Annotated in this window: 38 protein-coding genes; 18 read left to right on the top strand and 20 right to left on the bottom strand. The window is 64.9% G+C overall.

Translation table 11 applies throughout. The annotated features are described in order from the left end of the window. Window positions 1–531, top strand: a 531-nt coding sequence (locus tag VSX60_RS17265) for a helix-turn-helix domain-containing protein (protein WP_327625506.1), incomplete at its 5' end; no start/stop codon positions are given. A gap of 189 nt (window positions 532–720) precedes the next feature. Here the strand turns inward: VSX60_RS17265 and VSX60_RS17260 are convergent. Continuing rightward, the gene (locus tag VSX60_RS17260; protein ID WP_327625505.1) at window positions 721–1953 is read right to left on the bottom strand and encodes an NADH:flavin oxidoreductase/NADH oxidase family protein; all 1233 of its coding nucleotides are present in this window, start codon (window positions 1951–1953) and stop codon (window positions 721–723) included. Between the two features lie 182 nt (window positions 1954–2135). Continuing rightward, a complete protein-coding gene (locus VSX60_RS17255) occupies window positions 2136–2714 on the bottom strand; it encodes a peroxidase-related enzyme (RefSeq protein ID WP_327625504.1) in 579 nt (192 codons plus the stop codon). A gap of 116 nt (window positions 2715–2830) precedes the next feature. Between VSX60_RS17255 and VSX60_RS17250 the strand changes: the two genes are divergently transcribed. Then, window positions 2831–7735 carry an NAD-glutamate dehydrogenase gene (locus tag VSX60_RS17250; RefSeq protein ID WP_327625503.1) on the top strand — a complete coding sequence of 1635 codons (4905 nt, stop codon included), beginning with the start codon at window positions 2831–2833 and terminating at the stop codon, window positions 7733–7735. 50 nt (window positions 7736–7785) lie between these two features. Here the strand turns inward: VSX60_RS17250 and VSX60_RS17245 are convergent, their stop codons facing one another. Beyond that, complete coding sequence (locus VSX60_RS17245; RefSeq protein ID WP_327625502.1) at window positions 7786–7917, bottom strand: hypothetical protein; 132 nt, start codon at window positions 7915–7917, stop codon at window positions 7786–7788. Between the two features lie 152 nt (window positions 7918–8069). Here VSX60_RS17245 and VSX60_RS17240 point away from each other — a divergent pair, with 152 nt between their 5' ends. The 3 genes from VSX60_RS17240 to VSX60_RS17230 are packed head-to-tail and all read left to right on the top strand — an operon-like array spanning window position 8070 to window position 10072. Next, window positions 8070–9497, top strand: a complete 1428-nt coding sequence (locus VSX60_RS17240) for an MFS transporter (RefSeq protein ID WP_327625500.1) — start codon at window positions 8070–8072, stop codon at window positions 9495–9497. 58 nt (window positions 9498–9555) lie between these two features. Then, window positions 9556–9801, top strand: a complete 246-nt coding sequence (locus tag VSX60_RS17235; RefSeq protein WP_327625499.1) for a type II toxin-antitoxin system Phd/YefM family antitoxin — start codon at window positions 9556–9558, stop codon at window positions 9799–9801. Then, entirely contained in the window at window positions 9791–10072 is a 282-nt protein-coding gene (locus VSX60_RS17230; protein WP_327625498.1) for a type II toxin-antitoxin system RelE family toxin, read from the top strand. Before VSX60_RS17235 ends, VSX60_RS17230 begins: the two co-directional genes overlap by 11 nt. A gap of 15 nt (window positions 10073–10087) precedes the next feature. On the opposite strand, the gene purH is transcribed toward VSX60_RS17230, so the two are convergent. The 5 genes from purH to htpX form a co-directional block, all read right to left on the bottom strand. After that, entirely contained in the window at window positions 10088–11704 is a 1617-nt protein-coding gene (gene purH / locus VSX60_RS17225; protein ID WP_327625497.1) for a bifunctional phosphoribosylaminoimidazolecarboxamide formyltransferase/IMP cyclohydrolase, read from the bottom strand. Between the two features lie 90 nt (window positions 11705–11794). Beyond that, window positions 11795–12019 (bottom strand): hypothetical protein, encoded by a 225-nt coding sequence (locus VSX60_RS17220; RefSeq protein ID WP_327625496.1) that lies wholly within the window; start codon window positions 12017–12019, stop codon window positions 11795–11797. A 34-nt stretch (window positions 12020–12053) separates the two neighbouring features. Further along, window positions 12054–13739 carry a heparinase II/III family protein gene (locus tag VSX60_RS17215; protein ID WP_327625495.1) on the bottom strand — a complete coding sequence of 562 codons (1686 nt, stop codon included), beginning with the start codon at window positions 13737–13739 and terminating at the stop codon, window positions 12054–12056. 252 nt (window positions 13740–13991) lie between these two features. Further along, on the bottom strand, window positions 13992–15482 hold the full coding sequence (locus VSX60_RS17210; RefSeq protein ID WP_327625494.1) for an RsmB/NOP family class I SAM-dependent RNA methyltransferase: 1491 nt from the start codon (window positions 15480–15482) through the stop codon (window positions 13992–13994). Then, entirely contained in the window at window positions 15479–16456 is a 978-nt protein-coding gene (htpX, locus tag VSX60_RS17205; RefSeq protein WP_327625493.1) for a zinc metalloprotease HtpX, read from the bottom strand. Before htpX ends, VSX60_RS17210 begins: the two co-directional genes overlap by 4 nt. A 311-nt stretch (window positions 16457–16767) precedes the next feature. On the opposite strand from htpX, the gene VSX60_RS17200 reads away from it, so the two are divergent. From VSX60_RS17200 to VSX60_RS17190, 3 genes are all read left to right on the top strand, one after another. Next, the gene (locus VSX60_RS17200) at window positions 16768–17034 is read left to right on the top strand and encodes a DUF1674 domain-containing protein (protein ID WP_327625492.1); all 267 of its coding nucleotides are present in this window, start codon (window positions 16768–16770) and stop codon (window positions 17032–17034) included. 276 nt (window positions 17035–17310) lie between these two features. Next, window positions 17311–18297, top strand: coding sequence for an IS1595 family transposase (locus VSX60_RS17195; RefSeq protein WP_327625491.1), 987 nt, complete (start codon window positions 17311–17313; stop codon window positions 18295–18297). Between the two features lie 186 nt (window positions 18298–18483). Then, a complete protein-coding gene (locus VSX60_RS17190) occupies window positions 18484–18687 on the top strand; it encodes a YegP family protein (RefSeq protein ID WP_327625490.1) in 204 nt (67 codons plus the stop codon). On the opposite strand, the gene VSX60_RS17185 is transcribed toward VSX60_RS17190, so the two are convergent. Next, window positions 18684–18833, bottom strand: a complete 150-nt coding sequence (locus tag VSX60_RS17185) for a hypothetical protein (RefSeq protein ID WP_327625489.1) — start codon at window positions 18831–18833, stop codon at window positions 18684–18686. The genes VSX60_RS17190 and VSX60_RS17185 overlap by 4 nt on opposite strands. On the opposite strand from VSX60_RS17185, the gene VSX60_RS17180 reads away from it, so the two are divergent. Then, the gene (locus tag VSX60_RS17180; protein ID WP_327625488.1) at window positions 18832–19407 is read left to right on the top strand and encodes a hypothetical protein; all 576 of its coding nucleotides are present in this window, start codon (window positions 18832–18834) and stop codon (window positions 19405–19407) included. The two genes, VSX60_RS17185 and VSX60_RS17180, sit on opposite strands and share 2 nt — an antisense overlap. 174 nt (window positions 19408–19581) lie before the next feature. Next, the gene (locus tag VSX60_RS17175) at window positions 19582–20562 is read left to right on the top strand and encodes an IS1595 family transposase (RefSeq protein ID WP_327625487.1); all 981 of its coding nucleotides are present in this window, start codon (window positions 19582–19584) and stop codon (window positions 20560–20562) included. A gap of 391 nt (window positions 20563–20953) precedes the next feature. Here the strand turns inward: VSX60_RS17175 and VSX60_RS17170 are convergent, their stop codons facing one another. Continuing rightward, window positions 20954–21097, bottom strand: coding sequence for a hypothetical protein (locus VSX60_RS17170; protein ID WP_327625486.1), 144 nt, complete (start codon window positions 21095–21097; stop codon window positions 20954–20956). Here VSX60_RS17170 and VSX60_RS17165 point away from each other — a divergent pair. Further along, window positions 21096–21971 carry a hypothetical protein gene (locus tag VSX60_RS17165; protein ID WP_327625484.1) on the top strand — a complete coding sequence of 292 codons (876 nt, stop codon included), beginning with the start codon at window positions 21096–21098 and terminating at the stop codon, window positions 21969–21971. The two genes, VSX60_RS17170 and VSX60_RS17165, sit on opposite strands and share 2 nt — an antisense overlap. A gap of 1 nt (window position 21972) precedes the next feature. Here VSX60_RS17165 and VSX60_RS17160 read toward each other — a convergent pair whose 3' ends face one another. After that, window positions 21973–22140, bottom strand: coding sequence for a hypothetical protein (locus VSX60_RS17160; RefSeq protein ID WP_327625483.1), 168 nt, complete (start codon window positions 22138–22140; stop codon window positions 21973–21975). 73 nt (window positions 22141–22213) lie between these two features. Here VSX60_RS17160 and VSX60_RS17155 point away from each other — a divergent pair, with 73 nt between their 5' ends. From VSX60_RS17155 to VSX60_RS17145, 3 genes are all read left to right on the top strand, one after another. Next, entirely contained in the window at window positions 22214–22771 is a 558-nt protein-coding gene (locus tag VSX60_RS17155; protein ID WP_327625482.1) for a thermonuclease family protein, read from the top strand. 105 nt (window positions 22772–22876) lie between these two features. Further along, window positions 22877–24154: a cyclopropane-fatty-acyl-phospholipid synthase family protein gene (locus VSX60_RS17150; protein WP_327625481.1), complete on the top strand. Its 1278-nt coding sequence runs from the start codon at window positions 22877–22879 to the stop codon at window positions 24152–24154. 139 nt (window positions 24155–24293) lie between these two features. After that, entirely contained in the window at window positions 24294–25178 is an 885-nt protein-coding gene (locus tag VSX60_RS17145) for a PRC-barrel domain-containing protein (protein ID WP_327625480.1), read from the top strand. A 394-nt stretch (window positions 25179–25572) separates the two neighbouring features. Here the strand turns inward: VSX60_RS17145 and acs are convergent, their stop codons facing one another. The 3 genes from acs to VSX60_RS17130 all read right to left on the bottom strand — a co-directional run bounded on the left by acs (window position 25573) and on the right by VSX60_RS17130 (window position 29517). Beyond that, complete coding sequence (gene acs, locus VSX60_RS17140) at window positions 25573–27522, bottom strand: acetate--CoA ligase (protein WP_327625479.1); 1950 nt, start codon at window positions 27520–27522, stop codon at window positions 25573–25575. Between the two features lie 122 nt (window positions 27523–27644). Further along, window positions 27645–28694 carry an AI-2E family transporter gene (locus tag VSX60_RS17135; protein WP_327625478.1) on the bottom strand — a complete coding sequence of 350 codons (1050 nt, stop codon included), beginning with the start codon at window positions 28692–28694 and terminating at the stop codon, window positions 27645–27647. A 148-nt stretch (window positions 28695–28842) separates the two neighbouring features. Further along, window positions 28843–29517 carry a YggS family pyridoxal phosphate-dependent enzyme gene (locus VSX60_RS17130; protein ID WP_327625477.1) on the bottom strand — a complete coding sequence of 225 codons (675 nt, stop codon included), beginning with the start codon at window positions 29515–29517 and terminating at the stop codon, window positions 28843–28845. Window positions 29518–29682: 165 nt separating this feature from the next. On the opposite strand from VSX60_RS17130, the gene leuS reads away from it, so the two are divergent. The 3 genes from leuS to holA all read left to right on the top strand — a co-directional run bounded on the left by leuS (window position 29683) and on the right by holA (window position 33958). Then, window positions 29683–32301, top strand: coding sequence for a leucine--tRNA ligase (leuS, locus tag VSX60_RS17125; protein WP_327625476.1), 2619 nt, complete (start codon window positions 29683–29685; stop codon window positions 32299–32301). Beyond that, entirely contained in the window at window positions 32288–32836 is a 549-nt protein-coding gene (locus tag VSX60_RS17120) for a hypothetical protein (RefSeq protein WP_327625475.1), read from the top strand. The genes leuS and VSX60_RS17120 overlap by 14 nt, the downstream gene beginning before the upstream one ends. Before the next feature lie 72 nt (window positions 32837–32908). Further along, window positions 32909–33958 (top strand): DNA polymerase III subunit delta, encoded by a 1050-nt coding sequence (gene holA / locus VSX60_RS17115; RefSeq protein ID WP_327625474.1) that lies wholly within the window; start codon window positions 32909–32911, stop codon window positions 33956–33958. Between the two features lie 87 nt (window positions 33959–34045). On the opposite strand, the gene VSX60_RS17110 is transcribed toward holA, so the two are convergent. From VSX60_RS17110 to mnmE, 5 genes are all read right to left on the bottom strand, one after another. Further along, window positions 34046–35020: a ParB/RepB/Spo0J family partition protein gene (locus tag VSX60_RS17110; RefSeq protein WP_327625473.1), complete on the bottom strand. Its 975-nt coding sequence runs from the start codon at window positions 35018–35020 to the stop codon at window positions 34046–34048. A 76-nt stretch (window positions 35021–35096) separates the two neighbouring features. Beyond that, complete coding sequence (locus VSX60_RS17105; RefSeq protein ID WP_327625472.1) at window positions 35097–35906, bottom strand: ParA family protein; 810 nt, start codon at window positions 35904–35906, stop codon at window positions 35097–35099. Window positions 35907–36010: 104 nt separating this feature from the next. Beyond that, a complete protein-coding gene (gene rsmG, locus VSX60_RS17100; protein WP_327625471.1) occupies window positions 36011–36730 on the bottom strand; it encodes a 16S rRNA (guanine(527)-N(7))-methyltransferase RsmG in 720 nt (239 codons plus the stop codon). After that, window positions 36720–38609, bottom strand: coding sequence for a tRNA uridine-5-carboxymethylaminomethyl(34) synthesis enzyme MnmG (gene mnmG, locus VSX60_RS17095; protein WP_327625470.1), 1890 nt, complete (start codon window positions 38607–38609; stop codon window positions 36720–36722). Before mnmG ends, rsmG begins: the two co-directional genes overlap by 11 nt. A gap of 152 nt (window positions 38610–38761) precedes the next feature. Further along, window positions 38762–40198, bottom strand: coding sequence for a tRNA uridine-5-carboxymethylaminomethyl(34) synthesis GTPase MnmE (gene mnmE / locus VSX60_RS17090; protein WP_327625469.1), 1437 nt, complete (start codon window positions 40196–40198; stop codon window positions 38762–38764). A gap of 195 nt (window positions 40199–40393) precedes the next feature. Between mnmE and VSX60_RS17085 the strand changes: the two genes are divergently transcribed. Continuing rightward, window positions 40394–42430 carry a thioredoxin domain-containing protein gene (locus tag VSX60_RS17085; RefSeq protein ID WP_327625468.1) on the top strand — a complete coding sequence of 679 codons (2037 nt, stop codon included), beginning with the start codon at window positions 40394–40396 and terminating at the stop codon, window positions 42428–42430. Window positions 42431–42453: 23 nt separating this feature from the next. Here the strand turns inward: VSX60_RS17085 and VSX60_RS17080 are convergent, their stop codons facing one another. After that, a complete protein-coding gene (locus VSX60_RS17080; RefSeq protein WP_327625467.1) occupies window positions 42454–42930 on the bottom strand; it encodes a YbaK/EbsC family protein in 477 nt (158 codons plus the stop codon). Between the last annotated feature and the right edge of the window lie 173 nt (window positions 42931–43103).

The raw sequence follows: 43103 nt of genomic DNA, 5'->3' as shown, positions 1-43103 counted from the left end.
CTCAGCGCCAAATCCGACCAGCCCACGTCATTGCTTGGTCAACTTGGCGACGCGCCCACCAAGCCGCAGCTCGACAAGCGCATCTCAAATCCAAAGAGCAACTGTAATGTTAGGCTTGGCGACGCACCAAATACGCCCGAAGCCGCGCGCATTTTGGCCCGGCGGCATGTTTCGCTTCGAACAGCCCATCGCGCGCTGTCCGATCTCTTGGCAGGCGCAAGGAGCGCCGTCCTGCTAGCTCCTTGTGTCGAAGACCGCGACCGGCTTCTGTCCGAGCTGGCTGCCGTCGGCGTCGTTGCGCGCCCCCATGAAACGCCGGAGGTCGACTCGCGCCTCGTACGAGAGCGGACCGGGCTGTCACAGGATGAGTTCGCACTCCGCTACGGACTTGACGTCTCGACCATCCGCAATTGGGAGCAAGGCCGCTCGAAGCCCGACGCCGCCGGGCGTGCCGTTTTGTGGACGATCGCGTACTACCCGGAAGCAGTTGAGCAATCGATCGAGGCGAGCGGCGGCTCACACGACTTTTGAGCATCGGCTCCCTTCACGAGTCCGGTCACACGCCGACATGACCCTCGACGACCGGCTGGTGGAGATCTGAGGAGAAATGTGGGCGGGCTCACTGGGAACCGGGTGGTAGTCCGGCGTTCGCCCTGCACGGGGTGAATGGCCGCAATGCCGGACTGAGCGGACATAGATGGGAATCACCACTTAAGGTTGTCACACGACGTCATTGGCAAAGTGACGTAACCAGACCTCCGTTCGAGCTTTGTCGCGCGCTTCATAGTCCCGGATAGCGCGCTGGAGATCGCCGAGATCCTCATTTTCTCTGTCCTCGCCGATCTCGGTCAACCGCATCGTGTACCACGCGGTTATCCCGCCCTCTGGGGCACTGGCGAACCTGGGAAAGGCCGGCTCTGGTTTCTGATCCGCTTTCCAGAGGTCGGGAAGTGACGGCTCAAGGACAAGCGCGCGGGCGAGACCGACGATATCGATCGCACCGCTGGCCACCGCGTCCTCGGCCTGCGCACGTGTCTTGAAACCGCCCGTCAGCATCAACGGCTTGGTCGTCATCGCGCGGGCGCGCTTGGCGAATTTCAAGAAGTAGGGTCCGGGTCCAGCACCGTCGGAAGCGGACTTTGCTCCTGGGAAGTAAGTCCCGCCGCTCATGTCGATCAGGTCGACCGAAGACCGGTCCAGCGCTGCCACGACTTCGAGCGCGTCGTCCTCGTCAAGGCCGCCCTCGAGCTGGTCTGAGGAATTGAGTTTCACAGCGATAGGAAAATCCGGCCCGACAGCGGCGCGGGTTGCATCAACGGCTTCCAACAGAAGCCGCATACGGTTGGCGATCGCCCCTCCGTATTCGTCGCTCCGCTTGTTGAACAATGGCGATAGAAACTGACTGAGCAGAAATCCGTGCGCCGCATGAATCTGCACTCCGCCGAAACCAGCCAGCCACGCCAAACGGGCTGTCCTCGCAAACTCAAAGGGCAGTCGATGAATCTCTTCAATTGACAATTCCCCGCAGCGCAGACCCCGCAGATCGAGGGCGCTCGGACCTTTGGGCGCACTGGTGGGCGCGTAAGCAAGCGCCCCAGCGTGACCGAGCTGCAGCCAGAGCTCAGCGCCGTTTTCGCCGCCCTCTTGAGCAAGTTCCCGGAAACGGTCGAGGTCGGACGTCTCGTTGAGCACCAAATTGCCGGGCTTCTCGGCATAAGCGGCGTTGCCTTGCACCTCGCCAATGATGGATACGGCCAGTCCACCTCCTGCCCAACGCTGATACAGCCTGATCTGTTCGGCTGTCGGATGGCCGGTCCCGTCGCCCAGGGAATCCGACATCGCCGATTTCGCAATCCGGTTCTTCAGGGTTACTCCACAGGGCAATTCGAGCGGCTCGAACAGAAATCCACGTTGTTCCATATGAACTTTCACTAACAAATTTTTCGGCTTCAATCGACAATCTACATCCGTGAAAACTCACGGCACCGCTACAGGACCTCAAGTTTGGGCTCGAAGCGGCCATTCACTGAAATATTGACGAACGGGGCTTCGAGTCTCGCTTGATTCCGAAACAAAAACTGGCAGTTTCAGGTCTACCTGACCGACGGCATGTCGACACCCACGCCACTGCCCCCTCACCGCGCCATGCCATGATACGCGGCGTTCGGCTTCATATCCGTCGCCGAAGCAACCCGGTTCGACATGGCGAAGAACGCCGCCACCGAGGCGATGTCGAAGATCGCCCGATTGGAATAGCCGGCCTCGCGCAGCGCCTGCCGATCCGCCTCGACGATACTGTCCGGCCGCTCGGTGAGCTTGACGACGAACTCCAGCATCGCCATCCGCCTGGCGTCGAGCCCCGCCGCCCGCCAGTTCTGCGCGATCGTCTCGCCGAAGTTCGCGTCACCCGAAAGCTGCCGGACGGCGGCGCCGTGCGCGGTCAGGCAATAGTGGCAGTGGTTGATCGCGGAAACGACGACCGCGATGATCTCGCGGTCGAGCTTGTCGATCTCGCTCTCCCCCAGCATCAGCTCGTTGTAGAAGGTCGAGAACGCCTCGAGCTTTTTCTCGTCGAAGGCGTAGGCGATCAGCACATTGGGAACGAGGCCGAGCTTCTCCTCGCATTTGGCGAAGTAGGTTTTCGTGCGCTCCGACAAAGGCTCGGCGACGCCGAGATCGAGCGCGGTAACCGCGCGGTCATCATGCTTGGTCATGCTTCCTCCGAAAAACGCCCAGCGGGCGGCCTGCACGGCGAAACGTCGCAGATCGCCCGCGTTCCCCTATGATAGGGTTCCGCAGACAACAGGCGACGCCGAAAGGGATGGCGATTATGGACCATCACGATACGAGCAAATCCGCGATCCTCAGCGCCGTCGAGGCGGTGATCGGCGGCGGTCGGCCGGAAGCGGTTCTTGCGCCGCTCCTGTTCGCACGCCCGCCCGCCGAGGATCTCGCCGCCTTCACGCCGGACGCCCTCGCCGGCGCCGCACGGGCCGGCATTGCCGCGCTCGACGCCCATCGCCGGGGCCGGTTCGTCGTCGCGATCGAACGACCGAAAGCATTTCTGCACGGCGAGGAGCCGCAGGACCTCGTCACCGTGGTCAGCGACGACATGGCGTTCCTGTTCGATTCCGTGACCGCCGAGATTGCCGAGACCGCGCCGGCGATCCACTACATTTCCCATCCGATTCTGGACGTCGTGCGGGGCGCTGACGGAGAGATCAACAGCTTTTCCGCGTCGCATGCGAGCGACGAAACCCAGGCGGAGCCGGACCGCACCAGCCTCATCCAGTTCGCCATCGATCCCATCGGCGACGATGCCGCGCCGGCGTTGCGCGCACGCCTGGAGGCAATCCTGACCCAGGTCGCGCAGGCCAACGCCGATTTCGGCGCCATGCGTGATCGCGTCAGCGACGCAGTCGCCGCGCTGCGCCAGCGGGCCGGCGGCCTCGCTTCGGACGGCACCCGGATCATCGTGGAGGAATCGGCCAATCTGCTTGAGTGGCTGCGCGACGACAATTTCATCTTTCTCGGCTGCCGCGAATACGACTATCTCGGCGATGCCGAGGGCGAGGCGCTGGAGCGCCGCGAAGACGCCGGGCTCGGCATTTTGGCCGATCCTCGCCTCCGCATTCTCGGGCGGGACGGCCGGTCGATGACGACCACACCGGAGATTCGCGCTTTCCTGAAAGCCCCGAACCCGCTGATCGTCACCAAGGCCAATGCCCGCTCGATCGTTCACCGTCGGACCTACATGGATTATGTCGGCGTCAAGCAATATGACGCCGCCGGCAACTTCACCGGCGAATTGCGCATCGTCGGCCTGTTCACGTCGAGCGCCTATACCCAGTCGATTCTCACCATCCCCTATCTCCGCCTGAAGGCGGAGACGGTCATCAGCCGGTCGGGGCTTCGTCCGGGATCCCATTCCGCCAAGGCCCTTCTCAACGCGCTGGAGTCCTATTCGCGCGATGAGGTCTTCCAGATGGACGTCGACCTTCTGGAGCGCTTCGCGACTACCATCGTCGAGCTCGGCGAGCGCCCGCGCGTGCGCGTTTTGTCGCGTATCGACCGGTTCCACCGTTTCGTCTCCGTGCTCGTCTTCGTTCCGCGCGACCGTTACGACACGCGGCTGCGCGAGCGCATCGGCCTCCTGCTCGCCGAGGCGTATGACGGTCATGTCTCGGCCTATTATCCGGCCTTTCCCCAAGGCCCCTTGGCCCGGGTTCACTTCATCATCGGCCGTGGGGAAGGCACCACGCCGGACGTCGACGTCACGGGTATCGAACAGCGGATCGTCGAACTGGCGAAGAATTGGGAGGACGCCTTCGTCGGCGCGCTCACCCAGGCGGGCCGCTCGCACGAACTGGGCAAACTGGTGCCAGGTCTGCCGGAAAGCTATCGGGACGTCATCGCTCCGGAGGAAGCCGTTACAGACGCGCAGGCCATCGACGGCCTGACGCCGGAGAGGGGGCTCGAGGTCGACTTTTACCGTCGCCGCGGCGACCGCGGCGATCTGCTGCGTCTGAAAATCTATCACCTTGGCGCCGCCGTCACCCTGTCGACCCGAGTACCCATCCTCGAGAACATGGGATTTTCCGTCGTTTCCGAACGCACGTTTCCCGTCACCCGGCCCGATGGCGAGCGCGTGCATCTCCACGATATGGATCTTACCCGCAGAAATGGCGGCGACATCGTGTTCGACGATGACGGTGCCGCCCTGCAGGCAACCTTCGCCGCTGTCACGGCGGGCGGAATCGAGGATGACGGCTTCAACGCGCTCGTTCTCGAAGCCGGGTTCGATTTCCGCAAGGCCAACGTGCTGCGCGCCTATTCGCGCTACTTGCGGCAAGCCGGACTGTCCTATTCGCCGGACTTTCTGGCGACCGCGTTGCTGCGCCATCCCGCCATCGCGGCACGGCTCTGGGAGCTGTTCGAAACCGCTTTCGGCCCGCGGCAATCCGCACTGCGCGGCGGCGGCGCCGCCACCGGCCGCGACGCGATCGAGGAGCCCGATGCCCGTCAGGTCCGCCTGGCCGCCGAGCGGGGGGCGGAGGCGGTTCACGCCGCCATCATCGAGGCGCTGGACGCGGTCGATTCCATCGACGACGACCGCATCATCCGGCGCTTCATGGGCGCCATCCTCGCCACCTTGCGGACCAATTTCTTCGCCATCGACGGCACGTCGACCGAGCCCGATTCCGAGCCCGGGCGGGTGGCTCCGGCACTCGCCTTCAAGCTCGAATCCGCCGCGGTCGAGGGGCTGCCCGCCCCGGTTCCGTTCCGCGAGATCTTCGTCTTCGACGCACGCGTCGAAGGCGTGCATCTGCGCTTCGGGCGCGTCGCCCGCGGCGGTCTGAGATGGTCGGACCGAGCCCAGGACTATCGCACTGAAGTGCTCGGTCTGGTCAAGGCGCAGCAGGTCAAGAACGCCGTCATCGTCCCGGTTGGCGCGAAGGGCGGTTTCTATCCCAAGCGCCTCCCGGACGCCTCTAACCGCGATGCCTGGTTCGCCGCCGGCCGGTCGGCCTATGTCGTCTTCATCGCCTCGCTTTTGTCGGTCACCGACAACATCGTCGGGGACGCGGTCGTGCCGCCATCCGACGTTACGCGCTATGACGGCGACGATCCCTATTTCGTCGTCGCCGCCGACAAGGGCACCGCGACCTTCTCCGACACCGCCAACGCCATCGCCCAGTCGAACGATTTCTGGCTGGACGACGCCTTCGCCTCCGGCGGCTCGGCCGGATACGATCACAAGGCGATGGGGATCACCGCGCGCGGCGCGTGGGAGGCCGTGAAGCGTCATTTCCGCGAAATGGATCGTGATATCCAGGTCGAGTCGTTCACCGTCGTCGGTTGCGGCGACATGTCCGGCGACGTGTTCGGCAACGGAATGCTGCTGTCGCGTCAGACCCGGTTGATCGCCGCCTTCGACCATCGCGACATCTTCATCGATCCCGATCCCGACCCATCGGTCTCCTTCGCCGAGCGCCAGCGCCTGTTCGAAAAACCGCGCTCATCCTGGGCCGACTACGACACGGACAAGCTGTCTGCAGGCGGCGGCGTCTTTTCCAGGCGCGAGAAGCGGATCACGATTTCGGAGCAGGCTGCGGGCGCGATCGGTTGGGACAAACTCTCTGGAACACCCGCCGAAGTGATCACAGCCATCCTCAAGGCGCCCGCCGATCTGTTGTGGTTCGGCGGCATCGGCACCTATGTGCGCGCCACGGCGGAATCCAACGCCGATGTCGGCGACCGCGCCAATGACGCCGTCCGCGTCACCGGCCTGGAGGTTCGGGCCAAGGTAGTGGGCGAAGGCGCCAATCTCGGCGTCACCCAGAAGGGCCGGATCGAATTCGCGCGCGGCGGCGGCCGGATCAACTCCGACGCGATCGACAACTCGGCCGGCGTCAACACCTCCGACGTCGAGGTCAATATCAAGATCGCCTTGAAGAACGCGATGGAGGCCGGCCGCCTGACGCGAAGCGACCGTGATGCGCTATTGGCCGGCATGACCGACGAGGTCGCCGAACTGGTGCTCGCCAACAATTACGAGCAGACCCTGGCGCTGTCGTTGGAAGAGCGGGAGGGAGCCGGCGCGTTGGCGCTCCAGGCCCGGTTCATGACGGTTCTCGAAGCGGAAGGGGCCCTCGATCGCTCCGTCGAGACCCTGCCGGGAGAAACGGCGATCGGCGATCTCAGGGGCAGCGGTCGCGGCCTCACGCGACCGGAAATCGGCGTCCTCATCGCCTATGCCAAGATCACCCTGTTCGACCAGCTGGTGGCCGGCACGCTGACCGACGATCCTTATTTCGAGGATCGGCTGCTGGACTATTTTCCTGTCCCGATGCGCCACGACTTCGCCCGGGATATTCGCGGCCACCGGCTGTCCCGCGAGATCGTGGCGACCGTTCTGGCCAACGAGATTGTCAATCGCACCGGCCCGACCTTCGTCACCGTCATGCGCGAGGCGCGCGGTGCGTCTCCCTCGCAGATCGTGCGCGCTTTCGTGGCGGCGAAGGACGGCCTCGACATCAATGCGACCTATGAGCGGGTGGACGCACTGGACGGTCAGCTGTCCGGCGAAACCCAGAATGCGCTTTACGCCGAGATCGGGCGGTTTCTCCACCGCACGACCCGCTGGTACGCCCAGAACGAGCTCTTCGAGGCCGGCCTCACCGGCGCGGTGGTGAGCAGCCGGGACGCGCTTGATCAGCTGAAGCCGAAATTGCTGCATCTGGCGACGGACGCCGCGCGCGCCGAGGCCACAGCCCGCGCCGATAGCTGGATCGAAAAGGGAGTGCCCACCGATCTCGCCAGCGAGATCGCGCTTCTGCCCCTGCTGTCGCTGGTACCGGACATCGCCTCTGTCTCACGTGAAACATCCGCGTCACTGGAGGCGACGATCGAAACCTATTTCGGCATCACCCGCCTGTTCGGAATCGGCCGGCTCGAGGCGGCCTTGCTGACCCTGCAGACCCCCGACTACTACGAGACCCTGGCTCTGGATCGCGCCGCCAGCGAAATCACCGGAGCCCGGCGATCGCTGACTGCGGCGGCCCTGCGGCAGCAGGGCGGCGCTGGCGGGGACGCCGCCGGTGTCTGGGCCGAAAGTCGGCGCGGCGCCGTCGATCGCATCGCCGGCCAGATCGCTGCGCTGGCGGGGACCGGCGAGACCTCCGTCGCGCGGCTCACCGTCGCGGCGGGGCTGTTGTCGGATCTTGCCGGATAGCGGGCGGCCGCCTGGCAGAGGCGGCGCCCGGACCCAGGCTCCATCCCCGCCTATTTTTTCTTGCCGTCGCTCTTTTCCTGCGGCGCGAACTTGCCCGGCACGGTGGCCGGGGCCACGGCCTTCGCCTTGTCCGCCTTCGGCTTGCGGGTTTCCTTGTTGCTGCGCATTTGACCCTTGGCCATGTTCGATTCCCTCAAGGCATCCTGATTGATGCGAACCGCAGACTAGCACGCACCTACCGACCATGGGCAGCAATCGCGCCGATCAAGATGGATTGCGCTGGCGCCATGGCTCGGTGCATGGCTGTTTGGAACGCCGACCGACGAGGCCCCGGATGATTCCAGCAAGCGACTCCCCACCCTATCGCATGCCCCTTCGCCACCGGCCCGTCTGGGGCTGGATGGCCTTCGATTTCGCCGCCCAGCCCTTCTTCACCGTCATCATCACCTTCGTCTTCGGCCCCTATTTCGTCTCGCAACTCGCCCCGGACCCCGCTACCGGTCAAGCCTGGTGGAGCGGCGCCGTGGCACTCACCGGCATCGTCGTCGCGCTGCTGTCGCCGTTTCTCGGGTCGATCGCCGACCGCGCCGGTCCGCGCAAACCATGGATCGCAAGCTTCGCCGTCGTGCAGATCGGCGCCCTCACCCTCTTGTGGTTCGCCGCCCCCGGCTCGCCGCTCGTCCTCGTCGCCCTCCTGATCGTTCTGGCGCAAATCGCCGCCGAGTTCTCGATCGTCTTCAACGACGCGATGATTCCCCGGCTGGTTCACCGCGATTCGATCGGTCGCGTCTCCAACATCGCCTGGGGCCTCGGCTATGCCGGCGGCATCACCTTCCTGTTCTTCACCCTTGCCTTCCTCGCCGGCTCGCCCGCGACCGGCCGCACGATTCTCGGTCTCCAGCCGCTGTTCGGCCTTGACCCGGCCGCCGGGGAAGGCGCCCGCGCGACGGGACCCCTGGCGGCGCTGTGGTATCTCGTCTTCGTCCTGCCGATGTTTCTTTTCACCCCCGACCGCCCGAAGGCCGAGCCGATCACCGTCGCCGCGCGGGACGGTCTCAAGGACCTTCTGGCGACCTGGCGCGAAATACGCACGCGGCCGGCGCTGTTCCGCTTCCTGATCGCCCGGATGATCTATCAGGACGGCGTCAGCGCCCTGCTCGTCCTCGGCGGGGCCTTCGCGGCCGGCATGTTCGGCTGGTCGATCACCGAAAGCGGCCTGTTCGGCATCATCCTCAACGTCACCGCGATCCTCGGCTGCCTCGGCGCCAGCGTTCTCGACGCCAGGCTCGGCTCGAAGGCGGTGATCACCGCCTCGATCCTCTGCCTGATCGTGGCGACCATCGGAATTGTCTCGACCGCCCCCGCTTTCACCGCCTTCGGGCTGGTCGTCTTCGCGCCGTCCGAGGCGACCGGCCTGTTCGCGACCGCGGCAGAGAAGAGCTACATCGGCTGGGGGCTGCTGATCGGCCTCGCCTTCGGACCGGTGCAGGCCTCGTCCCGCTCCTGGCTCGCTCAGGCGGTGACGCCGGACGAGGCGGGGCGCTATTTCGGCTTCTACGCATTCACCGGGCGGGCGACGTCGTTCCTGGCGACTGGCGCGGTGGCGACCTTAACCGCCATCGCGGCGGCGCTGACCGATCCGGTGACCGCCTCGCGCATCGGCATGTCGGCGATCATCCTCTTTCTGATCGTCGGCCTGGCGCTGCTGGGACGGACACAGGGGCCGAGACGCAACGAGACAAGTCGGTTGCCATTAGCCTGATTTAGATCTATTTTTGGGACTATATTTCATATTAATTCCACGATGGGTTGATCCAGCCATGCAGAAGCTCTCCGCTGACTTGGCCGTTAGTGTGTCCGACCTGAAGCGCAGTCCCAGTGCGGTCCTTAATCAGGCCGGGGGAATTCCGGTCGCCATCCTCAACCATAACAAGGTCATGGCCTACATGGTGCCGGCCGCGTTCTACGAGCGTCTTGTCGAGCAGCTGGACGACATGGCGCTCGCCGAAATCGCGCGGACTCGGGCTGACGAAGTGCCGGTGTCTGTCGATCTGAATGACCTATAGGCTGGAGTTTCTCCCTTCGGCCCTGAAGGAATGGAGGAAGCTCGGCTCCACTGTAAAAGAGCAATTCAAGGCCAAGCTGGCCGAACGACTGGAAGCGCCGAAGTTGGCGGCATCGGCTTTGGCCGGGATGCCTGCTCACTTCAAGATCAAGCTCCGCTCTTCCGGCTATCGAATGGTCTATCGGGTCGACGACGGTCGCATCGTGGTCATTGTGGTGGCAGTGGGCAAACGCGACAAGGCCGGCGTCTATCGCAAGGCGAAGGTGCGGTAAGTCAAACCCGCGCCATCAATGGCGGAAATGGCGCATCCCGGTCAGCACCATGGCGATGTCGTTGTCGTCGGCGGCGCGGATCACGTCGTCGTCGCGCATCGAACCGCCCGGCTGGATAACCGCCGTCGCCCCCGCCGCGACGGCCGACAGCAGCCCGTCCGCGAAGGGGAAGAACGCGTCCGACGCGACCGCCGAACCGCGCGTCAATGGCTCGGCGAGACCCAGCGCCTGGGCGGCGTCCTCGGCCTTGCGCGCGGCGATCCGGGCCGAATCCACCCGGCTCATCTGCCCCGCCCCGATGCCGACGGTGGCGCCGTCCCTAGCATAGACGATGGCGTTGGACTTGACGTGCTTGGCGACCCGGAAAGCGAATTTCAGGTCGGCAAGCTCGGCGGCGCTCGGGGCCCGCTTCGTCACCACCTTGAGGTCGAGATCGTCGACCACGCCGGCATCGCGCGATTGCACCAAGAGCCCGCCCGCGACCGACTTCACGAAGCGCCCGGCGGCGCGCGGGTCGGGCAGGCCGCCAGTCAGCAGCAGGCGAAGATTCTTCTTGGCCGCGATGATCGCCATGGCGTCGGGGTCCGCGTCGGGGGCGATGATCACCTCGGTGAAGACCTGGACGATCGCTTCCGCCGCGGCCCGGTCGAGGCGGCGGTTGAGCGCGACGATGCCACCGAAGGCGGAGACGGGATCGCAGGCCAATGCCTGCCGATAGGCCGCCAGGAGATCCGGCCCTTCCGCGACGCCGCACGGGTTGGCGTGCTTGATGATGGCGACGGCGGCGATGCGATCCGGATCGAATTCACCGACCAGCTCGAAGGCGGCGTCGGTGTCGTTGATGTTGTTGTAGGACAGCGCCTTGCCCTGCACCTGCCGGGCCGTGGCGACGCCGGGCCGCGCCTCGCCGGTCTTGTAGAAGCCCGCCGACTGATGCGGGTTCTCGCCATAGCGCAATTCCTCGGCAAGCGTGCCGGCAAAGCTCGCGCGGCGCGGCATCGCGTCCTCCACTTCGCCGGCGAACCATTGCGAGACCGCCGCGTCGTAGGCGGCCGTGCGGCCGAAAGCGCGGGCCGCGAGCCGCCGCCTGAGGGCGAGATCGGTCTCGCCCTCGTTCGCCTGCAGCACCGCAAGCAGCTCGCCATAATCGGCCGGATCGACGACGACGGTGACATAGCCGTGGTTCTTGGCGCCGGCCCGGATCATCGCCGGGCCGCCGATGTCGACATTCTCGACGATGGTCGCGGCGTCGGCGCCACCGGCCAGCGTCGCCTCGAAGGGGTAGAGATTGACGACCAGAAGATCGATCCCGGCAATATCGTGAGTCCGCATCGCTTCGGCATGGGCGGGGTCGGCGCGAATCCCCAGAAGCCCGCCATGCACGCCCGGATGCAGCGTCTTCACCCGCCCGTCCATGATCTCCGGAAAGCCGGTGAGATCGGACACGTCGCGGACGGCGAGGCCGGTGGCTTCCAGCGCCTTGTGGGTGCCGCCGGTGGAGACGAGCTCGACGCCGAGCGCCGCGAGTCCCTTGGCCAGATCGTCCAGGCCGCTCTTGTCGGATACCGAGATGAGCGCCCGGCGGACGCGGACGCGGTCGGGAACGGGTGTGACATTGGCCTTGACGGACATCGGCATTTCCTGCGCGGATCGGAAGAGGGATTTGGTCCCTGATACCGGGGCGAGGCCGCTGCGACAATGCCTCGGCGCGGACGTGTCTTCCTATTGCGTCAGCCGCGGCTCCTCGCCGTCCGCGCCTGGCGACGCCTTCGACAGCTCGGCGAGATCGTCGAGCGTGTTCGGCAAAACGCCGACAGCCCGATTCATGCCGCAGGACGCAAGCGCCAGGCCGATAATGGCAAGGAGGACGAGATGCTTCATCGGCATGAAGATGCGCCATCGCGGCATTTCGTCGAGTCGTGTTTTTCGCTTTTCGTGTCTGTCCACGCCGCTCGCTTCTGACGCCCCGACGCCCCGCCGATCAGCGCTCGCGCAGGAAGCGCCAGGCGATACCGTCGGAGTCCCGCGTGTCGAACGACACGACGAGCTGGAGCGTGCGGCGAGCCCCGCCGGCATCGGCGAAAAAGATCGAATCCTCGATCGCCAGCTCACCATCGGTCTCGAACAGCCAGCGCTGATCGCGAACGCTGAGCCGGACCCCGTCGCCCGCCGTTTCGACATTGACCCCCGGGTGAAGATGGAAGCGCGCTGTGGCGCTCAGTGCCGTCCCGGCGCTCCCATGCCCGCCCGCGGCCTCGAAACGGTCGGTGCCCTCCACCTGGTTTCCGTCGGCTGACACGACGAGCCTGCGCCGATGCAGGAGACCGAAGCCGCGCTCATAGCCGTTATGGGTGGCGTCGAAACCGAGACCGGCGTCGCCCGTTTCGGCCAGTGTCACGGCGGTGGGGCCAGGCACAAGCGGGGTTCCGAGAAACCGGTCGAGGCTGGCGGAGCGAGCGAAATGCGAGGAGGATCTGTCCGCCACCGTCACTGTCGAATGGGCGGCGGTGGAGCGCGAAAGCCGCCGCCAGTCGGAGTCCTCGGTGGTCGGGCGACCGCAATTGACGACGATGCGGCTGGCCTCGCTCGACAGTTCGAAGGCGAGCGTCCCGGCATGGGCGTTGCTCGACACCGAGGTGTGCGCCGGGCAGCCGGTGTCGGCGATGACGGTGGTCCTGTCGGCCGTGATCCGGTGATAGCCCGACTGGCGCGCGTGGCTGATCGGCTCGCCCAGCGTCTCGTCGTAGCGCAGCAGCACGGTCATCAAATGGAGGTCGGAGACGCCGGCGCCGTTGAACAGCGCCAGCGTCCCGTCGCCATGGCGAAAGAAGCGGATCGCCGGCAGCATCCGGTCGATCGCCGAATAGAGGCCCTTCGGCAGCGCTTGACCCTGCCCAAGATAGGTCAGCCGCAGCGGAATCAGATCCGCCAGGATGCGGATGATCGTCGAGGGGTCGCGGGAAATATGTCCGCCATCGGGAAAGATCTGCCGGTCGAGTTCGTCGGACAGGGACTGCGCGGCGATCTTGACCCGCCCGCTGGCCGTCGGGAGACACAGCGAGGCAAAGGCGAGCGCCGTGCGCACGACGAGGCGCGGCATTCCCTCGGGCGCTTCCTGGGCGATCGCGCGCAGATAACGCGCCTGCGCCGACAGGCTTTTCATGAAACGGCGGTAAAAGCCCGGTTCGGCCCCGGTAAGCAGCAGATCGGCATGGGTGATCCAGGCGATGAGACGCCGCGCCGCGACCGCCGGCTCGAAGGCCGGGCCGCCGATCGACTTGCCCTTGAGGCGGATCCAGTCGTCGACGAGCGCGCGGGCGTTCTGGGCCGCCAGCGCGTCACTGGCCGCCGCATGATGGCTCAGCCAGTCGAACCCATGCAGTTCGACCGAATAGGCGGCCGATGGCGGCGTCGACTGGAAAATCGAGGTGCGGCCGGGCTCGAGCAATTGTCCGGCGAAATGAAACCGCCCGGCATAGATCGCTTCGGCGATCATCGGGTCGCCGTGGCGCAGATTGGGCGGAAGCGCGATGAGTTTGCCGGATGTCCCTCCGGCGAAGCGCCAGCGGTGGATCGGGCCGGTGTGGAGTCGCCGCCGGACCCGGCGCCAAGCCTCCCGAAGCGTCAAAACCGCAAGCAGCGGATGATCCACCAAACCCGTCGACACTCCCGTACTCCAGCGCTATCGGATCGTTTCAGATGCGCTCACCGGTTTTCGGATCACGCGATGCGGCATTGCAGAGATTCACGGCGTTCCGCGCGTGTTCAACCAGGCGCGCACCGTTGTCACCATGGTCTCGCAGGCCAGCCGACGCCGGTCCGATGCCGGCAAGCGCGTAGCGACTGCTCGATACAACCGAGTTTCGCGCGATATGGTAAAGGCTTTGCTAAGGCGCGGAGGCAGGCGCGAGCGCCTGGATCACAGCCGCTTGAGCCGGGCCGCGTAAAACCCGTCGAGGCCGCCCTCGGCACCCTCGCCGGCCCCCAGCATCTCCGGCGTTGTCCGCAGATCGCCCTCAGGCGTCAGGGCGAATTCGAAGCCCGGCAGCTCCGCCGCCGTGACCGGATCGCGGGCGAAGTCCGGCCGCGCCGCGAGAAATGCCGCGACCACATCCTCGCCTTCCGCTCGGTCGAGCGAACAATTGGAAAACACCAGCCGGCCGCCCGGCGCCAGGAGCCGCGCCGCCTCGCCGAGCAGGCGCGCCTGGACGGCCGCGAGCTTGTCGACCTCGGCGGCGTCCTTGGTGTAGCCGACATCGGGATGGCGGCGGATCGTTCCGGTCGAGGAACAGGGCGCGTCGAGCAGGATCGCATCGAACGGCGCGTCGGGTTCGTAGGCCGATAGATCGGCGACGACCGTCTCGGCTTCGAGCGACAGGCGCGCCAGATTTTCCTTCAGCCGCTTCATCCGATTGGCGTTGATGTCGAGCGCAGTGACCCGGCCACCGGCAAGGATCAATTGGGCGGTCTTGCCACCCGGCGCCGCGCAGACATCGGCAACGCGCTTGCCGGAGAGATCGCCGAACAACTTCGCCGGCAGCGCGGCGGCGGCGTCCTGCACCCACCATTCGCCGGTGGCGAAGCCGGGAAGGTCGGTCACTGGGCCGTCGAAGCTGCCGAGCCGGACCGTGCCGGAGGTCAGCGCGACACCGCCGAGACGCTCCGCCCAGGAAGCGGGATCGCCCTTCACCGAAAGATCCAGCGACGCCGGCGACAGATGGGCCAGCGCGATCGCGTCGGCGCGGGCCGCCCCATAGGTCGCGACGAGCCGGCGCATCAGCCATTCCGGCATGTTCTCGCCAGGCTTGGCGACCACGCGCAGCGTCTCCTTTTCCCGCGACAGGCGGCGCAGCACGGCATTGATCATGCCGGAAAAGCGCTGGCTGCGGGAATCGACGCCGGAGGACGCAACGGCGAGATCGACAGCCGCGGAATCCGGCACGTCGAGAAACAGGATCTGCGCCGCCCCGACATGCAGGATGTGCTTCAGCGCCGCCGCGTTCGGCGGCAACGGCCGGTCGAGGCAGGCGTCGAGCGCCCGGTCGATCGTGCCGCGAAAGCGCAGGGCCGTCAGGATGATCGCCTTGACCAGACCCTGGTCGCGCCGTTCCAGCGCGCGAAAGCCCGAATGACCGCCCTTGGCGTCGAGAAGGCCGTCGGCGGAGGTCTTGGCGTCGACGATGGCCGACAACAGCTTGGCCGCCACCAAGCGCGCGCCGAGGCCCGGCCTGTCGCCGGCCGAATAGCCATCCGGCACGAAGGCATCGGGTCCGGCGGCGATCCGGGGCTGACCCGCCCTGTCGGCCGCGACCGGCGCCTTGCCCGGCAGGGGGCGCTTGCGCGGCGCCGAGCGGGAAGCGTCGAAATTGCCGCCGCGGCGGGGCTTGCGGCCGTCCGACCCGGTGCTCAACCCCAGGGACCCTTGCGCGGGCCGCCGGGCGGCGTCTTGCGCGCACGGTTCCACGGCCCCGACGCCTGATCGTCATGCGCGACCGGCTTGGCCGACGTGCCGGCGACGAAGCCCACACCGCCGCCGCCGCCCATTTCGACCGCCATCTGCCGCAGGGCGGCTATACGGTTGCCGGTATCCGGGTGGGTCGAGAACAGATTGTCCATGCGCTGGCCTGACAAGGGGTTGATGATGAACATGTGCGCCGTCGCAGGGTTGCGCTCGGCGTCCTCATTGACGATGCGACCGGCGGAACTGGCGATCTTGCCGAGCGCCGAGGCCAGCCAGTCGGGATTGCCGCAGATCTCGGCGCCGCGGCGGTCGGCGGAATATTCGCGGGTGCGGCTGATCGCCATCTGCACCAGCATCGCGGCGAGCGGCGCGACGATGATCGCGGCAATCACGCCCACGAAGCCGAGCGGATTGTTGTTGTTGCGGTTGCCGCCGAAGAAAAAGGCGAAATTGCCGAGCATCGAGATCGCGCCGGCGAGCGTCGCGGTGATCGTCATGATCAGCGTATCGCGGTTCTGCACATGGGCGAGCTCGTGCGCCATCACGGCCGCGACCTCTTCCGACGTCAGTTGCTCGAGCAGGCCGGTGGTCGCCGCGACGGCGGCGTTATCGGGGTTGCGGCCGGTGGCAAAGGCGTTCGGCTGCGGGTTCTGGATGACGTAGACCTTCGGCATTGGCAGGCCGGCATTGCCGGCGAGGCCCTGGACGATGCGATAGAATTCCGGCGCCGTGCGCGCGTCGACTTCCTTCGCACGGTGCATCTTCAGCACCATCTTGTCGGCGTTCCAATAGGCGAAGAGATTCATCCCCGCCGCGATGACGAAGGCGATCATCATGCCGGCGCGGCCGCCGACCAGAAGCCCCAGCCCCATGAAAAGGGCGGTCATGAAGGCGATCAGCATCGCCGTCTTGATCATGTTCATGGGACGGTCCCACCCCGCTGCTCACGACGCGGTCGATCCGCGTCCTACCGCCAGCAAATCTGGTGATTGCAGGTCGCCGCCGCAATGTCGATCACAGCGGGGGCGTTTCAGCCGCTCCGGGCGATGACCATCGTGGTCACTCGCCGGCCGCAGTGGGCAATTGCCGAGCGGCTCCCTATCTTGCCGGCAGCGACCGCCACCAGGACCATCCCGCCAATGACCGATTCCGAAACCTCAGACTCCCCGCAAGCCGCCGCGCCCGACGGCCTGGCCGATCCGGACCGCAACGACGCGCCGACCGNATCCCGCCAATGACCGATTCCGAAACCTCAGACTCCCCGCAAGCCGCCGCGCCCGACGGCCTGGCCGATCCGGACCGCAACGACGCGCCGACCGACAATCGCCCGCTCTCGCCCGCCGCCCGGCGCGCGCTCGCCGAGGCCGAGGCGCGGCGCCGCGATCGCAATGCAGAGACGATCGATCCGGCCGGCCGGCCGACGGAGCTGAATGGCCGCGACGGACCGGAACCGGTCCGCTACGGCGATTGGGAGAAAAACGGGCTGATCTCCGATTTTTGATTCGCGCGCTCCAAGCCCGGAAAAGCGGACCGCGCCCGGCATCCAAGGGCACTGGCGAAGGATACGTTTCAGCTTATGATTGTGGGCACCATGTCCTAAGGGAAACTCGTGCCATCCACGAGGCAACTCAGCGCGGAAGACACGACGCCGGGGGCGAACCGTAATGCGCCGATAGGCGGATTGACATCGTCCGAATCCGATATAGGAATAATGTCCCAATTATATACTTGACAAAAGTAGCCCTTGAGCCGATATTGGTATCAAGGAGATACACCAATGGCCAACCTGCAAAACCCGATCTTCAACGACGACACCGCAGCCCGCGAAGAGCTGGAGCGCGTGCGTTGGCCGAACGGCCCGATCTGCCCCCATTGCGGCAACTGCGATACGACGAAGATCGCCCTCGTCGCTGGCAAGAAGCACTCGCATCGCCCCGGCCTGCGCTACTGCAACGAATGCAAGGGCCAGTTCACCGTTACGGTCGGCACTGTCTTTGAGCGCTCCAAGGTTCCCCTGTCCAAGTGGTGGCTGGCGGTTCACCTTCTGGCATCATCCAAGAAGGGCATGTCCGCGCACCAGATCCACCGCATGTTGGGCGTGACCTACAAAACCGCGTGGTTCATGTGCCACCGCATTCGCGAGGCCATGAAAGAAGGCTCCTTCGAAACGCCGATGGGCGGCAACGGTAAGACCGTTGAGGCTGACGAGACCTATATCGGCAAGCGCGAGACCCCTCGTGTCTCAGCACAGCGCAAAGGCCGCCCCTTCATCAAACGAGGCAAGACAGGTGGAGCGCAAAAGCGCATCGTCGTCGGGTTGGTCGAACGCGAGGGCCGCGCCCGTATGTTCCACCTGAACGATGCGACTGCCGCCACCGTCCGCGACGTTCTGGTCCGCAACGTGTCTCGCGATACCATCCTCTACACCGACGAGTCGCGCCTCTACACCGCTACCGGAAGCGAATATGCCACCCACCGCACCGTGAAGCACACCGCCAAGGAATACGCCCGCAAGGAAGGTGATATCGTCGTCCACACCAACACGATCGAAGGCGTCTTCTCTGTCTTCAAGCGCGGCATGATCGGTGTCTATCAGCATTGCGGCGAGGCTCACCTTCACCGCTATCTGGCCGAATTCGACTTCCGCTATAACCGCCGCACGAAACTTGGCTTCAACGATGCCGAGCGCGCCGACGACATCATGCGTGGAATTGAAGGCAAGCGCCTCACCTATCGGCGGATTGACGAAGCCGCGAACGCTTAAGCAGAAATCAGTTGCTTTTCAGCGGTTGCGGAAACGTCAGGGCTAATTTCTCCTTCAAAAGTTGCAGAGGCTAGGGAGATCACTCTAGCCTCCGCTTCTTGCCGAGATCGCGCGAGCACTTCATGGGAGTAGCGCGAGCCATCGCAGGAATATTTAAAGGACCACAATTTCAACTCGGAGGAATCCATGGCAACCAGACCTTTCCCGTCTTTCTTGATCTACAAAGACAACGCAGGAGAATACCGGTGGCGCTATCAGGCATCGAATAGCCTGGTCATCGCCGATAGCGGAGAGGGATACGTCAATAAGGCCGACTGCCAGCACGGCATTGATCTAGTCAAGGCCAGCTACGACTCAAACGTTTGGGTTACGACCGACGCAAAATCCTAGCGCGGCGAGAGCCTCCCCTCCTTGGGCGGCTTCTTCTCGCCTTCCTTCTCCGCCTTCCCGCCCTTAGGCTGGGGCGGCGTATTCACCAGGCGCTCCATGATGCGCTTGGTCTCTTCAATATCCCGCCCTTCGGAGTCGTCCGACATGCCCTTATCGCCTCCCGATTTGGATTACGATCCACGGAACATCCCGCCCGAATACCTCCAGGCCATTGGACTCGTTGCGGCCTGTGCGGCACAGACAGAAAGCTCTATCGAAATGGCAATCATGGGGTGCCTCGGCGTTGAAAGCCAATACGGGATGGCCCTTACCACACACATGTCCGCACCACTTCGCGATGACGCCCTTAGGGCCGTCGCGGAAATCCGGATTGACGACCTTGATGCGCTGGATGAATTGGACCGTATCCTCGACCATATCAAGACTGCAATGCAAAAGCGGCACTCAACGGTACATAACCAATGGGGCTACAGCGCGGAGAAAGGGACAGTTTACACCACTCACATCACCGCTCGCGGGACCGTGAAGGGCGACCTTATTCCGATGAAGCTAGAGGATATCCATGACGACGCTCTTGCGATCTATAGCGCCGGAATTGAGCTAGTCCGTTTTCTTCTCGCGTTCGATCTGATGCCCCACATCGGCCCGAACGCGTCGCGCTTCCACAAAACAAAAGTGGCGCGAAAGAAACGCCGCGCGGCTCGCGAAAAAGCGGTTTAGAGCCAGACGCGCCTCCGCCTCACTCACATCAACCTCAATCTCTGCCGGCCTGTCGCCGTTCTGAATATCCAAATCGGTCACTTTTGTCAAGTATATAATTGGGAATAATGTCCTAATTATATACTTGACATAGCTAACCCGATTCCCTAGTTTGGAAATCAAGGAGTTAGCCTGATGACGAATTTGACCGACCCGATTTTCAACAACGAGGACAAGGCCCGCGAACACCTTGAGTCGATCCGGTGGGCCGATGGCGTCTATTGCCCGCACTGCGGCAACACCGACGAAACCTCGATCCGTCGCCTAGAGGGCAAGTCCACTCGCCCCGGTCTCTTCCAGTGCAACGAATGCCGCCAGCACTTCACCGTCACGGTTGGGACCGTTATGGAGCGTTCGAAGATTCCGCTGGCTAAGTGGGTTCTCGGCTTTCACCTGTATGCCGCCAGCAAGAAGGGCATGAGCGCCAATCAGCTGGGCCGCATGTTGGGCGTCACCTACAAAACCGCTTGGTTCATGGCGCACCGCATTCGCGAGGCTATGAAGGGCGACACCGCGTCTGGCCCGCTTGGTGGCGAAGGCAAGACCATCGAAGCTGATGAAACCTACATCGGTAAGCGCGAGACGCCCCGCAAACTCGCTCGCGGTCGCATCCCGACCTACACCAAGTCGGGCAAGTCAGGCGGCGCACAGAAGCGCATTGTCGTCGGTCTGGTCGAGCGTGGCGGCAAGGCCCGCATGTTCCATCTGAACGATGCCACCAAGGACACCGTGCGTGAGGTTCTGGTGCGCAACGCTGATCGCCAGTCGACCCTCTACACCGATGAAAGCCGCCTCTACACCGTGACCGGCGCCGAATACGATGCACACCGCACCGTCAAGCACACGGCCAAGGAATACGCCCGTCGCGAGGATGGTGTCGTGGTGCATACCAACACGATCGAGGGCGTGTTTTCGATCTTCAAGCGCGGCATGGTCGGCGTTTACCAGCACTGCGGCGAAGCCCACTTGCACCGCTATCTTGCCGAGTTTGATTTCCGCTACAATCGCCGCACGGCTTTGAAGTGGACCGATGCCGAGCGCGCCACCGACCTCATTCGCGCCACGTCAGGCAAGCGCCTCACCTATAATCAAACTGACGAAGCCGCTTACGCCTAAGCAGAAGGCGCGAGCGTTTATGCACTATCGCAAGCGGCTGAGATTCGACTCAAAATAGTTTGCAAGCCATACTCGTCTCCTTGAGCAAGGGAGGACGAGATGGGATCTGTTGTGATCAAATGTCCGAAAACTGGCAGGACAGTGCCGACTGGCATCAGCATGGATAAAGAGTCCTTCGAGTCGTCGAAGCTAATTGCGAACAAAATGGGCCCTTGCCCAGCATGCCAACGCACCCACGCTTGGGACAAGAAAGACGCATGGGTTCAGGACTGACTGACCGTGATGTGGGCGTTGATCACGACGGTTGAACGCCCCGCGAGAAGGCGGATTAGATAAGTCCGGAATCTGTGCAGCATCACATAATCTCCTTTCCTGAATCAAAAAGCCGGCCTCACTTGGCAGGCTTCTCCTTTTTCGGTTTGGGTTTCCCCTTCCCCGATTCCTGTTTAGGTTTCGGAGGGGTTGAGAGCGCGCGGCGCAAGGCGTCATCGCGGCGCTTCACAATTTCTTTTTGTTGGGGGTCAACGTTCGCCATGCCTGACTCCAAATCGAGAGCGCGCGTTAATCGTCTACTAGGCGGCGATTTCCGCCCCGACGACCTGACGGGTCTATTCCTCTATGCTCGCGACCATTGCGACGGCAGAGAGGCCGTAGCGGATATAGGGCATTTTGTTGCCCACCACCATGAACGAGATCGCGGGATCACCACCCGATCCACTCGTGAATGGTTTGCAGTTGCCCGCTACCATTTATCGCGATTTGGTTCTGGCGGGCCTCATAAGCTTGACGGGAACCGCCTGCCGAGCGCCGCTCGCGACTACTTCGAGATCGCCATCAATCGGGTCGAAGCTAAGTTCATACAGCGTGAAACCGGATTAAAGCGCGCTAAAGCCTACGATGTTATGCGGGGCATCATCCCTCGCATGGTGCAAAATCATGACATGACCTGGCAGCTCCCAATCACCCTGACCGGGGATGAGCTAAAACTAGTCAATTGCGTCTCATCCCTAATGGTTGTGAAGCCCGCATTTGAAGAGGGCCGACTGGTTGACGATTTTGTAGCCACCTTAAAAAGCAACGGCCTTATATCTAAAGAGGAAATTCGGAACCATAAAACAGCTCTTGCCGCCCTTATTCCTCTCTACGCGATCTCAGCGATGCACAACTGCGTCGTTCAGTTGGGAGACGGGACAACCACGCAACTAAAGGGCGCTGCCACCGGAGGTGAAATTTCCGTCAGCGCTTCGATTCCCGTGAAATTGGCTGATGGTAGAGCCATAAATGCCGCATGCGCGATATTCAGCAGTTCCCTTGACCCCACTCTGCATTGCGCCCCTGAACTTCTATCAGGGAAATGGGACTTTGAGATCGAGTTAAGGCCAGATAGACGGCTGGCGCGGCTAGTCTAGCCTAGTCTTCTAGAGACAACTCCAGCCGATTCAGCCGCTCGCGCGCGCGGTTCGCCGCGGAATAGGCTTCTTCCGAAACCCGCTCCAGATCGACCACGGAAGCACGCGCCAACTCCAGCGCCTCATTCAATTTCTCTAGTACCGGCCTGTCGGCTTTAGCCTCTACCATCTGATTCCTGCTATGTCACGTATATAATTAGGAATAATGTCCGTGACACATCTGATTCGGATCGTCCGCTGACGTGAGATACTTCACATATACCCTTTCCGGTTGCATTGTCGTCCTGCTTGCGTTCGGGGGAGCGACCGGCGCCGCCGAGACCCGCGATGCGTATCTGCGCGAAATCGCCGGGCCGGTGGAGGCGCGTGTGATCAAGGTACGCGACGGCGATACGATTATGGTCGAGGCGTTCATCTGGCCGATGCAGTCCGTCCATGTCGCGGTTCGCCTGCGCGGCATCGACGCCCCGGAACATCGCGGCGGTTGCGCGGCAGAGAAGGCCGCAGCGCAAGTGGCGACCGATCGGCTCAAGCAGTTGGTCGGCGGCGGAAACGTCACTTTGACCGGCATTTCCGGCGACAAATATTTCGGCCGCGTGCTGGCCAGCCTGGCAGCAGCAGACGGGGGCGACGTCGCCGACCGGTTGCTGCGCGAGGGCCTTGTTGCCCGCTACGAGGGCGGCAAGCGACGCGACTGGTGCAACGGCGCTGTGCTGGGCGGCCTCGCGCCAGCGGCCTCGCGCCAGCGGCAGCCGGGATATCGAGTACCGGATAGGCGGGTTTGCGCTGCAGGCCGTTAAAGCGTCGGGATGTCCGCAACGCGAGTTGCCGCCCGCCCATACTCCGCGCTAAACCCTGAAAAGCGGTGTTCATACCGGTTTCACGTGAAACGGAGAGGCCGGTCGATGACGGGCGAAGCCAGACTCGAAGCCATCGTCCGCCAGGCGATCACCGCTTTCCAGCCGAAGATCGCCGTCCGGCTGTGGACCGGAGAACGCATCGGTCCCGCGGACGGACCGGCGCTCGCCCTGAACGATCCCGCCGCGATCGCTCGCCTGGCGATCCGCCCGACGATCGCCACCGCCGTCGAATTGTGGATGGCCAAGGCTGTCGATATCGAGGACGGCACGATCTTCGATATCGCCGCCGCGCGTTCCGACATCCGCACCAAGGACGCGCTGAAGAAGCTCGACAAGTTGCGGATCGCCGCTGCGCTGCCGGCGCTTTACACTCTGGCGCGCAAGGGCGCGAAGACTGCCAGAACGGCACCCCAAGCGGGCGACGGCGCAGGCGCCAGCGGCTCGTCCATGGCGGCGATCCAGTTCCATTACGACATCTCCAACGATTTCTACCGCCTCTTCCTCGACGAGCGGATGCTGTATTCCTGTGCCTATTTCGACGGCTGGCACGACGACATCGACAAGGCGCAGTTCGACAAGCTGGAGATGATCTGCCGCAAGCTGCGGCTGAAACCGGGCGAACGGCTGCTCGACATCGGCTGCGGCTGGGGCGCGCTGCTCATTCACGCCGCGGAGAATTATGGGATCACCGGCCACGGCGTGACGCTGAGCCAGGCCCAATACGATCTGGCCCGCGAGCGCGTCGCTGCAAAGGGGCTGGGCGATTGTATCACGATCGAACTCAAGCCCTTCCAGGAGGTGAGCGGAGCCTTCGACAAGATCGCCTCGATCGGCATGTTCGAACATGTCGGCTGGGCCCATCACGACGCCTATTTCAGTGCCGTGCGCAAACTCCTGCGGCCGAACGGGCTCTATCTCCACCACGCCATCACCCGGCCGGCCAAGGCCACCGACAAGGCATTTCGCAAAGGCACGAAGGAATATGCGGCGATCATCCGCTACATTTTTCCCGGCGCCGAACTCGACCATGTCGGCCACTCCGCGCAAAAGCTGGAGGCGCACCGTTTCGAGGTCCACGACGTCGAGAACTGGCGCGAGCATTATGGCCGCACCTGCCGGCTCTGGCACGACCGCCTGAGCGCCAATATGGAAGAAGCGTCGCGGATCGCCGGCGAGCCCCGCGCCCGTCTCTGGCTGCTTTATCTGGCCGGCGTCTCGCTGGGTTTCAGCCGCGGCGGATTGCTGATCTACCAGACACTCGCCTCGCGGCGGGCCAAGGGACCGGCCGAACTGCCCCCGACCCGGCAAGACCTTTATCGCTAAGCCGATTTCCCGCGCGCGGCGACGGCGAAAACGCCCAGTCGGGCGTCTCCCCGACAAAATTGATCGGCTAACTTAGTTTCTTTTGGAACCTCTCCTGCCGTGGATCATTCTTTCGTGATCACCAATGGGAGTAAAATCGATGAGAAACACTCTCTACACGGCACTTCTGGCCGGCGTCGTCATGCCCTTCGCGGCCTTCGCGCAGGATGCCACCACGCCGCCCCCAACCGATACCCCGCCGGCTGCCGAAGCGCCGGCCGACGCAACCGCGCCAGCCGATTCAGCGGCTCCGGCGGAGGGAACGGACGCGACCACCGGCGACGCCGCCGCGCCTGCCGAGGGCGAGCCGATGTCCCGGGACGATGCGACTACCATGCCGGACTCAGGCGCGGCCGCCCCTGCGGATATGCCCGCTACGACCAACACCGAGGCAGCGCCCGCTGACACCACGGCGATGGACACGGCCACTTCAACCGACGCGACCATGGCTGACGGTCCCTTCGTCGTCGTCCCGCCGACCGGCGCTTGGCGCGTTGAGGACCTGAATGGCAAGGACGTCTACGATACGGCCGGCGAAAGCATCGGATCGATCACCGACGTGCTCGTCTCGGAGCAGGGCGAAGTAATCGCGGTGCTCGTCGGTGTCGGCGGCTTCCTCGGCATCGGCCGCAAGGATGTCGCGGTTGCGATGGACGCGCTCGAATTCGGTCCGGGCAAGACCGAAGGTCTTCCCAAGAAGGCCGACATCGAGGCCGCTGCTCCCGCTCCTGTCGATCCGGCTGTCGGCGGCGCGGCGACGGGTGTCGATCCGGCGGCCGGTGGCGCCGCTCAGCCAGCCCCTGAGCCCCAGACTCCGGTCGTCGGCGAGGACAATCTGCCGGATCGGATCGTGCTGAACGTCTCGCGTGAGCAGCTCGAGGCCGCGCCAGCCTATGGCGAGCCGGAAGAGGCGGAAGCCGCCGAGGAGGCTGCGCCCGATGCGGGGATGGCTCCGGCCGACGGCACGACACCGGCACCGCAATAAGCGCACGAGCGCGCAAGCGGATTCGTCCGGCTGTCATTGCCGCCCGTCCCGGTTTGCGCCGGGGCGGGTTTTTTTCCTGGCCGGGCCTGGGAGGAGCGCCCGCCCATGCAAAAGGCCGCTCCCTGTTGCCAGGAAGCGGCCCCGTGACTCTCGTATACCGGGGGTCCTTCGACCGTTACCCGGACCCGACTGTCTCAAGTGAAGCGAGAAGACTGCTCCATCGCTTGACCGAGACATTGAGACCCAACCGGCATCTGGAAATCACTCGACATTGGATCACCTCCTTTCGCTTCGTTAAACACCCCGCAAGTATGCGGGCATAAAACAGGCAAGGCAAGACGGTGGCGTTTTTCGCGCCAGCCTGACGCAAGTCGCCACCGTCGCGCGCTCCATCTCAACCCTTGCGGTTCTCCCGATTTTCCACCAGATCGTCGACCACAGCGGGATCGGCAAGCGTCGACGTGTCGCCGAGCGCGCCGAAATCGTCCTCGGCGATCTTGCGCAGGATCCGCCGCATGATCTTGCCCGACCGGGTCTTCGGCAGGCCCGGCGCGAACTGGATCTTGTCCGGCGAGGCGATCGGCCCGATCTCCTCGCGGACATGGCCGACGAGCTCTTTCTTGAGATCGTCGGAAGGCTGTTGCCCCTCCATCAAGGTGACGTAGCAATAGATGCCCTGGCCCTTGATGTCGTGCGGGTAGCCGACCACCGCCGCCTCGGAGACTTTCGGATGCGAGACCAGCGCCGATTCGACCTCGGCCGTGCCCATGCGATGGCCCGAAACGTTGATGACGTCGTCGACGCGGCCGGTGATCCACCAATAGCCGTCGGCGTCGCACTTCGCCCCGTCGCCGGTGAAGTATTTGCCCTTGTAGGTCGAGAAATAGGTCTGCTCGAAGCGGTCGTGGTCACCGTAGATCGTGCGCATCTGGCCGGGCCAGGAATCGGTGATGCAGAGATTGCCTTCGGCCACGCCCTCCAGCGCCGCGCCGTCATTGTCGACGAGCTGCGGAACGACGCCAAAGAACGGCCGCGTCGCCGAGCCGGGCTTCAAATCCGTCGCGCCCGGCAGCGGCGTGATCATGATGCCGCCGGTCTCGGTCTGCCACCAGGTATCGACGATCGGCGAGCGCTCGTCGCCGACGACCCGGTAATACCAGTTCCACGCCTCCGGATTGATCGGTTCGCCGACGCTGCCGAGTACCTTGAGGCTCTTGCGTGACGTCTTGGTCACCTTGTCGTCGCCCGCGCCCATCAGCGCCCGGATCGCCGTCGGCGCGGTGTAGAAGATATTGACCTTGTGCTTGTCGATGACCTGCCAGAACCGCGAGGTATCCGGATAGTTCGGCACGCCCTCGAACATCAGCGTCGTCGCGCCGTTGGCGAGCGGCCCGTAGACGATATAGCTGTGGCCGGTCACCCAGCCGACATCGGCCGTACACCAGTAGATGTCGCCGTCATGGTAGTCGAAGACGTATTCATGCGTCATCGCGGCATAGACGAGATAGCCGCCGGTCGTATGAAGGACGCCCTTCGGTTTGCCGGTCGAGCCGGAGGTATAAAGGATGAACAGCGGGTCCTCGGCGCCCATCTCCTCCGGCGGACAGTCGGTGGACGCTGTCTCGCGCGCCTCGTGCCACCAGACGTCGCGGCCCTCGGTCCAGGGCACATCGGCGCCGGTGCGCCGCACGACCAGCACCGTCTTGACGGAATGGCCGGCCTTTGCGGCGATCTCGCAGGCCCGGTCGGCGTTCTTCTTGAGCGGCACCGTGCGCCCGCCGCGCAGGCCCTCGTCGGCGGTGATCAAGACGTCCGAGGTGGCGCCGTCCAGCCGGCCGGCCAGCGCGTCCGGCGAAAACCCGCCGAACACCACCGAATGGACCGCGCCGATCCGCGCCGAGGCGAGCATCGCATAGGCCGCCTCCGGGATCATCGGCATGTAGATCGTCACCCGATCGCCCTTCTTCACGCCCCGCGCTTTAAGGGCGTTGGCCATGCGGCAGACTTCCTCATGAAGTTCGCGGTAGGTGATCGCCTTCGATTCGGAGGGATCGTCCCCCTCCCACAGGATGGCCGTCTGGTTGCCGCGCTTGTCCAGATGACGGTCGATGCAGTTGGCGGCGACGTTGAGCGTCCCGTCCTCGAACCAGCGAATGTCGATCTGGCCCGGCGCGAAGGAGGTGTTCTTCACCTTGGTGAAGGGCGTCATCCAGTCGAGACGCTTGCCGTGCTCAGCCCAGAAGCCGTCGGGATCCTCGATGCTGCGACGATACCAGGCCTGATAATCCTCGTTGGTGAGCTTCGCGCGGGCCTTCCATTCGTCCTTGACGTGGATGATGTTCATGCTTCGCCTCCCATATCGTCCCGGCGGTCCCCCGCCTCCGAGAGGCAACTTAGGGTGAAACCGCGCGGACGGTCCAGCCGCGCGCGGTTAGACTTTCGAGGTGCGCGGCGCCGGCTGCCGGTTCAGGAGGCCTCGGCCGCGTATCCGCCGAGCGTATCCTTCACATAGAGGTCTTCCACCATGGTCTTGACGATGGCGACGAAGGGCACCGCGAGCGCCACGCCCATGAGGCCAAACAGCAGACCGAAAACCAGTTGCGATCCAAGCGTGAGGGCTGGGGGCAGGGCGGTCGCCCAGCGTTGTGCCATCGGCTGGGTCACATTGCTCTCGACACCCTGGATGACGACGTAGACGATGAGACCGTAGAGAGCCATCTGCGGGCTGTCGGCAAAGCCCGCCAGCACGATGACGACGCCCGCCACGAAGGGGCCGAGCGTCGGCACGAAAGCCAAAAGCCCGGCCTGCAGCGCCAGCAGGAAGGCGTTCGGCATGCCGATGGCCCACAGGCCGAGGAGCGAGACTACGAAAACAGTCGCCATCGAGATCGCCTGCCCGGCCAGCCACATGGTCAACTGATGTGCGCTGTTGCACAGCGTTTTGGTGATGCGCGCGCGCCGTGGCTTGGGGAACAGGCTGACGATGCCGCGCCGATAGAGCCCCGGCTGCCAGGACACGAAGATCGCGATGAACACCACGATGAAAGCGTTGCCGAGGCCGCCGAGGATGGCGTAGGCGGCGCGCGAGGCGGAGGAAAAGAGGCCGGAGGCGCTGGGTAGGAGGGTCCCCAGCCCCGGTTCATCCGACGGCCTTCCGTCGGAGAAACCATATTCCTGAAGAAGCTCCGCAAGGCGATCGACCTGCCCGGCCACGAGTTGGAGGAGATCGTTGAACTGCTGGACGATCACCACGCCGCCCCAGACAAAGCCGGCCGTGATCAGCAGCAACAACATGAGATAGGCGACCAGCAGTCCGACCCTTCGCGGAACGCCGACATATCGCAGGCCGGAGGCGATGCCGGTGAACGTCGAGGCAAGCACCAACCCCGCCAGGATCAGGAAAAAGGCCAGCGAAGCGGTCCAGAATACGAACAGCGCGGTTCCGACTGCCGCGACAATTCCGGCGGCAATCACGGTCCGGCGAACAAAGGCCGCCTCGCTAGACGTCTCGGCCACGCTATTGCCTCCTCAAACGGTCCTACCGTTTCATGCAAAGACGGCAGCGGCGGAAGGGTTCCGCTCCAGGGCGGCGAATTGATTGACCGTCCAACCAACCAGACACCGGCGGCTTGCTATCCTTGCCGGCCCGCCGGGCGAAGACCCCTCAGCCGTAATCCCGCTCGCCGAAGATCGCTGAACCGACGCGCACCGAGGTCGCGCCGAAGGCAATCGCCGCCTCGAAATCGCCGGACATGCCCATCGACAGCTTGGCGACACCCGCCTCGGCGGCGATCTTGGCCAGCAGCGCGAAATGCGGGCCGGGATTTTCGTCGGCCGGCGGAATGCACATCAGCCCCTCGATCGTGAGACCGTGCTCATTGCGGCAACGCGCGACGAAGACCGCCGCCTCGCCCGGCGCGATGCCGGCCTTTTGTGGCTCTTCGCCGGTGTTGACCTGGACATAGAGGCGCGGATGCCGGTCCTGCTTGACGGCCTCCTTGGCGATCGCCGCGGCGATCTTTTCCCGGTCGACGCTCTCGATGACGTCGAACAACGCCACCGCCTCGCCGGCCTTGTTCGACTGTAGCGGGCCGATCAGCCGCAACTCGATGTCGGGGAAGCGTTCGCGCAAGGCCGGCCATTTGGCCTTGGCCTCCTGCACCTTGTTTTCGCCGAAAATCCGCTGGCCGGCGGCGATAACCGGCAGGATCGCGTCTGCGTCATAGGTCTTGGAAACCGCCACGAGATCGACCGCGTCCGCGGGCCGACCCGCGTCCTTCGTCGCCGTGGCGATCCGTTCGCACACCGCCCGGTAGCGTTCGCCTGTCGTGTCGACCATACCCAACCTTTTTGCCGCTTCGGTAGCATTCAGCGGCGATTTTGCCGCGATTCGGCGAAATCTCGCCGGTTCGTGTTGAACGGGACGCGAACAACGGAGTAAGTCAAGCCGCATTGCCCACGCCCGACGGCCCCAGATGGCCGCGCCAGGATATCGACCCGCCGCATGTCATCAGAACGCTACAACCCCCGCGCATCCGAATCCCGCTGGCAAAAGGCCTGGGACGAGGCAAAGCTCTTCGAGACCCGCACCGACGCCGGCGGCGAGACCTATTACGTCCTCGAGATGTTCCCCTATCCCTCCGGCCGCATCCATATGGGCCATGTGCGCAACTATGCCATGGGCGACGTGGTGGCGCGCTACAAGCGGGCCAAAGGCTTCAACGTCCTGCATCCGATGGGCTGGGACGCCTTCGGCATGCCGGCCGAGAACGCCGCGATGCAGAACAAGGTGCATCCGCGCGAATGGACCTATCAGAACATCGCGACCATGCGCGGCCAGCTCAAGTCGATGGGCCTGTCGCTGGACTGGTCGCGGGAATTCGCCACCTGCGACGTCGACTATTATCACCGCCAGCAGATGCTGTTCCTCGACTTCCTGGAGCACGGCCTCGCCTATCGCAAGAAGTCGAAGGTCAATTGGGACCCGGTCGACCAGACGGTGCTCGCCAACGAGCAAGTGATCGACGGCAAGGGCTGGCGCTCCGGCGCCGAGGTCGAGAGCCGCGAGCTCACCCAGTGGTTCTTCAAGATCACCGCCTATGCCGACGATCTGCTGGCCGCCCTCGACACCCTGCCCGGCTGGCCGGAAAAGGTCCGGCTGATGCAGAGGAACTGGATCGGGCGCTCCGAGGGCCTGCTGGTGCGCTGGGCGCTCGACCCGGCGACCGCGCCTGCGGCTCACAAGGACGTCACCGTCTTCACCACCCGTCCGGATACGCTGTTCGGCGCCTCCTTCATGGCGGTGGCCCCCGATCATCCGCTGGCGACCGCTGCGGCGAAGGACAATCCGGACGTCCAGGCCTTCATCGCCGCGTGCCGGCGGCAGGGCACCACCGCCGCGGCTCTCGAGACCGCCGAGAAGAAGGGCATTCCGACCGGCTTCACCGTCACCCATCCCTTCGACGAGACGTGGCAGCTGCCGGTCTATGTCGCCAATTTCGTGCTGATGGACTACGGCACCGGCGCGATCTTCGGCTGCCCGGCGCATGATCAGCGCGATCTCGACTTCGCTCGCAAATATGATCTGCCGGTGCAGGCGGTGGTGCTGCCGCCGGACGCCGACCCCGCGCGCTTTACGATCGGCACCGAGGCCTATGTCGACGATGGAACGATCTTCCATTCGCGCTTCCTCGACGGCCTCTCGCCCGACGCCGCCTTCGAGGCGGTGGCCGCAAAGCTCGAGGCGACCGATCTGTTCGGGACGCCGCAGGCCGAGCGCCAGGTCAATTTCCGGTTGCGTGACTGGGGCATTTCGCGCCAGCGCTATTGGGGTTGCCCGATCCCGGTCCTGCATTGCGAGGCTTGCGGCGTCGTACCGGAGGCCAAGGCAAACCTTCCCGTCAAGCTTCCCGACGACATCGATTTCGACAAGCCCGGCAATCCGCTCGACCGGCACCCGACCTGGCGCGACGCCACCTGTCCGCAATGCGGCGGTACGGCGCGGCGCGAGACCGACACGATGGACACCTTTGTCGATTCCTCGTGGTATTTCGCCCGCTTCACCGCGCCCCATGCCGACGCGCCGACCGACCCTCAGGCCGCCAATGCCTGGCTGCCGGTCGACCAGTATATCGGCGGCATCGAGCACGCGATCCTGCATCTTCTCTATTCGCGCTTCTTCGTCCGGGCGATGCGGGCTTGCGGCCATCTGGCGCTCGACGAGCCGTTCAAAGGCCTGTTCACGCAAGGCATGGTGGTCCACGAAACCTATCGCGAGGGCCGCGAATGGGTGCCCCCGGCCGACGTGGCGATTGCGGAGAACGAGACCGGCCGCGTCGCAACCCGAATCGCGACCGGCGCGCGACTGGAAATCGGCGGCATCGAAAAGATGTCGAAGTCGAAGAAGAACGTTGTCGATCCGGACGACATCATCGCCTCCTACGGCGCCGACACGGCGCGCTGGTTCATGCTGTCGGATTCGCCCCCCGACCGCGACGTCATCTGGACGGAGGCCGGCGTCGAGGGCGCCCATCGCTTCGTGCAGCGGCTGTGGCGTCTGGTCGCCGACACCGCGCCTCGGCTTGCCGGGGCGCCCGAGCAAGGCTCCGGCGACGACGAATCCGTCCTGGCGATCCGCCGCGCGGCGCACCGCACAGCGGCGGGCGTTGCCGACGACATCGAGCGTCTGGCCTTCAACAAGGCGGTGGCGCGGATCTACGAACTGGTCAACACGCTCGCCGCGTCCCTTCCCAAGATTTCCAAGGACAGCAATCCGGCCCTGAGGGGTGCGGCGCGCGAGGCACTGTCGATCCTCGTCCGCCTGATCGCGCCGATGATGCCGCATCTCGCCGAAGCGTGCTGGGCCGAATTGGGCGAAGCGGGACTTGTGGCCGCCGCATCCTGGCCGAGCGTCGAGCCGGCGCTGTTGCGCGACGATACGGTTACGCTGCCCGTCCAGATCAACGGCAAGAAGCGCGGCGACTTGACCATGCCGGCTGCGGCCGGCAAACCTGACGTGGAGCAAGCGGCGCTGGCACTCGACTTCGTCCAGTCGGCGCTGGCCGGCAATGCGCCGAAGCGTATCGTGGTCGTCCCCGGGAGAATCGTGAATGTCGTCCTCTGATCCGCTTCGACCCCGCGCCCTTGTCGCTGTCGGCCTTGCCCTCGCGGTCCTGGCTCTTCCGGCCTGCACGGCCCGCCCGCTTTATGCATCGGCCGACAATTCGGACATGCTTGCGCCCGGCGGCGCCCTGGCGGCGCTGCGCGGCCGTATCGCGGTGTCCGAAGCCAATTCACGCACCGACCAGATCGTCCGCAACGCCCTCCTGTCGCGCCTGAACCAGGGAACGCGGGTCGCCCAGCCGCTCTACGAGGTCCGCCTCACCGTCACCGGCAGCGAAACCGGCATCGCCATCGAATCGGGAGGCGCGCTCAGTTCCGCCCTCTACCGCATAACCGCGCGATATCAGCTTGTCCGGCTGTCGGACAATCAGGTTGTCGACAAGGCCAGCCGCACGACAACGGTCCCGTTCGATCGGACCGCGCAGCTTTATCAAACTCAGCGCGCACTCATCGACGCGCGCCAGCAGGCGGGCGAGGACGTCGCGGCCCAGCTCGAAATCGCGCTGGTGCGCGCGCTCGAAAAGGCCGGCGTCTGACGGCAACGTCCTGGCAAGGCGTCCGATAATGAAGGACATTGGCGCGACAGATCGCAAGGACGGACGCGGATAATGGCGCAAAAGAAGGCGGGCGAGGTCGAGGCGTTTCTCTCGCGTCCCGATTTTTCGTTTCCGGTCATCCTGCTTTACGGCCCCGACCCGGGTCTCGTCGCCGAACGCTCCGCCAGGATCGCCGAGATGTCCGGCGTCGACCGCGACGACCCCTTCGCGGCAGTGACGCTGGCGGCCGACGAGCTGGAGAAGGATATCGGCCGGCTCTTCGACGAGGCCCGGACCGTGTCGCTGTTCGGCGGCCGCCGTCTCATTCGGGTGCGTGGCGCCGGCGCCGGCAAGGGCCTGGCGGAAGCGGTCGGCGATCTCGCCGCTTCGCCGCTCGAAGGCGCCCTCGTCATTGTCGAAGCCGACGACCTCAAGAAAAGCGCCGCGCTTCGCAACAACGTCGAGCGCGGACGATTCGCCATGGCGCTGCCCTGTTACCAGGACGAGGGCAGGGCGATCGACAGGATGATCGACGAGGAACTTGGTCAAAGCGGGCTGTCGATCGACCGGGAGGCGCGCGACGAACTGCGCGCCCGCCTCGGAGCCAATCGTCTTGCCTCGCGCGGCGAGGTCCGCAAGCTCTGTCTCTACGCTTTGGGCGCGCCGTCGGTGACCGAGGCGGACGTCCGGGCCGTCGTCGGCGACGTTTCGGCGGATACGCTGGAAGAGACCATCGATGCCGCGGCGAGCGGCAACGTCAAGCGCCTGCCGCATCTCATCGACCGGCTGGTGTCGGCCGGCACCGCCACCTTCCAGTTGCACCAGAATCTGCTGCGCTATTTCCAGCAGTTGCAGACCATGCGCGAGATGGTCGAACGCGGCGGCGAGCCGATCGGGCGCGTGGTCGAGCGGCGACGGCCGCATTTCCGGCGCAAGGCGGCTCTCGAGGCCGCGTTGGCGGCCTGGCCGCTGGAAGAAATCACCACCATTCTCCAGCGGATCGAGCGGGACATCTTGTCGAGTCGCAAGGAAGGCGGACTCGCCTTGACGATAACGCAGAAAACCCTGCTCGACATCGCCGTGGAGGCGGCCCATCTGCGCGCCCGGATCGGCCGCGCCTGACCTCAAGCCAGACGACCCCGCCCAGGGCGGTGTCGAACGCCGTCCTTTGTTTCACGTGAGTCGTGCAACCAACCCGAACGCGGTGGCTCAGAGCCCCCGCACCCGCGGCTGTTGTGCAACCCGGCGTTGTGCCCGCGTCTGCAACAGACCACAGATCTCGTCGAGCTGCTCAAGATCGGCATAATCGATGCGGATCGATCCGCGCTCGCCATCGACGCGAATTTCCACTGTCATACCGAGCGCCTGCGCCAGAAGATTCTCCAGCGCCACGACATCGGCATCGCGCTCGGCAGCCGCCTTGCGCTTACCTTTGCGCGCGGGCTTGGCCGGCCGGTTGTCCAACGTCTCGGTGGGTTTGCGGGCGAGATCCTCCGCCTCGCGCACACTCAAGCCGCGCGACACGATTTCATTCGCCAGCGCGAGCGGATCGTCGGCGGTCACGACGGTCCGCGCCGCGCCGGGCGACAGCGTGCCGGCGACCACCATGCCGCGCACTTCCTCCGGCAATTTCAGCAACCGGAGCGTGTTGGCGACATGGCTGCGGCTCTTGCCGAGCACATCGGCGAGATCGGACTGGGTGTAGCCGTGTTCATCGATCAGCGTCTCGTAGGCCTGAGCCTCTTCGACCGCGTTGAGATCGGCGCGCTGGACGTTTTCGATGATCGCGATTTCCAGCGATTGACGATCGCCGATGTCGCGCAGCACGACCGGAACCTCGCTGAGCCCGGCGGCCCGGGCGGCGCGCCAGCGCCGTTCACCGGCGACGATCTCGAACGATTCCGGCTGGCCCGGCTTCGGACGCAGCAGCAATGGCTGGACGACGCCATGATTCTTGATCGAGGCGGCAAGATCCTTGAGATCGGCCTCGTCAAAGCGGCGGCGCGGATTATTGGGGTTGGGCGAGATCCTGTCCAGGGCGACGAAGCGCTCGGCCGGAATCGCGGCCGGCGCGGCCTCAGATCCGCCATAGCCCGGCATCGGCCGCGGGGGCACGACGCCGCCGGTCCCGATCAGCGAGGCGAGGCCGCGTCCCAGCCGCTGCCGCGATTTGTCTTCGTTCATCCTCGTCTCCCCGCCTTTATCGGTCCGGTCTCCGCGAAAATCCGCCCTGGGAGGCGACCCGCCATCGCACGCGCCGTCACGCGGCCACCAATCGTCGCTCGCGCTGAAGGATTTCCGAGGCCAGGCGGATATAGGCCTGACTGCCCGGACATTTCATGTCGTAGAGAACCACGGGTTTACCGAAAGACGGCGCTTCCGATACCCGTACATTGCGCGGGATGATCGTCTCGTAGACATGTTCGCCCATATAGGAGCGCACGTCCCGAACTACCTGCGCCGCCAGATTGTTACGCCCGTCATACATCGTCAGGACGATTCCGTGCAGCGCCAATGTCGGATTCAGCGTATCGCGAACCTGCTCGACGGTCTGCAGCAACTGGCTGAGACCTTCCAGCGCGAAGAACTCGCATTGCAGCGGCACCAGGATCGAATCCGCCGCCGCCATGGCGTTAATCGTCAAGAGATTCAGGGACGGCGGGCAATCGATCAGGACGAAATCGAACAGCGGCGTGTCGACCTGATGGAAATGCAAGGCGTCGCGGAGCCGGTAAGCCCGGCCGGGCACCCCGGAAATCTCCATCTCCAGGCCAAGGAGATCGAGCGTCGACGGAATGATCGACAGGCTCGGCACCGCCGTCGCCGTCGCCGCCTCGGTGATCGAGGCCGCCTCCATCAGCACGTCGTAGGAGGAGACGTCACGATCGTCCTTTTCGATCCCGAGCCCGGTCGAGGCATTGCCCTGCGGATCGAGATCGATGAGCAGCGTTCGCTTTCCGATCGCGGCAAGCGCGGTGGCGAGGTTGATGGCGGTCGTGGTCTTGCCGACACCGCCTTTTTGATTGGCTATGGTGATGATCCGCATCGGCCGCCCGCTTATCGCATCCATCGGTCGCCTCCCGCATCGTTACGATGGCTGCTCTCGCCAACCCTCGCGGCTTGACCGAAGCCCCACCGGGTAGAGGGCCCGGCCCCGCGGGAGCATGGCGTAGCCTAACGCCGCGCGATGTTACCGATGTCGAGGATGACCGAACCATCCTCGAGGTTCGATTCATGCTTTACCACGGTGAATCGCCAATGGGCAGCCGCTTGGTTAATTTCCTGTTCATGACTGCGGCCCTTTTGAAAAAAGCACCGCGCCGACGTCCGGATATGAGGCGCCACCATCGCCAACAGCTCGGGGAGCGGCGCCAGGGCGCGCGCGGTCACCAGATCCGCGGTTGCCAGCGCCGCGCCGCAATCCTCGATTCTGGCGGCGTGAACCGTTCCGTCGAGACCGATCCCCCGTTGGACGGCGCGCAGGAAAGCCGCCTTTTTGGCATTGCTCTCGACCAGATCGACGACGACGCCTTGGTCCGCCCGCGCCGCGGCCACGACGAGACCAGGCAGACCTGCGCCGGACCCCAGGTCGACGCAGCGCTGAAACGGCGGCAGCAGGCGCTCCAGCACCAGCGAATCAGCGATGTGGCGCGACCAGACATCGCCGATCGTCGCCGGAGCGACGAGGTTGATGTGGCGCTGCCACTCGGTCAGGAGGGCGACATATTGGTCGAGTCGCGCCAGCGTTTCACGTGAAACATCGTGGGTTTCGAGAAACTGGGCGCGCCCCCCCGCCTGTTGCGCCGCCACTTCGGCGGGCCGTGGCGCGGCTTTGCGCTTAGGTTTGGCCGCGGGCTGGCGCTCCGGCGGAAATGGCTTTCGCTCACGCCGCACGAAAGACCTCACGGCGCCGCATGGCGACAAGAATCAGAGCGAGAGCAGCCGGTGTCATTCCGTCGATCCGTTCGGCTTCGGCAATCGAGGTTGGGCGACGGGCCATCAGCTTTTGCCGCAATTCATTGGACAAGCCGGTGAGAGCGGAAAAGTCGAGGTCGCCCGGGATCGTCCGGTTCTCGTCCCGGCGCAGACGTTCCTGATCGCGCCGCTGGCGGTCCAGATAGACATCGTAGCCGGCTTCGATCTCGATCCGCTCCCGGATTGGCCCACCGATATCCTTGAACTCCGGCCAGATGGCGGTCAGCCGGTCCAGATCGATCTCGGTTTGCGAGAGCAGCTGCCAGGCCGTGCGGCGGCGCCCGTCCTGATTGACCGAAAGTCCGTGTCGCTGGGCATCGGACGACGTCAACTCGGCGGCTTCCAACATCGCGCGCGCCTTGGCGAGCGCCGCCTCGCTTTCCTCGAAGGCCACGCGACGTTCCGCGTCGACGATGCCGAGCGACAGGCCAAGCGGCGTCAAGCGGCGGTCGGCATTGTCGGCCCGGAGCGACAGGCGGAATTCGGCCCGCGAGGTGAACATGCGATAGGGCTCGGACACGCCGGTGCGGGTGAGATCGTCGATCATCACGCCGATATAGGCGTCGGCCCGGCCGATGCCGACAGGCTCCGCGCCGCCGGCAAGCCGCGCCGCGTTGATACCGGCGACAATCCCTTGCGCGGCGGCTTCTTCGTAACCCGTCGTGCCGTTGATCTGGCCAGCGAGGAACAGGCCTTCGGCACGCCGGACCGCAAGGTGGCGATCGAGCTCGCGCGGATCGACATGATCGTATTCGATGGCGTAGCCAGGCTTGAGCACGTCCACCCGCTCCAGTCCCGGAATCGAGCGCAGGAATTGCAACTGCACGTCCTCGGGCAGGGAGGTCGACACGCCATTCGGGTAGATCGTGTCATCGTCGAGCCCTTCCGGCTCGAGGAAGATCTGGTGGCCGTCGCGGTCGCCGAACTTGACGATCTTGTCCTCGATGGAGGGACAATAGCGCGGCCCGGCCCCCTCGATGCGGCCGGAATAGAGCGCCGACCGGCCGATATTCTGACGGATGATCCGGTGGGTCTCTGGCGTCGTCCGGGTGATCCCGCAATCGATCTGCGGGTTGGTGATCGCCTTCGTCAGATAGGAAAACGGAACCGGGTCCGCGTCCGGGGCCTGCCGGTCGAGTCCGCTCCAGTCGATCGTACGACCGTCGAGCCGCGCCGGCGTGCCGGTCTTCAGCCGGCCCAGCGTCAGGCCGAGCCGCTTCAGCGTTCCCGAAAGACCCGTCGAGGGATCCTCGCCCATGCGCCCGGCCGGGATCGTCCGGTCGCCAATATGGATCAGACCCGACAGGAATGTCCCTGTGGTCAGCACCACGGCCCGGCACTGGATGGCGCGGCCGTCGCCGAGAACGACACCGGTCACCCGGTTCCGCTCGTCCAGGACAAGATCGGCGACATCGCCTTCGACAACGTCGAGGTCGGCATGGGCGGCAATCGCCGCCTGCATCGCCTCGCGGTAGAGCCGCCGGTCAGCCTGGGTCCGGGGTCCGCGCACGGCTGGCCCCTTGCGCCGGTTGAGCAGGCGAAATTGGATGCCGGCCGCGTCCGCAACCTGACCCATCAACCCGCCCAACGCGTCGATCTCGCGCACGAGATGACCCTTGCCGATGCCGCCAATCGCCGGATTGCAGCTCATCGCGCCGATCGTATCGAAGCGGTGGGTGACCAGCGCGGTTTGCGCGCCTGCCCGCGCCGAGGCGCTCGCTGCCTCGCAGCCGGCATGGCCGCCGCCAATGATAACGACGTCGTAGTCGGAGGCGGCGAGGAGGGACGGATCACGCATGGGTCTCGGATACCGGTTGAGCAGGGCGGTGCCAATCGCGAAAACGGATTCGGCACCGACAGGCAAACATTTTTTCGATGAAGCTAAGCCTTTAAAGGCTCAATCGCTCGGAGACAACGCAAGCGGAAATGCGGCAACAAGCCCGCCTTTCCTCATTTGCCGATGCAGAACTCGGAAAAGATGACGTCCAGAAGGTCCTCGACGCCGACCTGGCCGGTCAGCGCGCCGAGACGGTTGCCGGCGCGCCGCAGGGTTTCCGCCCCCACTTCCGGCGGCATGTCCGGCTTCGATACGAATTGCTCGAGAATCCGCAAGGCATCGGCGACCAGCTCCTTGTGACGGGTCCGCATCGGCACCGCCTCGTCGGGATCGCCTGCCGCGTCGACCGCCAGGGCCGAGACACGCGCAACAAGGGCCGACATCCCCTCGCCGGTCTTGGTGGAAATTGCAAAGTCGAAGGCGAAATCGTCCCATTCGCCGCCAAACCGTGCCGCCAGACCGTGCGGCTCCGGCCGGTCGGACTTGGTGCGAACGGTGAGGATATGCCTATGCGGTCGGGACATCCCCGTCGCGACGTCGTCCAGAGGCGTCTGCGATGCGGCGAGCATCATCGGATGTTTCACGTGAGTCAAAAGGTCCGAGAACCGCGCGAAGGGCCCATGTCCGGATTGGGTATCGACCAGCGCAAGGACCAAATCGGCCGAATCCATCACGGCCCGAGCCCGCTCGACGCCGATCGCTTCGACCGCATCGGACGTTTCACGGATTCCGGCCGTGTCGGAGAAACGCACCGGGACCCCGCCGAGATCGAGAGTCGCCTCGATCACGTCGCGCGTCGTACCCGGGATTTCGGTGACGATCGCCACCTCCCGATCGGCCAACGCATTGAGCAGGCTGGATTTGCCGGCGTTGGGCGCACCGACGATCGCCACACGGTAGCCCTCGCGGAGGATCTCGCCACGGTCAGCCTTGGCAAGATGGGTCCGCATCTCATCGACGAGGGCCGCGATCTTCGTCGCCACGCCGCCAGCAACGTCATCGCCCACATCCCCCTCGTCGGCGAAGTCGAACGAGGCTTCTATCATTGCCCGCGCTTGCGTCAGCCGCCGCATCCAGTCCTCGTAGATGGCACGCAACGCCCCACCCGCCTGCGCCACCGCCATGCGGCGCTGCGCCTCGGTCTCCGCCGAGATGAGATCGGCCAACCCCTCGGCTTCGGTCAGGTCGATGCGGCCGTTCTCGAAGGCCCGCCGGGTGAACTCGCCAGCGACTGCGAGGCGCACATCGGGAAGCCCCGTCGCCGCGTCGAGAAAGGCCGCGACGACGGCCCGCCCGCCATGCAGGTGGAACTCGGCGAGGTCCTCCCCGGTAACGCTGCCCGGCGATGGAAAGAACAACGCGATGCCCCGGTCTATGGTCGCCCCGGCCGCGTCGCGGAACCGGCGAAGGCTGGCGCGGCGTTCTGGCGGCATACCGCCGGCAAGGCTCTCCATGACAATCCGCGCGGAGGGACCGCTGATGCGTACAACTGCGACGCCGGAGGGCAGGGCGCCGGAGGACAGGGCAGCAATGGTATCGGATGGGATCAAACGAGTGGCTCGGAGTTTTTCGGGATGGTCGATGGGGACAAAACCAGCTTCCACGGGTGTTCGCAACCGGCAGACGCCCAGGCATTCGGGAGCGCGTTTTGGCCGCGACACGCCATTGAACGGGAAGTCGCCCTCGAAATCGTCGAACGCTTGCCTTAGGCTTCCGGGTTTGAGGGGCGAAACCACGGGATCTCCATGAGCGACGCGCGCGACAACCGGCTCGACGATGCCGTCAGCCCGTATCTCCTGCAGCATCGGGATAACCCGGTCCATTGGCGGGAATGGTCCGACGCCACGCTAGCCGAGGCGCGCGCGCTCGACCGACCGATCCTCCTGTCGGTCGGCTACGCGGCCTGTCACTGGTGCCATGTCATGGCGCATGAGAGCTTCGAGGACGAGGGCGTGGCGGCGGCGATGAACCGCGACTTCGTCAATGTGAAGGTGGATCGCGAAGAGCGGCCCGACATCGACCATCTCTACATGACCGCGCTGCAGGCGATGGGCGAACAGGGCGGCTGGCCGATGACCATGTTCCTGACACCCGAGGGCCAGCCGTTTTTCGGCGGCACCTATTTTCCCAAGGACGCCCGCTATGGCCGCCCCGGTTTCACCCAGGTGCTCGAAGCCATCGCCAAGGCCTGGCGCGAGAAGCGCGCGGATCTGACGACAAGCGCGGGCGCGATCTCCGGGCGGCTGAGCGAATTCCTGTCGCGTTCGGCGGCACCGGGACCGCTTGCCGACCTCGATCTGGCGGGCCCGGCGGAGCGTATCGGCCAGATGGTCGATCCGGCCCAAGGCGGGCTTCGCGGCGCGCCGAAGTTTCCCAACGCGCCGTTCATGGAAATCCTGGCGCGGTCGGCTTTCGAGACCGGCTCCCCGGAACATCGCCAGGCCTTTCTCAAAACCGTCCGTGCGCTCTCGCTCGGCGGCATCTACGACCATCTCGGCGGCGGCCTGCATCGCTATTCGACCGACGACCGCTGGCTGGTGCCGCATTTCGAGAAGATGCTCTACGACAATGCCCAATTCCTGCGCCATCTCGGCTGGGCCTACCGGATGACCGGCGACGATCTGTTTCGATGCCGTATCGATGAGACCATCGGCTGGCTTCGGCGCGAAATGCGTGTCGACGGCAGCGGCCTCGCCGCGTCGCTCGATGCCGACAGTCCAAACGCCGACGGCCATTCGGAGGAGGGCGCTTTCTATGTGTGGTCGGCGGCTCAGGTCGACGGTCTGCTCGGTGATCGCGCCGCGCCGTTCAAAGCCGCCTTCGACGTCGGCGAGGCCGGCAACTGGGAGGGGCATTCAATCCTGCATCGCCTGCATCCGGGCGCCACGTCGAGCGACCCTGACTTTGCCGCGGAACGCCGGATGCTCCTCGAGAAAAGAGCCGACCGGCCGCGACCCGGCCGCGACGACAAGGTGCTCGCCGACTGGAACGGCCTGATGATCCGGGCACTGGCGGAAATCGGTCGCGTTTTCGGGAACGACGATGCGCTGGCCCTCGCGCGCGATGCCTTCGATTTTGTCGTCCGGGATATGATTGTCGACGGTCGCCTGCGCCATGCCGCGCGAGCCGGACGAACGACCGGTCTGGCGCTGTCCTCCGACTATGGCGCCTTGATCCAGGCCGCGGTCGCGTTGTTCGCGGCAACCCTCGATGCGCGCTATCTCGACCGTGCCCGCTGGTTCGCCGACGAACTCGAACGCTGGCACACCGATGGCGACGGCGGACACTATCTGAACGCTTCCGACGCCTCCGACGTGATGATTCGCCTGCGCGGCGACCAGGACGACGCGATTCCCGGCGGCACCGCGCTGGTCATCGAAGGACTTGCGATGCTCGCCCAGGCCAGCGGCGCGATCGAGATCGGCGAACGGGCCGAGCGGGCGGCCCTTCTTGCCGCCGGCCGCATCGGGCAGGGAGCGGCGGGCTTTCCCGGCATCGTCGCGGCCACGGGCCGGCTACGCCGCGGCAGCGAACTCTGCGTGATCGGCACGCCGGACGATCCGGGATTCCCCGAGATGCTCGCAAAGGCGCATCAAAGCGTCGATCTCGATCGCCTCGATCTGGTCTTGGCCGATCCCGATCGGCTGCCGGAGCAACTACCGACCGCCGCGATGCGGCCCTTGCGCCGGCCGGCCGCCTATTTGTGCGAGGGTCGCGTCTGTCGGCCCCCGGTCTACGATGACGCGGCGCTGGCGAAGGCGTTGAGCGGCAACAGCGATTGATACGAGGGGTCCGCCGGCGCGGTCTATGTCACCCGGCCGACGGTCGCACCGGTAGCACTGCGCAATTGCAGCGGCACCACCTCGAAGACGTGCCGCGGCGTCCCCGCGGCGGCCCAGACGGTGGCGTGCTGGAACAGATCCTCATCCATCAGGGTGGCGAGCTTGCGCGAAGCCCCCAGCGGCGAAACCCCACCGATGGCAAAGCCGGTCGCCTGACGGACGAAATCGGCGTCGGGCCGCTCCAGCGCCTCGCCGAAATGCGTCGCCATGGAAGCCTCGTCGACCCGATTGGCACCCGACACCAGCAGCAGATAGGCTTGGCCGGTCGCAGTGCCCTTGAACACCAGGGATTTGACGATCTGGCCGACGCTGGCGCCGACGGCCTTCGCCGCTTCCTCTGCCGAGCGGGCCGATTTCGCGGTCTCCACGACCGCAATCTTGAGGCCCTTGGCCTCGGCATCGGCCTCGACCCGCGCCACCGCGTCCGGTTTCTCTGTCATCCCCGATCCCTCCTGGTTGCTCGCTGCAGGCTTCGCCGTCCGAGCCGTCGCAGTCAAGCCGGGCCTCATACCAACGGGCGCTGATCAAGACCCATGCGCCCACTCTCGCATTCCGATGGACGTGATTTTCCAGGGCTGATCGACGAGCTTGTTCCAAGCTGCGCAGCAGTGGG

This window comes from Aurantimonas sp. A3-2-R12, assembly GCF_036016755.1.
GTDB classification, from domain to species: domain Bacteria; phylum Pseudomonadota; class Alphaproteobacteria; order Rhizobiales; family Rhizobiaceae; genus Aurantimonas; species Aurantimonas coralicida_A.
The sequence above is the reverse complement of the archived record's forward strand: the minus strand, read 5'-3'. Positions and strand labels throughout refer to the sequence as shown.

Excerpts from the sequence above, each read along its gene's own strand:
- acs (WP_327625479.1), bottom strand. The coding sequence starts at position 27,522 with ATGAACATCATCCACGTCAAGGACGAATGGAAGGCCCGCGCGAAGCTC.
- VSX60_RS17200 (WP_327625492.1), top strand. The coding sequence starts at position 16,768 with ATGACCGATTCCGAAACCTCAGACTCCCCGCAAGCCGCCGCGCCCGAC.
- mnmG (WP_327625470.1), bottom strand. The coding sequence starts at position 38,609 with ATGCGTGATCCGTCCCTCCTCGCCGCCTCCGACTACGACGTCGTTATC.
- VSX60_RS17150 (WP_327625481.1), top strand. The coding sequence starts at position 22,877 with ATGACGGGCGAAGCCAGACTCGAAGCCATCGTCCGCCAGGCGATCACC.
- VSX60_RS17130 (WP_327625477.1), bottom strand. The coding sequence starts at position 29,517 with ATGGTCGACACGACAGGCGAACGCTACCGGGCGGTGTGCGAACGGATC.
- VSX60_RS17165 (WP_327625484.1), top strand. The coding sequence starts at position 21,096 with ATGCCTGACTCCAAATCGAGAGCGCGCGTTAATCGTCTACTAGGCGGC.
- holA (WP_327625474.1), top strand. The coding sequence starts at position 32,909 with ATGGCGCAAAAGAAGGCGGGCGAGGTCGAGGCGTTTCTCTCGCGTCCC.
- VSX60_RS17085 (WP_327625468.1), top strand. The coding sequence starts at position 40,394 with ATGAGCGACGCGCGCGACAACCGGCTCGACGATGCCGTCAGCCCGTAT.
- VSX60_RS17145 (WP_327625480.1), top strand. The coding sequence starts at position 24,294 with ATGAGAAACACTCTCTACACGGCACTTCTGGCCGGCGTCGTCATGCCC.
- VSX60_RS17175 (WP_327625487.1), top strand. The coding sequence starts at position 19,582 with ATGACGAATTTGACCGACCCGATTTTCAACAACGAGGACAAGGCCCGC.
- VSX60_RS17230 (WP_327625498.1), top strand. The coding sequence starts at position 9,791 with ATGACCTATAGGCTGGAGTTTCTCCCTTCGGCCCTGAAGGAATGGAGG.
- VSX60_RS17160 (WP_327625483.1), bottom strand. The coding sequence starts at position 22,140 with ATGGTAGAGGCTAAAGCCGACAGGCCGGTACTAGAGAAATTGAATGAG.
- htpX (WP_327625493.1), bottom strand. The coding sequence starts at position 16,456 with ATGAACATGATCAAGACGGCGATGCTGATCGCCTTCATGACCGCCCTT.
- VSX60_RS17235 (WP_327625499.1), top strand. The coding sequence starts at position 9,556 with ATGCAGAAGCTCTCCGCTGACTTGGCCGTTAGTGTGTCCGACCTGAAG.
- VSX60_RS17195 (WP_327625491.1), top strand. The coding sequence starts at position 17,311 with ATGGCCAACCTGCAAAACCCGATCTTCAACGACGACACCGCAGCCCGC.
- leuS (WP_327625476.1), top strand. The coding sequence starts at position 29,683 with ATGTCATCAGAACGCTACAACCCCCGCGCATCCGAATCCCGCTGGCAA.
- VSX60_RS17250 (WP_327625503.1), top strand. The coding sequence starts at position 2,831 with ATGGACCATCACGATACGAGCAAATCCGCGATCCTCAGCGCCGTCGAG.
- VSX60_RS17190 (WP_327625490.1), top strand. The coding sequence starts at position 18,484 with ATGGCAACCAGACCTTTCCCGTCTTTCTTGATCTACAAAGACAACGCA.
- VSX60_RS17185 (WP_327625489.1), bottom strand. The coding sequence starts at position 18,833 with ATGTCGGACGACTCCGAAGGGCGGGATATTGAAGAGACCAAGCGCATC.
- VSX60_RS17105 (WP_327625472.1), bottom strand. The coding sequence starts at position 35,906 with ATGGATGCGATAAGCGGGCGGCCGATGCGGATCATCACCATAGCCAAT.
- VSX60_RS17180 (WP_327625488.1), top strand. The coding sequence starts at position 18,832 with ATGCCCTTATCGCCTCCCGATTTGGATTACGATCCACGGAACATCCCG.
- VSX60_RS17170 (WP_327625486.1), bottom strand. The coding sequence starts at position 21,097 with ATGGCGAACGTTGACCCCCAACAAAAAGAAATTGTGAAGCGCCGCGAT.
- VSX60_RS17255 (WP_327625504.1), bottom strand. The coding sequence starts at position 2,714 with ATGACCAAGCATGATGACCGCGCGGTTACCGCGCTCGATCTCGGCGTC.
- purH (WP_327625497.1), bottom strand. The coding sequence starts at position 11,704 with ATGTCCGTCAAGGCCAATGTCACACCCGTTCCCGACCGCGTCCGCGTC.
- VSX60_RS17080 (WP_327625467.1), bottom strand. The coding sequence starts at position 42,930 with ATGACAGAGAAACCGGACGCGGTGGCGCGGGTCGAGGCCGATGCCGAG.
- VSX60_RS17120 (WP_327625475.1), top strand. The coding sequence starts at position 32,288 with ATGTCGTCCTCTGATCCGCTTCGACCCCGCGCCCTTGTCGCTGTCGGC.
- VSX60_RS17240 (WP_327625500.1), top strand. The coding sequence starts at position 8,070 with ATGATTCCAGCAAGCGACTCCCCACCCTATCGCATGCCCCTTCGCCAC.
- VSX60_RS17110 (WP_327625473.1), bottom strand. The coding sequence starts at position 35,020 with ATGAACGAAGACAAATCGCGGCAGCGGCTGGGACGCGGCCTCGCCTCG.
- VSX60_RS17245 (WP_327625502.1), bottom strand. The coding sequence starts at position 7,917 with ATGGCCAAGGGTCAAATGCGCAGCAACAAGGAAACCCGCAAGCCGAAG.